The sequence below is a fragment of the Absicoccus porci genome (assembly GCF_003725415.1).
GTDB classification, from domain to species: Bacteria; Bacillota_I; Bacilli_A; order Erysipelotrichales; family Erysipelotrichaceae; genus Absicoccus; species Absicoccus porci.
In genome coordinates this window covers 170,502-228,172 of sequence record NZ_RJQC01000002.1, presented here as the reverse complement: position 1 = coordinate 228,172, position 57,671 = coordinate 170,502, and the positions used below count along the sequence as shown (strand labels likewise).

Genomic DNA, 57,671 nt, shown 5'->3' with positions numbered 1-57,671 from the left:
TGCAAACGTTGTCGTCCGGATTTGTTGCAGTATGATCCAGCTGCTGAACTATCCGAAAGAACCAAGGAATTACTTGACCATTATTTCAACGATCGAGTAAAACTGAGCAGTGATATGAAGAAAATGGGTGTAAGTAGAAAGCATCTAACCCAAGTCTTCAAACAGCAGTATCAAATCACACCATCGGAATATCTGATTCAAGTAAGAATTGATGCGGCCAAACAAATGTTACAAAATGGCATTTCTATTACCGATGCTGCGAGTATGGCTGGGTATGAAAATTTATCGGAATTTTATGATCACTTTCGCCGACAAACAGGAATGACGCCAGCAAGATATCGACAAATTTTTGCGGATAACATCAGTCGCCGTGTTATGGAAACACCAATTGGTCCATTGCGAATAATCGCCTCGCAAGAAGCCATCCTCTGTGTGGAACAGGCAGGTCGTATAAGTGCAGAAGTCGATAAAATGCCAACGGACCAGATTATTTCTGGCAATGCATCCGGTGAACTGGTAAAGGATTGCGAAGTCGAATTGAGAGAATATTTTGTGGGAAAGAGAAAAAGCTTTGATTTACCCGTAAAACCAGAAGGAACGGATTTCCAGAAAAACGTCTGGGAACATCTTCAACAAATTCCTTATGGACAGACACGTACCCATGGAGATTTAGCAACGATGATAGGAAACAAGAAAGCCTCAAGAGCCGTTGGTATGGCTAATCATTGTAATCCAATTCTAATCCTAATTCCTTGTCATCGAGTCATTGGAGCCAATGGTAGTCTTACCGGATATGCCGCTGGTATCGAAGCCAAAAAATATTTATTGCGGATAGAAAAAGAGTATGCCTAAGAAAGATTCATATTTTCCATTTGATGAGAAAGAAATATCATGGCTTTGTCATAGAGATTCGCAGTTGAAAGCTGTGATTTCTCATATGGAAAAACCAAAAAGAAAGCTATTGCCAGACCTTTTCTCTGGATTGATTTTCTATATTATTCACAACAGATTTCGGCAAAAGCTGCCGAAACAGAATGGACACGTTTCCAAGAATTATTTTCACCGATCGTACCAGAAAATATTTGCCGTTTTAGTCCGGAAGAAATACAGAAGACAGGTACAACACTTCGACGAGCCGGATATGTTCAACGCATTGCCCAACAATGGGAAACGATGGATGTGGAATCTCTAATCAAAGCGGATGATGCGACATTTATCAAAGAAATTTCAAAACTTCCGGGTGTGGGTGAATGGACAGTGCAAATGCTTTTGATTCATGTTTTGAAAAGACCAAAAGAGATTTTTTGATGGTTTCCATGGGAAAAGTGGGCGGATTGAAACTTTTAGAAAAAGCATTTGCCACGGAAGAATATAGTCGAGAAGATTTACAATATGTTGTTCTTCATTTTATGAGCAGAAAAACTATTTGGAGAACGTTTGTTTCCTGCAATAATTATAAGATGCCCAACAATATTCCTAAGAGTTGTGGTTGTCTGCAGTATTGGTATGGCAAAAAGGAAGAAAAGGATCGTAACTGGGATATACGGTATGTAAAAGAACATTTTCCTTATGCGAAATTTATTCGTTTTGAGGGAATGGGACATGCGGCAATGGCTTCTTCCTATCCGGAAAAGATGATCAATCAGTTGACACAGCTGATTGAAAGAAATGAGTGATTTAAAGGGAAAGTATGTATGAAATCGAATCGTTTAATAAGAGCAAAAGAACTTGGAATCGATCTTTCAAAACACGTGATGTATTCGGAAACAATAGAAAAAGTCGTAAAAACGTATCTAAAAGAAAAAGTGGGTCCAGAAAAGGTTGAAGATACTTTTAAAAGTATAGAATAACAGTATGCACAATATCTAAAAGAGTTGCCATACATTGGTGGTAAGAAAAGTATACATAATGGAGAAGGTGGAACCTACGATTGTATTTTCCTTTTTGCTTTGTATGAAGCACTCAATCATAAACCAACTATGCAGGATATTTATGATTTGAATTGTTCTGTGTTTCTACCATCATTTGAAAAACTAAAGAAATGGAAATTCATCGATGCGAATCATGCTTTGATTCTAAGAATCATCCATTTTGTTTTTAGAGTGGCAGCATGGATGGGTAGAAAGGATAGAAAAACCGAAACAGGATTCATTATGTGTGTGGAACCCTTTGTTAAAACGGAAGGCATCCATTATCGATTTGATCGTTGTCCGATTGCCGAATTTGCCAAAGCCCATCATCTTTTGCATTTGATGCCAGCACTTTGCAACGGTGATTATCCGGCGATGGAAGATTTGCATGCAACCCTGATTCGTAAAAATACATGTGCCAATGGGGATGTTTGTGATTATTGGATCGTAGGTGATAAAAGTGAGATTGCCAAAACGCATCCGCGCAAAACAGATGATGCTGGATATTGGTACAATAAAAATTTATAAGATTGATATTGATCTGTAATTAAAGAATGTCCAACTTTTAGGGAATACCTCAATGATTTGGGTGCATTCTTTTTTTTTTGATTTTTCAAAAGATCATAAATCCAAGAGGAGTTGTTAAATTATGATTTTTCATTTCAAATGCAAAAAGGTGTATTAATGAATTTCGGGATTCTGGAAAAGAGGTGGACTATTTTCTTTCTTTTGCCTTGAAAATGAACGCATTAAATGAAAGGGGTTTCTCGCCTATGATATGCGTGTAAACAGAACCTGAGGCGTTCAAAAAGGAGGAGAATATGTCAGAAAGTTGGTTAGGTTTAGAGGATAAAGTTATTATCGTAACTGGTGGTGCTTCCGGTATCGGAAACCATGTAGTCACTACATTGGTCAAGGCCGGTGCCAAAGCGGTTATCGTGGATCTAACGGTAGAAACCGGTGAAGAAAAAGATGGCGCTTACTGTGTACAATGCAATGTCACTGATCCAGACAGTGTCAATGCGATGACAAAAGCGGTATTGGATAAATATGGACACATTGATGGCTTGGTCAACAATGCCGGTATCAATAAACCAAGATTGCTGGTCGATGTCAAAGGTGAACATCCGGAATATGAACTGGATGTGAAAACATTCGATCAAATGTTTGCCGTCAATGTCAAAGGTTTGTTCTTGGTAGCACAAGCAGTTGCTCGTGAATTGATCAAACAGGGACATGGAGCCATCGTCAATATGTCAAGTGAATCCGGTAAAGAAGGAAGCCAGGGACAAAGTGCTTATTCCGCTACAAAGGGTGCTTGTGACAGCTTCACTCGTTCCTGGGCAAAAGAACTTGGTAAATATGGTGTTCGCGTCGTAGCCTGTGCACCTGGTATCATGGAAGCAACCGGACTTCGTACTCCAGCGTATAACGAAGCATTAGCGTATACACGCGGTGTGAAACCGGAAGATCTTTCAACCGATTACAGTAAACAGGTACCGCTTGGACGTGATGGAAAATTGGATGAAGTCGGCAACCTGGTTGCATTCTTAGTATCGGATCGTGCAAGTTATATCACAGGTACGACATACAATATTTCCGGCGGTAAATCACGCGGATAGAATTTAAAAAGGAGGAAACATGATGATCTGGTTATATGCATTGGTGATTGGCATCGCATTTGTCATTCAGTTTGTATTGAGCTCAAAACAAATGTCACAGTTCAATAAAGAGTTTGTAGCTCTGCGACGAAAAGGTAAGGTGGTTGTCGGTCGAAAATCGGGCGGATTCTTTGCAGGAGCCATCGTCATGTTCCAAATAGATGACAATGGTGTGATTCAGCAGAGCAAGAAGATCGAGGGAACAACGTTCCTGGCCAAAGTAAAAGATTTTCCTGGATTTGAAGGCATCTATGTGCGAGATCTAAGTCGCGAGATGGTCCCCAAGTCACATCGGAATTTGCGCAAAGCCGTGGAGGATGCCGCTTTGACGTATTCTAAATATGTAGCTGGTGAACCAATTCCGGATGCACCAAGTCCAGCACAGAAGCTGAAGCTCGCCTTTGCCAGAAACAAGTCAACAGATTGACGGAAAGGTAGAGAAATATGAACGCAATTGTTAGTTTCGCAAAAGGTTTTATGAATTTGTTCGCATTAGGTGGACAGCAATTTACATCGTGGGTTACAGGTATCATCCCGACAGTCGTAATGCTGTTGGTATTGATGAATGCCATCATCGCTTTAGCCGGTCAGGAATCGGTAGACAAGGTCGCTAAGGTTTGTGGAAAGAATCCGGTATTACGTTACTTTGTATTGCCATTTATTTCCGCATTTATGTTAGGTAACCCGGTTGCATTGTCAATTGGTAAATTCTTGCCAGAATTCTACAAGCCAGCTTATTATGCATCCGCAAGTTATCACTGCCATACCAACAGCGGTATCTTCCCTCACATCAACGCTTCCGAGTTGTTCATTTACTTGGGAATTGCGAATGGTGTCACTAAATTGGGATTGGATGCAACGCCATTGGCTGTTCGTTATCTATTAGTAGGATGGGTTGCCAACTTCATCTCTGGATGGGCAACAGAATTCACAACAAAATATGTTGAAAAACAACAAGGTATCAAGTTAAATCGTAGCTTTGACAAAATGGGTCAAGAATAATAGCAAGGGAGAAAGAGTATGTCAGAATTAAGAGCAATTCGTATTGAACGCGGGCCACAGGGATTTGGTGGACCATTGGTGATCAAACCAACAGAAAAGAAAAATAAAGTTATGTACATCACAGGCGGTGGAACTCCTCCTGAATGCTTGGATAAGATCGTTGAATTGAGCGGTATGGAACCTGTCGACGGTTTCCATGGATCGGCACCGGAAGATGAATTGGCGATGGTCATCATCGATTGTGGTGGAACCCTTCGCTGCGGTATCTATCCGCAAAAACGTATCCCAACTGTCAATGTCATGCCAGTAGGTAAATCCGGACCTTTAGCGCAATATATCACGGAAGATATCTATGTATCAGCTGTTACTTCTAAACAGATCTCTTTAGCTGATGAAAGCGAAGCCGCTGCTGTGGAAGCTGCTCCAGCCAAAGAAGAAAAACCAAAAGGCAATGGTTTCAATGCGGATCAAAAAGTATCTGAGACCTTGGCTGCCCAAAAGAATAAATCCATAATGACTCGTATTGGTTTGGGCATGGGAAAATTTGTCAACACATTCTATCAATCGGCACGTGATGCGATCCAGACATGTATCACAACATTGCTGCCATTCATGGCATTCGTCAGCTTGCTGATCGGTATCATCAATGGATCTGGATTTGGTAACTGGTTTGCGTCAATCTTGACACCATTAGCTGGTAACGTCTTTGGATTATTGATCCTAGGTATCATCTGTTCCATTCCAGGTTTGTCAGCTTTGTTAGGTCCAGGAGCCGTTATCGCACAGATCGTTGGTACTTTAATTGGTGCTGAAATCGGTAAAGGAAACATCGCCCCTCAAATGGCATTGCCTGCATTGTTCGCTTGTAATACCCAGGCAGCCTGCGACTTCATCCCTGTTGGTTTGGGATTGGCAGAAGCTGAGCCAGAAACCATTGAAGTTGGTGTTGTCAGTGTCATGTATTCAAGATTCTTGACTGGTTGGATCCGTGTATTGATCGCGTTTGCAGCTAGTGCAGGATTGTATGCTTAATGATATAATTAATTAAGAAAAATAAAATACTACAATATTGAAGAAAAGGAAGGAATTCGACATGGAAGAAATTTATAAGAATCAGGTAAAATCAATTGGAAAAGATGTAGGTGCATTTGCAGGAGCTGACTTTCTGATCATCTTTGGTGACAGTGCACCAGCCGAATTAAAAGACTACTGCTATGGCGTTGATGTCAATCCGATCAATGGGCAGATCAAAGCAGGGGATGTGCTCCGCTTTGATGATCAGGAATATACGATCACGAGCATTGGGGATGAAGCCCCCGTTACTTTGACAGGCTTAGGACACTGCACGATCCGTTTCAGCGGTGATACGACACCGGAAATGCCTGGCAGCATGTATGTTGAAAAAAAGCCATTGCCCNCCCCGTTACTTTGACAGGCTTAGGACACTGCACGATCCGTTTCAGCGGTGATACGACACCGGAAATGCCTGGCAGCATGTATGTTGAAAAAAAGCCATTGCCCGAGATCCATGTCGGTACCGTCATTCAAATTGTAAGAAAATAGGTGAAAGTGTATGGAAAAAGGTGGCAGATATTCTGGCGTTTGAAATAGAAGACACGCTAAAGAAGTCTATGCCTATACCGATATGAATCGTTTTGAACTATCGGATAAACAAATGTTTGCCAACTTTTCGACCTTTTTCTTTCGATACCAAAAGAAATCAATCGTAATTGCATATAATAAACTTTATACCAAGAAATTGGAACATGCCATCAATCAAATCAAAGAAAAACAAAGGAAACCTAAAAAACTCTTCTTCCTCCCTTGTTTTCGATGATTTGTTTATAGATTTCATTGAACTAAATGTTGAATCAAGGTATCATAACGCAAGTGGAATTTGATGAAACATGCTTTTCAATTAAAAAAGTAAATAGGAGCTATATCGCATAGTCGTTCATTCGCTTATTAAATTGGACCGATGATTTTGAACTGTTATTCATTTTCATCGGTCTTTTTGATATAAAGCAATACCTTTAACATTCTAATGCAATTTAACTATTCGTACATAGATAGCATTCTAGGATAGAATGAGATTATTTTTAACTCATCTTCATCGACAAGTGAGTGATGGGTGTAGTTCATGGGATTCTCATTGATAAGTGTTTGTTTTGTCACTGACATCTTATCATTTGAGCCTATGGACTTTTTTTATTCTTATTAGCTTTTGTTCTTATTATGATAATTCATAAAGTTATAAAAATGATCTAGTACGATTGTGGCATTATACAAATGGATTAAATCTTAAGATATGATACGAAATATCTGAAGATATATCGTGGTATCTAAAGAACGATACTCTTAAAATATCTATGTAAAGAAAATAAGAAAGGAGATAAAACGATGGTACGTGATGTAAAGATTACCGTTCTTGATACAACGGGGTGCGGACAAATTCTTGGACCTTGTTATTTCAAATTAGTCCCAGACTTTGCCTGTACTCCATAGGGCTCAAATAGCCCAACGATGCCTTTATTCTTTTGGTATTGTACCATATGATATAATCATTGCTAATCTCTACAAACGTTTAAATTGTTACACCAACAAAATTTCGGCCATAAAACATCTCATTCTTCATCCTGCCAAAGAATCCTTCACATGCCGAATTATCCGGTGAGCAACCTTTCTTAGACATGCTTCTGGTATATCCATACTTATTCATTCTATTAATCCATCCAGGCCATCGGTAATGACACCCCCGATCGCTATGAACTATTGGTTTCTCATCTTCTTTTAGCTTAGAATGATAATCATCCAACATGCTATTGACCAAATCTGCATTAGCTGCAGGTATTGAGAATTCTGTGATATCTGTCAGCACCTTTTCACTGGGCTTTTCTGAATGAAAATCTCTATTGATAATATTCTCTGCCGCTTCACTTATTTCTCCTTGATAGGAGCTATACTTCTTGTGTTTTCTGACTTTTACTACTAGATTATTATCTTTCATGATTTGTCTTACTATTTTTTCAGATACAATGATATTATCTTTTCTCAGTAGTGAATGGATCCTTCTATAACCGTATCTTTCCTTGTTTTCTTTGAATAATTTAATAATTTTTACCTTTATTGCCTCATATTTATAAGGCGATTGTTGTATCTTGTGCTGATAAAAGTAACTGCTCTTGGATATCTGAAGTTTTGCAAGAAGCAGGGACAATGCATATTTATTCCTTAGGGCATCGATTATCATTGTCTTCTCTGCGTTTTTCAGTCTTAACAGATCAATGCCCTGATCTTTTTTTAATATTTCTATTGTCTGTCTTAATATATCGTTTTCTAGCTCCAGATCTCTTATCTTAGCTGCCAGTTCAATATTATTATCGGAACCCTTATCAGCATCTTCATTAACGATCAAAGTTCCTCTTGGCAAATCTTTCTTTTTATTCATTATCGCCGCTGCACCTCCAGATAAATACAGCTTTCTCCAACTATAAATACTCGTCCTTGAATATCCGTATTCTTCTGATATTGATTTTATGTCTTCTCCTTCTTCAAAGCAACGGTGAAGTATTTCAAGTTTTATTTCTAATGATGGATGACGCCTGTGCCCTGGTGAATCTGTAGCATCATATTTCTTGCGTTTCTTTTCGATATCTCGATTCTTGATCCAAGTATACATATTTTGTCTGCTTGGATATCCGAGTTAATGAATTACCTTAGCTATCGATCCAGTTTCATCATACAATTGAAGTGCTTTCTTTTTCTCTTCCTCCGTAAACGACATTTTTCTTCCTCCCTGTCATCGTCGGTCCAAGAATTTGTCCGCACCCCCAACCCTTATAAAAAAATTTCACCATATTTGGTTACGCAAATATGGTGTTTTCTTTTCGACATATCAATTTATGACTGTTATTTTAACTCAACAAGTTTATCGATTATAGCTTGTTCTAATTGTTTTTGTTGTGATGCGGTGAGATTAGAAGATGTTCTAATGACCAGGGTTCCAACTACTTTGTGAGAACCAGAATTAAACATTCCAGCTGTATCAAATGCGGCTAGATATTCGTTTCTAGCTTTTGCTGCTTTTACTGTTTTAAATGCTTCGATGACAGCTCCACCATCCGTTCCTGCTTCTACAGGTGATTGATCCGCGTAATATGAATCGGTCACAAGAGAGGATTTCATGGCAATATAGGCGTAATATCCGCCAGCTTTATTCATCATGTTATTTATATCGGTTTCTTCCGTGGCTGCTTCGACATCCGTAATTGTATCCACTGTTTTTGCTCTTTCAAGAAGAAAATCTTGAGATGGCTTTGTGACCTGTTTGAGTTGCTTTATGCTGTTTTTATATGCTTTGATATCACTTTTGATCTTCTTGGTGGATTTTTTGTAATCTGCATCACTATTGGCTTTTTCACTATCTTTTACGTCTTTTTTTAAAGTGCTTTTCGTACTCATATCGTAAGCTTTTTGATTTTTATCTAAAAGTGCATTTGCCGATTGCACGCCTGTATCCATTGATTTCTTTGCTTCGGAACTACATCCAGTAAAACAGAAAACCATTAAGATACACAGTATGGAAACGAACAATTTTCGAAGTTTCATATGTAACACCCTTTCTCTCATTTTAATAGTAACCGCTTTCATTTTACATCAAACAACTTATATTTCCAATGGTAGATAGCTAAAGTATATGTTCTTTTACTTTTTAATGGGTAGTGTGTTATTTATTCCACCAAACAATTATAGAAAATCATGATTCATAGAGTTCTATAGTTAACAATAAGAGTCTCTAAGAAATTGAAAAAAGTGCTCAATGAGCACTCGTTTCCAATTTTCGTTTGCTTGCATTCATGATCGTACCATATAGATTCTTTGCCATAAACCCACCAAATGCAGTCATTGGCTTGGTCATGAAACTTGCAGGCACTTCTATATCAATGATCCATGTGACTTTTGTCTTGTTATCATGGATAGACTCAAAAAGAGTTTCGGTAAAATCTTGTTGGACGGGAGGAAAAGATTGATTGACCCGATAATCGATCTTTTTACCCGTCACAACTTTCGTAATTTCTTCGTTATACCATCCTGCAATCATCACAATATCTCGGATGGCACCCTTTTCCCAGTACTTCGGTTCTCGCCACTTTGATTTGAATACAATGGGTGAAGCTGTGAAATTTTCCGAGTGATAATACCAGTCAAATACAGTATCAATATCTCGATTCACAACTTTTGAAATCATGACTCTTTTTGCCGTTTACTTCTCCAAATAATATTTTGGCTTGCCAATGGTCTTCTTGCCATATTCAATGGCACCTACCGGACATCCACGATTTTCCAAGAGGTTCTTCAGGAATCTTTTCGCCTGCTTTGATTTGTGGAGCTAATTCATCAATCTTTGGTTCTGCAAACAAGAGAATCTTCTTATTTTCAGCATCTGGGGTTGATAAACTACCCGTTATATAACTTTGCGGCATAAGAATGGAACGAAAGCCAAGTACTTCAAAGTGCTTCTCATCGGCTAATTTTTTCGTATATTTTGCAGTGATCCAAGTGTTTCGGCACAAGTTGCGACAAAGTAAATTTGTTTGCTGCCTTTGAATTGTGCTTTCCGAATTTATTCTGTCATTACTTTTGGATAACGGCCAGCATATACTGGTCCGACAAAAACATAGGGTTTATTCGAATGATAGCTTCCAATATCATCTTTTCTTAGATGATCAGTGATATTTTCAACTGGATCTCCTGTTACTCTGGCAATTTTGTTTGCGACATGTCTACTGTTTCCTGTTCCTGTAAAATATAGAATCATGATGTACCTCACTTTCGTTTTATTTTTAATGTGTGATTCACTATACCATACAGAAATGAAAAAAGATGATTCGTAAAGAAAATCGAGTTGGATGTATGTATATCAATATCCTATACAAGACGTATCTATTTAATCTCAATGATTTGAGTTGAACCCATGTTTTGCGAAAGTCGATGAGAAATGGAAATCACCGTTCGACCTTGGCTGGATGCTTGAAGTGCCATAATGATGCGTTTTTCTGTTTTCGTATCCAAATTTGCTGAAATCTCATCCAATAAAAGAATGGAAGGATTGGAAACGACAGCTCTGGCAATCGCCAACAATTGGAGCTGACCTTTTGAAAAAAGGGTTTCATCCATGGGCGTATCCAACCCTTGCGGTAAATCCATGATGGTTTCTTTTAGGTTTGAAAGTGATAACGCTTTGTCAATTTCTTGATCGGTATACGTATCATACAAAGTGATTTGATCGCGTACGGTTCCGGGAACAGATGTGAATTCCTGTTCGACAAGACTAAATATCTTTCGTCTTTCTTCGGGTTTTAGTGCCACAGGACAATGACAAGCCAATGAAATCTTTCCTTGATTCGGTTCGTATAGACCAGTCAATAACCGAAAAATCGTGGACTTACCTGCTCCGGTTCGACCAACAAGAGTGACATTTTCTCCGGCATGAATCGTAAAAGATAAATCTTTAAGGATTGGTTTGTTTGGATCATAGCCAAAAGTAACATGATCAAAATAAATATCTCGATCATTGTTGGTTGGCTGTATTTTTGGAAGCCAATCAGGCTCATTCAAAAAAGTTTGAATATGCTGAATGGCAGCACTAGCTGCTTGAATATTTTGGATTTCCATACCAATATTTTCAAGAGGTGAAAAGATATTGGCTACATATGCAATCATGGCTACGGCAGATCCTATGGATAAACCAAAAAAGGAACGATAGGTAGTACCACTAGCTGCAAAGATCATCATGATAGCAACCACAATGGCTTGGGTAATCAAGATGATAGGAGAATAGATACTATCAATGATATTTCCCTGATCGATGGCACGATAACTTTCTTGAATATATTTGTCGTAGCTTTCTTCCATATATTTTTCGGCATGAAACGTATGAATCATACGCATACAACGAATCGTTTCCGGAACTTGGCTATTCACACGACCGATGGCTTTTCGATTGGTGAGTTGGGCTTGATTCATCCGCTTTTGGCACCAACGAGTAAAAAGATACAAAAATGGTGTCACAATCAATAGTAAAACGCCTAATCCGATGGATCGAGTAAAGATGACAATCAGAATGGCAATCAGTTTAAAACTATCGGCCATCATACTGACAATGCCATCACTGTACAGGACATCAATGGCATCGCCATCATTTGTGAAGATAGATTCAATCTCACCGGCTTTGTGGGTGTGAAAGTATTGTGGCGATAACTGCGACAATTTTTGACACAGGGCCGAACGAATCACATGTGTCATTTTCTGACCAAAAATAGTAATGCATGCATTTTGAAGGGATTCTAAAACATCGGCCACCACAATACATAAAAAATACGAAAGAGCCAATAAGAAGGAAATGGATTGTTTTGTACTTAAATGATTCACAATTTTTTCAAGTACCAAGGGTGGAATCAAAGCTGCTAGAATGGAGCCACTAATCACAATGATCAATAAAACAATCAATTTCTTATTTTGTTTCAACATGGTACGAATGAAACTTTTTAGAAGGTTATTTTTCGTCATGTCGATCACTTCCTTCAAATAATTTTTTATATCCAACTTCTTGTTTCAACATATCCGCATGCGTTAGAAAGGTACCGGTATGATCATGCAAGTACAGAACATGTGAAAAAGAAGGAAAATGATACAAACGATGGGAAATCAATAAAATGGTATGTTCTGGAAACGTCTTTCGAATATTTTTTAATACCTTGGTTTCCGTATTTTTATCAACGGCCGCAAAAGGATCATCCAATATAAGAATGGATCGTGCATGAGCCAATGTACGGGCTAAGGCAAGACGAGCTTGTTGGCCACCTGACAACATCGATCCAGCATCTCCTATACTTTCCGCAATGGAACGATTTTTTAAATCTGTATCTAGATCTGTCAATTCCAGATAGGGCTGCGCCGAAACGTTCGTACCCAATTGAATATTATCTGCGAAGGAAACCGAAAGCAGTTGTGGATCATGGCCCATATAGGAAATATACGAAATTTTTTCGTTTTCACTTAGATCACGAAATTCTTTTCCATTCAAGGTGATGGATCCTGCATAATCGACTTCACCAATCAATATTTTTCCCAGTACACTTTTGCCACTGGCCACTTCACCCGTGATTCCAATGATTTCTCCAGGCTTGGCCGTAAAAGTAATATCCTGCAACAATGAACCAATGGACACATGATCAAAAGATAAGGTAACAGGTGTAAAAGGAACTTCGTCGGCTTGAAAATCATCTTCGATCGGTTCTTCCATCAAGGGTTGGATTCTCTTCCAAGAGACTTCGGCTTTTTGGACGGCATTGAAAAGTTTAGCCGCATGACTGGTTTTGACAGCTAACTTTGTGAAGCAAGCAAGAAAAGTCGTAAAAGCAGCTAGATTCCAACGAATCCAACCGGTTCCCATGACATTTTTTCCACCAAAGTAAAGGATCATGACCGCACCCAACATCGCAATGGCATCATACAAAGGCGTCAAAGACCCTTCGAAAAGATTGGCTTTGGCACTTTTTCTTTCATAATCGCTTAAGGCCTTTTCATACGCTGCATCACGATTTTGTTCACGTCCATATACACGATACGTTAGGCTGTTTTCGATGCGATCCATGGTCATACGGCTTAAATCCGAAGCACTTTGTTTATAAGCAGCATTGGCCAAAGTGACCACATTTTTCATTTGATTGGCTACCAAATAAGCAATCGGTGTAAATAGACAACAAAGAATGGTTAGTTTCCAGTCATAGTGAAGCAACATACATACATAGGCAATCATGACAACGCCGGTATCAAAGAGTTCGGTCGTAAATTTACGAATGCCTTCGGCACACACATCGACATCCGCAATCGCATTGGTTAAAAGAGATCCTAAATCGGTTTCTTGAGGCCGATGAACCAGGGAATTGTAGAGATTTCTTCGCATCGAACGACTGATGTCATTCGCAAATCGCCGTACGCCAAAACGTTTGATGGCACGGGCAATCTGCACCAACGCAATCACGAAAACATACAACAGTGCCAATATCCACATATCGTGCCAAGTTGCTTTGTTTCTAGTGATGTCATAGAGACACTGAGCCAATTGACCCTCAAAATAAGGACCGGCCAACATGCCGATATTATAGATCAAACCGGATATCGTAACGATGATCAATAATGGAATCTCCGCCTTAAAATACGTACGAATCTGATTGGGATGTTTTAATAATTTATTGGTTTTCATGCTCTTTTACAGCTTTCTGCACATGAGGAAATCCTGCTTTGGATTCCGTTTTGTTTCGTAGATATAAGGTATGAAGAAGGAAATAAAACGTCTTCTTCTCTTCTTCATTAAAACCTTGAATTAACCAATCATAGTAGATATTTTCGATTTCAACTTTGGACAGTTTCAATCGTTCCACTTTATCCGATGCATAGAGTTTCCAGTTTCGCTTATCATTCTCATCTTGTTTCCGAATCAAATAGCCTTTTGCCTCTAAGGATGCTGTTCTTCGAGCACAAGCCCCTTTATCCAAACCAAGAATTTCACGAATGCCTTTTTGGGTAATCCCCGGATTATGACGAATCACATGGATGAAATCAAATTCGCCTGTCCCAATGCCTTCGGCTTTCATGGTTTTTACGGTAAATTTCGATACTTCTCGTGCAATTTTTGTGATTTCTCTCATTTCTTCACTCATAGACTTCTCCTAAATAGATGTAGTATCAACTAATTAGATGATACTACATCTATTAGTGAAATACAATGATATAGCCATCAAGTTTAGAAATTCGAAATAACTCTGGTTTGATTTGTCGTTGAAGTGGAATTTGTATAGAGGGTATTGATTTTTATATATCGTACTGCTATATATCGAGGTGATATATATGGATGAACATATCAAAAAAGTCTATGTGCCCATGAGTGAAACGGCCTTTTATATTCTCCTTTGTTTACGGAAAGAATCTCATGGCTACGGTATTGTTCAAAAGGTGGAAAAACTCACAAACGGTGAAATACGTATTGCACCAGGAACGATGTATGGCAGTCTTGCCAAAATGGAAAAAGATGGACTGATCCGGTTTGTACGTGAAGAAGAAAAACGAAAAATCTATGTGATTACAGAATTAGGAGAAACGGTCCTGCAAATGGAAATGAAGCGAATTGAACGATTATATCGGAATATGAAGGAGGTCCAACATGCTTACGCATCAACGAAAATACTTTGATATTAGCGATTGGAAAAAAGAACAAGACTATCTGCAAGATATGCATAAACATGGATGGAAGCTAAAAAATGTCAAAGGAATCACCTATACATTTACATCTTGCGAGCCAGAAGACGTTGTGTATCAGTTAGACTATCATGATCAGGCAAATACCGATGATTCTATTCAAATGTTCCAAGATTGTGGGTGGGAATATATTCAAGATCTAAATGGGTTTGCCTATTTTCGAAAACCAAAACGGGAAATGCATGGTCAAAACGAAGAAATCTTCTGTGATGAAGACTCTCGAAACGATATGATCAAACGGGTCTATCAGGGTAGAGTCATCCCATTGATTGTCATCTTCATCGCATTGTTCTTATGTTTTATGAATGCATTGGATCGACCATTCGCATTAGGCATCCTGGCGTTGTTCACTTTGATTTATATCTACATTATTTTCAAATTTATCATTCGGTATCGAAAAGTCTTGTGATCAATCTTTTCTTAAACCTTGCAGTTGAATCTTCACAATTTCATTATCGGTATGAATGCGCACCGGAATTTCAAAATATCCAGTGCCTGCCGAAACAATACTGCAAGTACCATTTTTGATATGTTTGCCATAATAGTAATCTTTTCCATACCAATACCGTGTAAAATAAGTGAATGGAAAAAATTGACCTTTGTGTGTATGGCCACATATAATCAAATCGGCATGTTGGGATTGAGCTTGGAGAATACCCGCCGGATCATGTTCAAGAATAACGATTGGTTTTTGGTAATCACACGAATGCATCAATCGTTTTAAATGTTTACGAGTGGGATAGGAAACCAAACCGGTACGACCAATCAAATTAATATCTTTACTGATATAGCTTCGATTATTTAAATCAACGATATTTGATTTTTCCAAAAAAGCTTGCCATAACGAACTATCCATGGCCGGATCATGATTGCCACAAATCGCAAACACACCATCCGGTGCTTGAAGTTGTCGAAGTTCGGAAAAAATTGGATAAAAGTGTTTTCGTTGGCGCATATTCGTTCGATTAAAGATATCTCCAGTAATCACGATCATATCCGGATGCAAGGCATTGACTTGACACACCACATGATGGATATAGTTTGTATCGATGATTTCACCTATATGCAGATCACTCAATTGAACAATATTGTATTGTTTACCAACTGGTAATTTATTGGTTTTATACGTGTATGATATCGTTTTGATCGTATGTGTATGGACTCTTCCATAGATGGTGATGGCGATACTGAAAATCAAAGCCAAGATGGATAAATCCTTATGAAGAAAGATATCCATAAAATCAATGACAATCAATGCGGAAATATGATAAGTCAAAAAAGCCAGATACAAACCAGACACTAAAGCAATGAGTCGATACCCCATAAAATAGTTGTCAATGTGTTCGGCATAGACTTGATAACCCAACGCAATAGTTGATAATAAAATCAACCAGACAAAAATAGGTGTATGAAACAGGCTGGCAATGCGCCAATCACTATAAAGACAAGCAAAGCCGATCAAAATTCTGGATATTTTAAAATACATGCGCTTATTTAAAAAATGCGTACTTTTCTTTGTCACCATAAAAAGAATTATAGTTGTTCCAAGGGTTGAAAGAAAGATATAAATTTATCAAAGTATCTAAAAAAGAACTGCAACGATATCGTTACAGTCCCTATACAGGATATGCTTTATTGGTCAAATCTGCCTTATTTAGATCTAGTTTTGTTTGTTGGGCCAATCGATATTTAAAGAATTCCATCGCCACATCGGGGAATAAGGCATAGGACAAGACATCTTCTGGTTGTTGCTTCCAGTCTTTGACTGCCTTTTCAAAACCAGGCATTTGTGGTGGAATCAAATCGGCTGGACGACAAGTAATCCGTTTTTCATTGCCAATGATCTTCTTTACTACTTCTGGATTCATTGGACGAATGGTCTTGCCATATTTACCACGAACAAGATCTTTTGTTTGTTCGGTGGAAACTTGGTATCGTTTACCAAACAAAACATTCATGACCGCTTGAGTACCAATGATTTGTGAACTTGGGGTAACTAATGGCGGTTCTCCCAAATCTTTTCTTACACGAGGTACTTCTTCTAATACTTCGGTTAATTGGTCTTCGGCATTTTGACTTTGTAGCTGACTGATCAAATTCGACAACATACCACCAGGAATCTGATACGTCAACGTACGAATATTGACATTGAGCACTTTTGGATTCAATAGACCATTTTGAATGCATTCTTCCCGATACGGCGCAAAGTAATCATTGATTTCTTTTAATTTAGCAAGATCTAGTCTTGTATCAGCCTTTGTTTTGGAAAGTGTTGCCACCATGACTTCTGTCGGTGGTTGAGAAGTTCCTAATGCGAAAGGAGATATGGCACAATCAATGATATCTACACCCGCTTCAATTGCTTTTAAGTAAGCCATCGGAGCAACACCGGAAGTACAATGCGAATGCAATTCAATCGGTAAATTAGTAGCTTTTTTTAAATTTTTGACCAATTCATACGCTTTATAAGGCAGCAACAAACCGGCCATATCCTTGATACAAATCGAATCGGCGCCCATACGTTCAATCTTTTTAGCAATATGCATCCAATATTCATCGGTATAGGCATCACCAATGGTATACACCAAAGCCACCTGTGCTTGGGCACCCGCTTTTTTCGTTGCCTGCAAAGCGGTTTTGATATTGCGCAGATCATTCAAACAATCAAAGATACGAATGATATCAATACCATTTTCTACGGACTTTTGAATGAAAGCCTCGACTGTATCATCGGCATAGTGATTATATCCCAAGAGATTTTGACCTCGTAACAACATCATCAATTTGGTGTGTTTAAAACCAGCTCGTAACTTACGAAGCCGTTCCCAAGGATCTTCTTTTAAGAAACGAAGACAAGCATCAAATGTAGCACCGCCCCAACATTCCACCGCATAGTAACCAACTTGATCCATGGTTTCAATGATAGGTAGCATTTCACTGGTCGGCATACGTGTCGCAATTAATGATTGTTGGGCATCCCGCAATATCGTTTCGGTAATTCTAACCGGTTTTTCTCGTTTTGACATATTCTCTGCTCCCTTCTATTAACTGATTCCAAAGACAGCCATGAAGACACCAGCCACAATAGCCGTACCAATGACACCGGCTACATTGGGTCCCATCGCATGCATCAATAAGAAATTGGTAGGATCGGCTTCTGAACCGACTTTTTGTGAAACACGAGCAGCCATAGGCACAGCCGATACACCCGCCGAACCAATCAATGGATTGATCTTACCATGACTCAAAACTTTCATGAGTTGACCAAATAAGACACCGGCTGCTGTACCAAAGGCAAAGGCAATCAAGCCTAAAGCGACGATTTTTAAGGTCGTCACGTTTAAGAAGGATTCTGCACTGGTCGTTGCACCAACGGAAGTACCTAATAAAATAACAACAATATACATCAACGCATTGGATGCGGTTTCGGTTAATTGCCGGACAACACCCGATTCTTTAAATAAATTACCAAGCATCAACATACCAATTAATGGAGCTGTTGAAGGAAGAATCAAACAAACAACGATCGTAACCACGATAGGGAATAAGATCTTTTCTCGTTTGGATACCGGACGTAATTGTTCCATCTTGATCTTACGATCTTCTTCACTAGTCAATAACTTCATGATGGGTGGTTGAATGATCGGAACCAAGGACATATAGGAATAAGCAGCTACCGCAATGGGACCCAATAAACTGGTTTGTCCCAATTTAGCAGCAAGGAACAAGGATGTTGGACCATCAGCACCACCAATAATGGAAATGGCAGCACCTTGTGCTCCATTAAAACCTAACGCAATGGCTCCAAAGTAGGCAGCAAAGATACCAAATTGAGCGGCTGCCCCCAACAAAAAGGTTTTCGGATTGGCAATCAAAGGTCCAAAATCTGTGGTGGCACCGACACCTAAGAAAATCAACGAAGGTAAAATGGACCAAGAATCCAATTGGAAAAAATACCACAATAGGCCACCAGCACTACCTTCAGTTGGTGCTTTGATGATGTCTGGATAAATATTGACCAACAACATGCCAAAACTGATGGGGACAAGTAATAAAGGTTCGAAACCTTTCACAATGGCAAGATACAAGAGAACAAGAGCCACAACGATCATTAAAATATTTCCCCAAGAAATATTGAATAAAGCAGTTTGCTGGATTAAATTACTTAATGTGTTTGTGATATAGCTCATAAAATGACCTCTATCCTATTTTAACGTGGCTAATAACGCACCAGATTCAATGTTATCGCCGGCTGCACAATCAATGGAAGCAACGACTCCATCTTGCGGAGCCACAACGGAAATTTCCATTTTCATGGCTTCAATAATGATAACGGCATCGCCTTTTTTTACTCCTTGTCCAACGGAAGCGACGATTTTGTATACTTTTCCGGCTGTACCTGATTTGATGGGAATCGAACCAGCGCCTGTACTTTTCTTTGGTGGAACAGCCATGACAGCGGTGGATGGAGCCGGCGTAGCCGATCCACTTTCTTTTTCTTCAACGGTTACATCGTAAGCGACACCGTTGACTGTGATCGTATATTCTTTCATTTCAATTCCTTCTTCCTATTGCTTTCTATGAATCGATCGAACAATAAAGCCATCGGTCGATGTTTCTTCCCGACTCGCAGCAATCGCTGCGGTAATCACAGCTACGAGTTGTAGATCATCCATTTCATTTTCATTGGTTTGTTCAGAAACAGTGGCAGGGACTTCTTGTTTCCCAATCATTTTTCCCATTAACCAAACGACAAACCATAAGAACAGTAAGATGGTAAAGGTCGTGCCCATGCCAATCACCATGTTCTTTGCAGCTTGTCCCATTAATTCACTACGACTATAATCAACCGTTGTACTTAAACCAAGGATGGCATTGTCATCGGGATTGATAGTCAACATCTCATCGGCATTATGTTTGCTTCCCTTCATCGTAATTGTGATAACATAGTCGTTATCTTTATTTTTGGTGATGGAAGTAAAATGAATCGCATCCGGAATCCCATTTTGATCTTTATCGGTTTTTAGATCCATTCGACCTATATCGCTTCGTGCATGATTGTAGCTTTCTATCGCGTTTTGGATGACCGAGCTATCATCCTTGATCGAAGTATTTGTTTGATAGTGGTTTTCTAGTTTTTCCACATATTGTACGGCCATTTGATAATAGGATGCTTTTTTGGTGCCATCTAGTTTGACTTCATCCGAAGTGGTTGAAGAACTGCATCCACTCAAGATAAAGGCAAATAGCAAGAAAATCGAAAATATTATTTTTCTCATGATCGATCCTCTCTTTTTACTAAATAGTTGGGTGTTTGCGTTGAAAATTCTTTCGTTTACTGTATAGAACTTCTAACGCACCAATTAAGTGACGTCGCAAATCGATAGGTTCGATGATTTGATCGATATAGCCTCTTTCACAAGCCATTTCAATACTATTCTGTAAAGAATCATAGGATTTTGTGACTTCCGAAAGATCGTCATCTTTGTCAGCAACGATCTTGGCTGCTAGATCCGCTGCCATCATACCAAGCTTGGCATCGGGAAAAGCCATCGTAAAATCAGCTTGGGGATTCATGACAGCATAGGCGGAACCCATGGCTTCTTGAATGATGACATTGATTTTTGGACAAGTGGCATCCGCAAAGGCTTCCGTTAATTCTGCAGCAGCTAGTGCAATCGTATCTTCTTCCGCAAGATTTGTTGCAAAACTATTCACATTTGTCAAAGTGATGATTGGTAAATCAAACGCATCCGCAAAGCGTACCAAACGCGTGGCTTTGCGACAACCATTGCTTGTTAAGGATGAATCATTATTCGCAATAATGGCTGTGGTATGACCGCCCAGTCGCAATAAACCTGTGATCATATCTTTGGCATAGGCTTGTTTGGTTTCTAAAAATACATGCGAATCGGCTAAATCTTGGCAAATCAATTTTGGATCAATATCGGTGTTTTCACTGGACCGATTCAAGTCATCCATATCGGCCAGAATGCGATGATCTTCATTATTGGCTGGTAATACAGCCATTAATTTATGAATTTCATCAATGATTTCTGTTTCATCACCGACAAAATCAACATTGCCAGAGGTGGCTTTGGCTTGAGCCAGTGAAGTATCATTGTTTGTTTCGACATTTCCCGTTAAGGCATTGGGCGAATTAACAAATAATTCCGCATCTTTGGCCATAAAAGTAAAGTCACTAAGACTAGGAATCAAAGCGAGGCCACCGCCGCATTTTCCATAGACAACGCTCATCTGGGGAATGAGCCCGGAAGCTTTTGACATGATTTGATAGATGCCAGCAAATGCATGCAAGGCATCGGTGCCTTCTTCTAAACGAAGGCCAATGGAATCTAAGAGTCCCAGGATGGGTGCACCGGTAGAAATCGCCAACTTATATAAAGCAATAATTTTTTTAGCGTGCATCTCACCAATGCTGCCACCTAAAACAGATGGATCTTGTGCATAAATATAGATGAGATGATTATCAATCAGACCGTATCCGGTAACGACACCATCGGAAGGAGCTTTTTTCGCACCGGGATTGAAATCCGTCGATCGGGCAGTTACCCTTGCCCCTAATTCAACAAAACTGTTTGGATCAAGGAGGGATGAGATTCTATCTTTTGCGTTTTTCATTTTTTCCTCCTATACATTTAAGCATATTTACGTACTCTATCAGTATAACACAAGCTCTGAAAGTGGTTGTTATGACTTTTGAAAGATGCGTTTAAAAAAAAGACGTTAAGAAACGAATTTCTTAACGCCTTTGTTTCTTCAATGATAAAACATTTATCAAAAGAAAGCAATTGATTCCATACCAACTATTTGATACCATGCAACATATGAAAAGGACAAAAAAGATCCTCGTAACAATAGAAATTATCTGCATTGTGTTGGCTGGTCTTTTTGTGTTGCATCTATTGCTGCAACATTCTCCCAAGATCGTACAATATATCGAAAAAAATGACATTGTCGGTTTAACAGCTTATATTCGTGGAAAAGGACGTATTGGCGAATATGTATTGATCATCCTCCAAGTCTTGGAAACAATATCGATCGTTCTTCCGGCATTACCGATTTATATAACCGCCGGTATCGTCTATGGAAGAATAAAAGGGATTTTGATTTGCTACATCACCAATATTATTATCAATGCTTGTATGTTTCTGTGGGCTCGAAAAAGAAATATGGATCTTTCTAAGAATATCAACTATGGACGCAATCCCAAAGTAGAAGAATTGATGAAACAAGTGAAAGATCCCAAACGAGTTGTTTTGTATATGTGTTTATTACCTGTGGTTCCCAATGGAACGATTCCATTTATTGCCGCTGGAACAACTGTGACTTTTGGCGGCTTTTTACGCTCTTTAGCGATGGGTTGTTTGCCATCGATTGCATTAGATGTGGTTTGTGGCGATGCCTTCTTAACGGTAAATTGGCATATCTTCTTGCCAATCATCATTGTTCTTGCTATCTTGGCAGCTTTGATTTTTAAATTCCGGAAACAGATCATGACCAAATTAGAACCACGTGTACGATCAAAAAAAGTTGACTTTTTTGAAAATAAAATGGTATAAAATACGCGTACCGAAAGTGGCGTAAGCGTAAATCTAGATACAAATATGTATCAGGTTACGTGAAGCGCCACTTTTTTTGTTTTTAGAAAGAAGGTAGATTTGATGAGTGAAACAAACACAATACAATCAGGAAACAAAATGGGGATACAACCCGTTCGAAAATTGATCCTGACCATGGGTATTCCGATGATTTGTTCCATGGTGGTACAAGCTTTATACAATATCATTGATAGTTATTTTGTATCGCAAATCCCTAAGATTGCCGATCAGGCCATGAATGCTTTGACTTTGGCTTTTCCCATTCAAATGTTGATGGTTGCCGTTGGTGTTGGTACTGGTGTCGGTGTCAATGCATTGATTAGTCGATTCTTAGGACAAAAAGAGTTTGAAACCGTGAATAAGACAACGGGCAATGCGATATTTTTAGGAATTTGTACCTATATTGTCTTTTTCTTGTTTGGTATTTTTGGATTGAATGCTTATTTACGATCCCAATCCTCCAATGCATTGGTCTTACATTTGGGTACGCAATATTTATCCATTTGTGTCTTCCTTTCATTTGGCGTGATCTTAAGTATGGTATATGAAAAGTTGCTTCAATCCACAGGCAAGACCTTACAAACCACAGTTGCTCAGTTGGCTGGAGCACTCACTAATATTTTCTTGGATCCCGTTTTGATTTTTGGTTGGTTTGGCCTTCCAGTCATGGGAATTAGTGGAGCGGCTTATGCAACGGTCATTGGTCAAATGGTCACCTTGGCATTGAATATGTTCTTCCATTATTTTTATAATCCAGAAATCAAAAATGGAGTTCGTTATTTAAAACCACAAAAAGATATTATTCTTCATATTTACCAAATTGGTATTCCAGCCATCATTCTCCAAGCGTTGATGTCCTTTATGACCTATGGTGTCAATATTATTTTAGCCGGTATTTCTGAAAATTATGTCACTGCGTATGGTGTGTATTATAAAATCCAACAATTTGCGTTCTTTGCGGGCTTTGGTTTAAATAACGCATTGATTCCATTGGTTGCCTATAACTATGGAAAAGGCGATAAACAACGGGTTAGAGATAGTATCAAATATGGTACGTTGGATACTGTGATTTTATTGGGTATCTGTATGATCGTTATGGAAATCTTTGCGAATCCATTGGCTAGTATTTTTGCACTATCACCCGAAATCATTGCGATTTGTGTGCAAGCCATGAAGATCATTGTGACAGGATTCTTATTTGCGGGTGTCAATATTGCCCTGCAAGGTATTTTCCAAGCATTAGGAAAAGGAATGTATTCTTTGATTGTTTCTTTGATTCGTATGGTGTTGGTTGATCTTCCTTTGGCTTGGTTATTTATTCGTTTTGCGAGTGATCCATCTTTGACCTTCTGGGCTTTCCCAATTGCGGAATTGTGTGGTGCCATCGTGGCATGGTTGATGTATCGCAGTGTGAAAAAAGAAATTGGATTGTAGGAGGATAGTATGAAACGTATAATCACAATTAGTCGTGAATTTGGCAGTGGTGGACGTACCATTGCGAAACAAGTCGCCGAAAACTTAGGCTATGCCTATTATGATAAAGAACTCATTGAAGAAATTGCCATGGAAACGGGCTTTTCGAAAGACTATATCGAAAAACGTGGGGAATATGCATCGGGAACGAATATTTTTAGTTATGCCTTTATTGGTCGATCACCCAATGGGTCTTCGATTGAAGATCAATTGTGGGCTAAGCAACAAGAAATTATTTTACATCTAGCCGAAAAGGGAAATTGTGTAATCGTTGGTCGTAGTGCAGATTATATTTTAAGAAATCATACAGATTGTTTAAATGTGTTTATTCATGCATCCACCGAGAAAAAAGTAAAACGCATTGTTGAGGTGTATGGAGAAACCGATGTAGCACCAGAAAAACGTTTGCGAGATAAAGATAAAAAACGCGCAGCGAATTATAGATACTATACCGATCGACATTGGGGCCAAGCCAAAAATTATCATTTGTGTTTAGACAGTGGTGAATTTGGTTTGGATGGATGCACCAAAATTATTTGTGAATTAGCAAAATAGGAAAGAGCCGGATCCAAAAGGATTGGGCTTTTTTTAGTCAATACACAAAAATTGTACGCTTGTGATTCAAAAATAAATGTGTTAATGTACCACAATATATAGAGGAAAATCAAATGGAAACATTTCAAATCAATGAAAGAAAAGTCAGCGTATATCCAGGTTTAGAAGGTAGTCCCATCGTTTACTTACATAGCTTTATGGATAATGGAAATGCATTCCATCATATTTTAAAAACAAGCTGTCCTGATCATACCTTAGTGGTAATCAGTCATCTGCATTGGGATGATGATATGACACCATGGTATTGTCCACCTTTGTCAAGTGAAGATACACCTTGTCATGGGAAAGCGGATGCATGGCTACAAACACTCACAGATGAAATTATGCCTAGAGTAGAAGGCCAACTTACCGAAAAGCCAGCCTATCGAGTCTTGACAGGATATTCGTTAGCTGGACTGTTTGCAATCTATGCTTTGTATCATACAGATTTATTTCAACGTGCAGGCAGTATGTCTGGTTCTTTATGGTTTCCGGATTTTGTAGAATATATTCAACACCACAACATGGTCAAACAACCAGATTGTCTGTATTTTTCATTGGGAGATAAAGAAGCGAAGACGCAACATCCGTTATTGAAAACCGTACAAGAAAACACAGAAACGATCGTCAGATACTATCAAGAAAAGGGAATCGAAACTCACTTTGAATTAAATCCAGGAAATCATTATCAAGAAGCTGCACAAAGAACGATCAAAGGCATACATTGGCTTCTTTCTTGGGAGGATAAAATGAATCAAACAATATATGATTTATTCACACAAGTTGTGAAAGAAAATAAGGATCGGATCGCCATCATCGAAGAACATCGACAATTGACATTTGAACAATTACTAGAATTAACAGATCAAATTGCGAATACCTTTCCTAAAGATGTCCAAACGGTTGGTATTGTGATGGATCATCGAGCTGAAATGATTGCCACCATGTTGGCAACCCTAAAATGTGGAGCTTGCTATGTACCAGCTGAACCTACGTTTCCAACTGGTCGCATTCAGTACATGATGGAAGAAGCGGATGTGGACTTTATCGTAACGGAAAAGGCATACACATCCAAGTTGGATGGTTTTCCAACTTGTTTCGTTGATGATCAATACAAACAATCACAGAATACACAGGCCCAACCCAGTTCACCTGCCTATGTTTTATATACATCGGGAACAACAGGAAAACCCAAAGGCGTATGTGTGACCAATCAAAATGTTTGTCACTATGTACAAGCTTTTGCGAATGAATTTCATCCTACCAACCAGGATATCATGTTGCAGTATTCGGTTTGTTCCTTTGATATTTTTGTGGAAGAAGTATTTGCGAGCTTATTAAATGGGGTAGCTATTGCGATTCCATCGCCAGAAGTTAAAACAAATATACAATCTTTGATGCAGTTTGTAGAAAAATATGACATTACGATGATCAGTGGTTTTCCATATTTGTTTGCGGATATGAATCGACTGGAAGAAATTCCGCATTCCTTACGTTTATTGATTAGTGGAGGCGATGTCCTTCGAGCTTCCTATGTGGATCATCTATTGGATCAAGCTGATGTTTATAATACCTATGGTCCATCGGAAACGACGGTTTGTGCTTCGTATTATCACTGCAACACCGGACACTCATTATCGGATGGTACCTATCCGGTTGGTCATGCAGTGAAAGGTGTAACTATTCGAATTTTGGATAAACAGGGCCAAGAAGTGAAACCAGGCGAAACCGGTGAAATTTGTATTTATGGAAATGGCGTTTCCAATGGTTATATTGGTAATCATGATGAAGAAAATCGAATGTTTGTTTCATTAGAAGATGGATCGAAAATGTATCATAGTGGGGATCTTGGGTATATTTTACCCGATGGTAACATTGCCTTTTTACATCGCAAAGATTCGCAAATCATGATTTATGGTAAACGCGTTGAAGTCAAAGAAGTGGAGTCTTGTTTGTATAAATGTGCACATATCCAACAAGCCGTAGTCCAAGCTAATACCGATGAGCATGGCCTTTCCTATATGACGGCTTATATCGTTGGTGAGCCCGAACTCAAAGTATCAGATCTGAAAAAGGAATTAGCTCAAAACCTAACTTCTTTTATGATTCCTGAATTCTTTGTCAAAATGAAGGAAATTCCTTTAAATGCCAATGGCAAACCAGATATCAATCAATTGCCGATCGTCATGAAAGAAGGAAGATTCTAATGGATATCCTCATTCAACCAGCCACCATCCAGGATCTCGATTTATTAATGGATTGGCGCATGGAAGTTCTTCATGAAGTGTTCCATCTACCAAAAGATGTCGATTTATCCGAATTAACAAGTGAAAACCGCAAGTATTATCAAGAAATGTTGCCCACTCATCAACACATCGCATGTTTTGCCAAGTGGCAGGATGATATCGTAGGATGTGGTGGTATCTGCATTCAAAAAGAAATGCCCTCTCCAGATAATCCCAATGGATTGTGTGGCTATATCATGAATATTTATACGCGGAAACCATATCGTCAACAGGGCATTGGTCAAAGAATCGTGGATTGGTTAATCAAACAAGCCAAAGAAATGCATGTTCAAAAAATCTATTTGGAAGCTTCCGTCGATGGCAAGCCTTTGTATCAAAAGATGGGCTTCCATGATATGGAAGATTATATGAAGCTATAAGAAAACGACTGGACATCCAGCCGTTTTTTTTACAGATACTTTCCTGTGATACTCTTTTTGGTGTTTTTGATATCATCTACCGTACCGGTTGCGATAATGGTACCACCATCGATACCACCACCAGGTCCCATATCCACAATATAATCCGCATTATGGATCACATCGAGATCATGTTCAATGACGATGACGGTGGCACCTTGTTCGATGAGGGTTTGAAAGACTTGAAGCAACGTTTGAACATCGAGTGGATGTAAACCAATGGTTGGTTCATCAAACACAAAGAGTGAATTGGTTTGTGGACGTCGCATTTCACTGGCTAGTTTTAAGCGTTGCGCTTCACCACCTGATAAGCCCGGCGTTTGTTCGGCCAAGGTCAGATAGCCAAGTCCAAGATCATGTAAAACTTGTAGGCGTTTTTCGACTATCTTTAATCCCGTACAAGCATCTAAGGCTTGATCGACACTCATGGCCATGATTTCGGGTAACGTATACGATTTCCCTTTTGTGTTGGTCCAATGAATATGATTGGCTTGTTCGTTATAGCGCGTACCATGACAATCCGGACAAGTGATTTCGACATCGGGTAAAAATTGAACATCTAAACTAATGGTTCCTGTGCCATCACAAGTAGGACACCGTAATTTACCCGTATTGTAGGAAAACGCACCTGGCTTTAATTGTTGATCTTTGGCTTCGTCTGTTTTCGAAAAGACTTTTCGAAGTTCATTGTGTACATTGGCATAGGTTGCCACCGTCGATCGGACATTGATGCCAATCGGAGTGGCATCAATCAGCTTCACTTGTTCGATGCCATCACACTCTAATGTAAGAACCGGATTGGGTAAGGGTTGATGATCTATCTGTGCTTGTAGAGCAGGAATCAGACTTTCTAGGATCATTGTGGTTTTTCCGGAACCAGAAACACCCGTAACCACGGATAAGCGACCTTTTGGGAATCGGACATCCAATGGTTTGACCGTATGAATAGGACCTGTTGTCATATGGATCGAACCCAAAGCAAATATATCGGAAATAACAGGACGTATGCGTTTGGCATCTTGCGCTAAGAAAGGACCTATGATCGAAGAAGGATTTTTTTCAATATCTGAAATGGTGCCTTGAGTCAAAAGAGTACCGCCATTGGCACCGGCTTGGAGACCTAATTCAATCATCCAATCGGCATGTTTTAAAATATGGGTATCATGATCGACCAAGATGACGGAATTGCCATCCGCAATCAAATCATCCATCACACCGGATAGCCCTTCGATATTGGCTGGATGTAGTCCAATGGATGGTTCATCCAAAACATATAAGACACCGGTCGTACGATTACGGACAGCCCGTGCCAATTGCATGCGTTGTCTTTCTCCAGTGGAAAGAGTCGAAGCTGCTCGGTCTAACGTAAGATAGCCCAATCCTAAATCCAACAATCGTTTGGCCACATGTAAAAACGAATCACAAATACTTTGGGCCATGGGTTTCATTTCTTCAGACAAAGAATCTGGCACAGTTTGTACCCATTGGACCAATTCATGGAGGGTCATTTCACAAGCTTGATCTAAGGAAATGCCACGTAAAAGAGAAGAACGTGCAGTTTTCGAAAGACGTGTACCATGACAATCGGGACAAATCTCGGTCTTCAAAAACTTTTCGACGCGTTTCATCCCTTTTTCGTCTTTTACTTTGGATAAGGCGTTTTCGACCGTGTAGGTGGCATTAAAATAGGTGAAGTCCATATCACCAGCGGCACCACTGGTTTTATTTTGATAAATGATATTTTTCTTTACGGCGGGTCCATGAAAAACAATATCTTTTTCTTTGGGCGTGAGATCTTTAAAAGGAACATCGGTTCGTACACCCATTTCGCGAGCAATGTCTTTCATCAAAGACCACATCAATGTTTGCCAAGGAAGGACAGCGCCTTCATCAATGGTTAGATCTTCATTGGGAACCAGAGTACTTTCATCAACAGTTTGTACCCATCCTGTACCTTGACAGGTAGGACAAGCACCATGACTATTAAAAGCTAAATCTTCCGCAGATGGACCACGAAAATGGGCACCACAAACAGGACAGACGATTTCTTTTTCGGCCGCTACAGATAATGTAGGCTTTACATAATGACCATTGGGACAACGATGTGAACCCAAACGAGAGAACATCAAACGTAAACTATTTAAGAGTTCAGTAGCTGTTCCAAACGTGCTTCGTACACCAGGTACACTGGGGCGTTGATGTAAGGCCAAAGCCGCAGGAATATAACGAATTTCATCCACTTCGGCTTTTTCGGCTTGCGTCAGGCGTCTTCGTGTATAGGTGGATAAAGCTTCTAAATAACGTCTGGATCCTTCGGCATAGAGAACGCCCAAGGCCAATGAAGATTTACCCGAACCAGATACTCCAGCAATAGCCGTGATTTGATGAAGGGGAATATCCACATCGATATTTTTTAAGTTATGGACGCGGGCACCACGTACTTGAATATGAGTTGGTTGTTTATGCATACCCAAAGAGTAGTGAAAAAGAAGGGTATCGTCAAGTACGGGATTCTTTTAACTTTGTTTGCATATGATGAAAGACAATCAAACAAAGAACGATTTGAATGATGGTCGAACAAGGGGTTGCCAAACCAATATGAAATAAGGAAACTGGTCTTTGATGACTCATAACATACGGAACGGGAATACGAACGCAGAAAGCACCAATAATTCCTTGCACCATAACGAATACGGTTTGGCCAACACCGTTATAGAAACCAACAAAACAGAACAAGAAGCAAGTAAGCAAACAATCAATGGCATAGGCTTCTAAGTAGTCGGCACCGGCTTTTATGACCATGGGATTGGTTGTAAAGATACCGGCCATATTGCTGCGAAAATGAAAGGTTAGAAAGCTCATCAATATACCAAATACAAGGGAAAGCACAATGCCGGAGTATAGCGTTTTATTGGCGCGATCGATTTTATGGGCACCTACATTTTGAGCAACAAAAGCCGACATGGATTGCATGAAGGCACTGGGAATCAACATAATAAAGGCACAAACTTTTTCAGCAATACCAACGCCTGCAGAAGCCGTTACGCCTAAAGCGTTCACGAACATTAAAATGGCAATGAAGCTAAGACTCACTAAGAAGTCTTGTCGGGCGATGGGAAAGCCTACTCGGATGATGCGGTGCAAAGATTCTTTATGAATTTGTAAGTGCATTTCAAAAGGAAGATTCATCTTACGAATAATTTGGATGGAAAGCAGGACACTGCTCAATTGAGAAATCACCGTAGCGATAGCAGCGCTTTGGACACCCAAATGTAAAAGGGCAACTAAAATCAAATCGCCAATGATGTTACAAACACAAGCAATCATTACGGTCCATAATGGGGTCTTGGAATCGCCTAGACCACGAAAGATACTACTGATAAGATTATAGGCAATGATGATCAAAGAGCCCAGACCACAAATGCGTAAATAGCCAACGGTTTGATGAAAGGCTGCTTTGGGCACATTCAATAAGGAAGCAATGGGAGATGCGAATACGAACATACAGATTGTTAAAATTACACCAAGAATGCCAAATAAAACGATACCGGTACCAATGGTTTGATTGACTTTTTCGGTTTGTTTCGCACCTAATTGTTGACCAATGGTGACAGTGATGCCCATGGCAAAACTGACAATGACATTGGTGATGGTTTGTAGAACTTGGGATCCAGTGGATACCCCAGAAATATCGGCAGCTGTGGCAAAGCGACCAACCACCAACAAATCGACCGCTCCATACATGGCTTGTAAGAATAGGTCAAGAATGACGGGTAACATAAATTTCAATAAGGGTTTCACGATTGGACCCGTCGTGAAAGAATTTTTTACAGTTGTATCCATGATGTCCTCCTTAAAATAAAAAAAGCTGAACAAGATACAGGTATTTCAACCTGTCATCTTGTCCAGCGATAAAGATGCACAATTGTGTCTTATAACGCCCTCCGATGAGCAACTAGATTCTAGCAACATTAAAAAAAAGATGTCAATATAGATGAGGATAACATATGGAACTAAAAAAAGACAGTGTTGAAAGAACCCTTTGTATTCCGCTTTGGTGCCGTGCTTTAGCGGTTAAAAAGCTTCCCCAAATTTTACCAGATCATGATGCCATCCGTATCTTACAAGAAATGGGAGAAACCAAACCACCTACTATTTTTTATCATATGGAATGTGCTTGCTTAGCCGGTGCCATGCGTCAATATGACTTTTCCAAAGAGATTGAATGGTATCTTCAAACCCATCCCAACGCAACTATTGTGGAAATGGGAGCAGGACTTTCTTGTTTACGCCGACAAATGAAAAATGAACAGAATCCATGGATTAATTTGGATCTACCCGATGTGATCGCATGTCGATATACCTACATTCCTTGTGGAAAGAAGGAACAAAATATAGCGTGTGATCTAACAAATCCTGCTTGGATGGATCAAATTCCATTTGATGCGCAAAAAGGAGCCATCTTTATCGCAGCCGGTGTGCTTCATTATTTTTCCAAGCAAGAAGTACAAACATTGATCAAAGAGATGGCCCATCAATTTCCAGGTGCAACTTTTGTGTTTGATACCATTAGTCATAAAGAAGTGAAAAATGGCAATGGTCAAGTCAATCAAACGAAGAATGATACTAAGATCACTTTTTATTTGAATGATGCTGAAAAAGAATTACCCACTTGGTCGAATCGTATCGTTCATGTATCGCAAAAGAGCTATTTAGAAGGCTATCCCATTTCTGATATTCATTATCATTGGTTTACCAAGCTTTATATTCGTTCCAAGCGTAAAAAGCTATTTATGGTCCATATTGAATTTGATGATGCGAATACTTTTAAGAAAATTATATAAAGTCCAAAAAATAGGACATGGTATTTGTTAGAGTGGTAGTAGAAAGAAAAGACCTAGAAATGGAGGCACATGCTATGAAAAAAACATTTTTTACTATCACGGGAACGAAATACTATTATGGAAGTAAATTTTTTGAACCAGGTATGCGCGTTCAATTGATCAAAGACAAAGAAAATCAATATGATCGTGAAGCCATCCAAGTCAATGTAAAAGGTCTTGGAAAAGTGGGTTATGTGGCTAATAGTCCATACACGGTCTTAGGAGAAAGCATGAGTGCAGGCCGTCTATATGACAAGATAGGAAACAAGGCGATTGGTACAGTCGTTTATGTATTGGACAATGGAATCTTGTGTTCAATCGATAATATTGCCAAAAAGAAATACAGATAATACAGGTATCCCATGGAGTCAAAGAAGCGGATGGACAAGTTTAGGAATTGGTTTGATCATACGTATGTCATGGAAAATCAATGAAACATGCAGATAGGGGGCAAAATGAATAATGAAATCATTCAATTCGTGAATGGGGATCTACAAATTGATGTGACAGTTTCTCCAAATAATGAAACTGTATGGTTGACGCAAAAACAAATGGCTGAGTTATTTGATGTTAAATCTCAAGCGATTACGAGACATTAAAAAAATATATACAATGAAGAAGAATTATTTAAGGAAGCAACTTGTTCCAAAATGGAATAAGTTCAAATAGAAGGTAATCGTAAAATAACACGTAAAGTAGACTTTTATAATTTAGATGCGATTATTGCAGTTGGTTATCGCGTGAATTCTAAAAAAAGCAACATTATTTAGACGTTGGACAACATCGGTCTTAAAAGACTATATGATCAAAGGGTATGCGTTAAATCAAAAGCGATTAGATGTCTTGAATAAAACCATTTTGATCCAATCAAGAATGTTAGCATCTACTTTGAATATAGAAGAAAAAGAAGTATTCAGTGTGATAGAAGCTTATTCTCATGCACTCACGTTATTAGATGATTATGATCATGGGACCATTCCTAAGCCAAAGGGGGCCACTACGATTTATCGTATAACATATGTAGAATGTCGTCATTTGATTGATTCCATGAAATATGGAGATTTCTCCGATATATTTGGAGTGGAAAAAGAAGTGGGTAAACTCAATGGTATCTTGGCAGCGGTTTATCAAAATGTATTTGGAACCGAATTGTATCCAAGTATAGAAGAAAAAGTGGCGAATTTACTGTATTTCTTGATTAAAGATCATCCATTTGTAGATGGTTGTAAACGAATTGGTGCATCGATTTTTTTAGAGTTTCTGAACAAAAACAAGCATCTGATTGTTGATGGTAAACAAATGATCTCGGATAGTGCATTGGTTGCAATCACATTGATGATTGTCCAATCGCGACCAGAAGAAAAAGAAACAATGGTCAAACTGGTGATGAATTTCCTAAATGAAGAGCAAATGCAGGTAGACATGTAAAAAACAGATGGTTGGAAAGATAAAATATCTAAGTAATCTTCAATAATTAAATATATAATGGAGGTATGCAAATAGATAGAAAACATGTGAATGAAACTTTTTTAAAAGATGTATCCATATTTGATGAAAATGACATCAAGATTAAATTGAAGATCGATCATACCTATCGTGTTGCTAGTTTGTGTGAACGAATTGCTCATAGCCTACACTTGAATCAAGAAGATATTGATCTTGCTTGGCTATTAGGAATCTTTCATGATCTTGGGCGATTTGTGCAAGTGCAACAATATGGTACTTTTTACGATTCTTTATCAGAAAACCATGCCTTATTAAGTTGTCGATACTTATTTTCACAAAATAAGATTCGTGAATACATATTGGATCCAAGCGAAGATCCATTGATTAAAAAAGCCGTCTTTTATCACAATGTGTATGCCTTACCAAAAGACTTAACAAACCGAGAATTATTGTTTGCCCAAATCTTAAGGGATGCCGATAAAATCGATATTTTGAAAGTGAACCTGGAAACCCCACTGGAAGATATTTATGATGTATCATTAGAAGAATTAAAACAAGAAGATATTTCTAATGCGATCATACAGGATGCATTGTCCCATCGATTGGTGGATCTTTCCCATGCACAAACACATATGGATCATTATGTAGCTCATATTTGTTTTGTGTATGGATTGGTTTATCCAGAAAGTATCCGTATCATGAAACAACAAGGATATTTAGAACAATTGTTGGATTTCCCAAGTGAAAATCCAGATACAAAGCAAGCTTTGAGCCAGGTTCAGGATCATGTTGCACAGTATATGAAAGATATAATAGATAATTAAATAGTAGATGTGACAGTTTTGTATATTCTTCCAGAAAAATAAGCATTTCAAAGAGTAAGTGAAATAGATTGAAAATAAATAAAAGGTGCAGATGTTCGTTCAAAATAGAATGCCTGCGCCTTTTGATTATATTTGTAATATGCGTGTTATACATATTAGACAATGGTGTCTAGTCATGATTCTTGTTTTCTGTCGTGTAAAAAGAGGGGAAGAGAAGGTATGATTAGGATGACATCAAGGAGAAACGAATATGGATCAAATAAAGATGGGGGCTTTTCTCAAAGCACTACGAAAAGAAAAACATCTGCCCCAGGAAGATTTGGCGGAAGAACTTCATGTTTCCAATCGAACCATATCTCGATGGGAAACCGGTACGAGCTTACCAGATATCAATATGCTTGTTATGCTTTCTGATTTTTATGCAATAAGTATACCAGAACTTATTTCGGGTGAAAGAAAGGAAAAAATGAGAAACCAAGAATCGAATGAAATGGCACATGTAATGGCGGCATATAGCCACAATGAGATAAAAGCAGAAAGACGAAAAATGGGTGGATTTCTTATTTTAATCTTTGGGATTTTCATTATTTTATCGGCATTGATCATTTTTCCAAGTGAAAGCAGTTGGAGCAGTATTTATGCAATCTTGGGCAGTTTCATTGTTTTGTTTGGCTTGTGTATTTTGGTGAACAAAAGATGGCGAGTACAAACAGTGGTAGGATGTATGTTTCTGTTATTTATTCTTTTTACGCTTTCGGATTATGTGGCTGTTACACAATTTAACCAAGTACCAAGATTTCGTTATGAAACCAGTTATGATTCACGAAAACCCAATCAATGGAAATATAAGACCTTATTTTTTTACAGCTATTCAAACCAATCCAGGAACCAGAAACGAAAAGATTGAAATACAAAAATGAATAAGAAATTTTAGATCTTGACCTGCCCATTGGGGACAATGCTATCTTTGCATTAGAGGAAGTGATTGATCATGTTTCGAAATGAAGTGCAAAAGAAAATCGGATTAACTCGCAAAGCTATCACATATTATGAAGAAAAAGGTTTGATTCATCCTACAAAATTAGAAAATGGCTATCGAGACTATAGTGAAAAGGATGTTGCCATTCTTAGCCAAATTTCAATCTTTCGAAAATTAGGCATATCCATATCCGATATGAAACAATATCTATCCAATAATGAATCGTTAACTTCTTTGCTTAGAGAAAAAGAGCATCAATTGGATAGGGAAGAAAAAAGAAAGGAGATCCTAGTATTGATGCTGCATGGTGAAAGCCAAAATAGGATCAATGAAAAAATAAATAGATTGGAAGCCGAAGAATCGATTTATGTCCGATTGAAAAGAGCTTTTCCTGGATATTTTGGCGATTTGTTGTTTGCATCCTACCAACCTTTTTTTGATGAGCCTTTAGATGAAGAGGGAAAAGAAGCCTTTCAACAATTTATCGAATATCTGGATAACCTCCCATCTTTTGTGTTAAGCCAAGAAGAAAAGGTTTATATTGAGCAGATCAGTTCCTGTTTTGATAGGAAGGCTTTGAAAGCCATCCATCAAACCAAACAGGAGGCCATTGAAAATGTGGAAACATGGCTCCAAGCAAATAAAGAATGTGTTTCACAATATGAATCCTATAAAAACAGTGAAGAGTATCAAAAGAGTCCAATGAAATCCATTCAAGATCAACTACAAGAATATATGGAACAAAATAAGTATTATGAAATCGCGATCCCGCTCATAAGAAAGTTCAGTAGGAGCTATGATTCCTATTACAAGAAATTGTTGAAAGCCAATGAACAATATATCCATTGTACACAAGACATCTACTTGAAAAAGTAGGTGTTTTTTCTAACATGGTTTCATGAAATATATGTCACAAAATATATCGATTATTGTTTATAATAGGCGTATAAGTGTATTTTTTTATAAGATATGAGGAGTTTGAGGAATGAATAAACAACAACTGGCATCAAAAATTTGGGAATCGGCCAATCGAATGCGTTCAAAAATAGAAGCCAATGAATACAAGGATTATATTTTGGGATTCATTTTTTATAAATATCTTTCAGATAAAGAAGTTAGATGGTTACATGCGAATGACTATACAGATGATGATATTAAAAATTATGTAAATGAGGAAGATGAGGAATCGGTTCAAAATATCCAACAGAGCTTGGGATATTTTATCGCTTATAAAGATCTATTTTCGACATGGATCAATATGAAATCTGATTTTAGTGTGGATAATGTTCGAACAGCATTATCTTCTTTCAACCGTTTGATTTCACCGTCTCATAAACGTGTATTTGAAAAGATTTTTAATACATTGGAAACAGGATTAAGTAAACTAGGAGAAAATGTTAAAACACAAACAAAAGCAGTCAGTGATTTAATTCAACTAATTGATGAAATACCGATGGATGGGAAACAAGACTATGATGTACTTGGCTATATCTATGAGTATTTGATTGACAAGTTTGCGACAAATGCGGGTAAAAAAGCAGGTGAGTTTTATACGCCACATGAAGTATCTGTCTTAATGTCTGAAATCATTGCAGAGCATTTAAAGGGACATTCAGAAATCAAGATTTATGATCCTACGTCCGGTTCAGGTAGTTTGTTGATCAATATTGGACATTCCATCGCAAAGTATATGGATGATCCAAACCGTATTCGTTATTATGCACAAGAGTTAAAATCCAACACATATAACTTGACACGAATGAATTTGGTCATGCGAGGAATTCTCCCAGATAATATTGTGACTCGAAATGGCGATACGCTAGCAGATGATTGGCCTTATTTTGATGAAAGTGATCCAATTGGAACGTACGATCCAATCTATGCAGATGCGGTTGTTAGTAATCCTCCTTATAGTCAAAGGTGGGATCCAGAAGGTAAAGAAAATGATCCACGATATTCTAATTATGGAGTTGCACCTAAATCGAAAGCAGATTATGCATTCCTTTTGCATGATCTTTATCACTTAAGGCCAGATGGTATCATGACCATTGTTTTACCTCATGGTGTATTGTTCCGTGGTGGTGAAGAAGAAAGAATTCGAAGAAATTTAATTGAAAAGAATCATATAGATGCCATCATTGGATTACCTGCTAATATTTTTTATGGCACAGGAATTCCTACAATTATTATGGTTCTGCGCCAAAAACGCGAAAATACAGATACTTTGATTATTGATGCATCCAAGGGATTTATCAAAGAAGGTAAAAACAATAAATTACGTGCTTGTGACATTCGTAAAATTGTTGATACAGTCATTAAACGTGTAGATGTACCAAAATATGCTAGAAGAGTTAGTAAAGAAGAGATTCGTAAAAATGAATATAACCTAAACATTCCACGATATGTGGACTCATCGGAGCCAACGGAAAGTTGGGATGTTTATGCATCAATGTTTGGCGGTATTCCTGAAGAAGAACTCAATGCATTGTCTTCTTATTGGAATGTATTTCCTAGTTTAAAGCAAGATCTTTTTACAACAGATGGTAAATGTTCTCATATAAAAGTAGACGATTTGAAATCAACTATCTTTTCAAATACAGATGTTCAAAAATATTTGAAAGAATACAACACTATTTTTAAAGACTTTCCCAAAGAATTATCTGAAAAACTGATTGATCAAGCACAAACATTGTCAATAGTAAAAACCGAAGATGAAATTACACAAAACCTATTTGAAAAACTAGATTCCGTTCCATTGATTGATAAATATGAAGCGTATGAAATTTTCTATACTACATTTACTTCGATATCTGGAGATTTGGAATCCATTCAGACTGAAGGGATCAAAGCCATTCGACAAGTGGATCCAAACATGGTCATTAAAAAGAAAAACAACAAAGATCATGAAGTACAAGAAGGATGGAAAGGCCATATATTACCATTTGCACTAGTCCAAGAAGAATTGTTAAAGGAAGATTTAAATCAAATACAACAGAAACAACAAGAATTAAATGAAATACCATCTGTATATGATGGAATTCTTGAAAGCTTTTCTGAAGATGATAAAGAAGTAATCTCTAATGCATTAACAGAAGAAAATGATGCCTTTGTTTTAAAGAATGTGCAATCCACTATAAAAATGCTTAAAAAAGAAGACGACAGTGAATACAATAACTTGATTCAACAACTTCAACAAGTTAATGCATTGAATATAAAAGAAAAACAATTAAAAAAAGAAATAAAAAATGATACAAATGCTTTACATTTAAAAACAAAAGAAACGATAGAAAATTTATCCGATGACCAATTAATATCACTTTTGCAAGCTAAGTGGATCCAACCAATTATTGAAGGAATTGAAGCATTACCAAATCGACAAATTGATACGTTACAAAAAGCAATTGAATCATTACAAAAAAAATACAATGATACATTTGAAGACATTGAAAAAGAAATACGTGAAACAGAAAAGCAGCTATCGCAAATGATGTCTGAACTACAAGGATCAGAAGAAGATATGGCAGGAATCAATGAATTTCGTAAGCTCTTAAGAGGTGATTTCTAATGAAAGATACCAAAAAACCAAGAATTCGCTTTAAAGGATTCAATGATTCCTGGGAACAGCGTAAGTTCTCTGATATCACATTTCCGTCAGGTGAAAAGAACCGTGATAACTTTCCTTATGAGAGTTTTTCAATTACAAATGAAAATGGATTTGTTCCTCAGAATGACAAATTTGAGAATGGTGGAACAATGCGTGATGCCGATAAACGAATGTATTACATCGTTTCTCCGCAGTCATTTGCTTATAATCCAGCAAGAATTAATGTTGGTTCCATTGGCTATCAGAATACTTCGAAAAACGTGATAGTAAGTTCACTTTACGAGGTTTTCAAAACTACAAAAGAGGTAGATGATCGTTTCCTTTGGCATTGGTTCAAATCTGCTAATTTTCAAAAATTGATTATTCAATTACAGGAGGGTGGTGTTCGCCTGTACTTCTATTACGATAAGCTTTGTATGGGAACTATTGCACTGCCAAATCTTACCGAACAACATAAAATTGGAGCTTACCTGGATAAATTGGATGACCTTATCACCCTTCATCAGCGTGAGTGTGAAAAGTTACTTTGCTTTAAAAAATCAATGCTAGAAAAAATGTTTCCAAAAAATGGAGAAAAATATCCAGAAATAAGATTTTCTTGTTTTACTGATTCCTGGGAACAGCGTAAGTTCTCTGAAACAGCGCAGAGAGAGTCCGCTGCTAGGAAATCATCGACAGATTTTCCGAGCGTAGAATATGAAGACGTTGTATCAGAGTTTGGCATTTTAAATAAGGATGTCAGGCTCAAAGAAACTCAAAAAACAGGTATCATTTTTGACGGAAGTCAAGTTCTATATGGAAAGCTCCGGCCCTATCTACACAACTGGTTAAGCCCCGATTTTAGGGGTGTTGCAGTAGGTGATTGGTGGGTTTTGAAGCCTGTTAATGTTGATAAGAGTTTCCTTTTTCGACTGATTCAAACAGAAAAATTTGACGACATTGCAAACCAGTCATCGGGGTCAAAAATGCCTCGTGCGGATTGGAATCTTTTATCAAATACTGAGTTTATGGTACCAGCAGAAATAGAGGAAGAGAGGAAAATTGGTCAGTATTTCTCTGAACTCGACCACCTTATCACCCTTCATCAGCGTGAAGTCGATAAATTAGCGAAATTAAAAAAATCTATGTTAGAAAAGATGTTTGTATAGATTATCCGGGTACATATTTAATTATTGGATGTCAATAATTTATAAAAAGGAGAAAAAACTACTACTTTACCCAAGTAGAAGTGATTTATTGATAAATTTAGAAAATATTTCTTGATTTGACTTAATCATTAGTTATTTTTCCTGGGAACAGCGTAAGGTTTCTGATATAGCGAATCGATATGATAATTTGCGAATACCTGTGGCTGCAAATCTTCGCATTCCGGGAGTGACACCATACTATGGAGCTAATGGTATTCAAGACTACGTTGATGGTTTTACGCATGAAGGGGAATTTGTTCTCGTCGCAGAGGACGGTGCAAATGATTTGAAAAACTATCCCGTAAAGTGTGTTAATGGTCGCATTTGGGTCAATAATCATGCCCATGTGCTGCAATCAAAGCCAGAAATGGCTGATAATAAGTTCCTTGCTTATTCAATCAGCCAGGCAGATATTGAAGCACTTCTTGTTGGCGGTGGCCGGTCAAAACTGAATGCGGAAGTTATGATGAGCATAGAACTTGTGATGCCGAGCTTGCCGGAACAAATTGCCATCGGACGATGCATGACACGCCTTGACTACCTTATCACCCTTCATCAGCGTGATTATAAACTGATATTAAAATGTTTAATTTATTACTTGGGAACAGCGTAAGTTCTCTGAGTTGGTAGTGACACGGCGCGGACTAACTTATTCACCAAATGATATTCGAGATAATGGAGTCCGTGTTTTGAGGTCATCGAATATTGATGAAGATCGGTTTTCTATTAATGATGACGATGTATTTGTTGGAGCAACCGCTGTCAATATTCCAACGGTTTGTAATGGGGATATCCTTATTACATCCGCTAACGGTTCTTCACGTTTAGTCGGTAAGCACGCAATTATCGATGGAATACCTGATAATACAGCAGTGCATGGAGGTTTTATGCTGGCAGGGTCTGCTCGAAATCCCTACTTTGCAAATGCGTTAATGAGCTCTTCATGGTATCAGAAATTTATCAATTTTTTTGTTGCTGGCGGAAATGGAGCAATTGGAAACCTTAATAAAAATGATTTAGATGAGCAATTAATAATGGTTCCATCTGAAGAAGAGGAACAAGATACGATTGGCTATTATTTCAGAACCCTAGACAGCCTTATCACCCTTCATCAGCGTGCGATAAAAGTACAAAAAAGAATAATATTATGGAGAATTATATGATTGGATTTGATAAAGAAGCAGATTTTGAGAAAGCGCTTATTACTGCGTTACAGCATAATGGATGGGAACAGAAAGTATTACATCATCCAACTGAGCAAGATTTAATTCAAAATTGGGCGAATATTTTATTTGAAAATAATCGAGATATTGATCGTCTGAATGAACAACCGCTTGTACAAGAAGAGATGGACCAATTATTGGAGCAGATTACTACACTTCGTACTCCACTAGAATTGAATGGTTTTATTAATGGAAAAACGGTTGCAATTACACGAAAAAATCCAAAAGATACCCTTCATTATGGAAAAGAAGTGAGTCTAAAAATATATGATCGGATGGAGATTGCGGCTGGACAAAGCCGTTATCAAATTGTAGAGCAGCCATTATTTCCACGGCATGATAAAGTACTACAAGATCGACGGGGTGATTTGATGTTACTGATCAATGGAATGCCGGTATTTCATATCGAATTGAAGAAATCAAATATTCCTGTTTCAGAAGCTTGTCATCAAATTGAAAAATATGCACATGAAGGCGTATTTACTGGACTGTTTTCATTAGTGCAGGTATTTATTGCTATGAATCCAGAAGAAACATTGTATTTCGCGAATCCAGGACCAGATGGAAAATTTAATTCCGATTTTTATTTTCATTGGGCTGATTTTAATAATGAACCAATCAATGATTGGAGACAGGTGGCTTCTACAATACTTTCAATTCCTATGGCGCACCAATTAATTGGGTTTTATACGGTTGCGGATGATTCGGATGGCATTTTAAAAGTGATGCGAAGTTATCAATATTACGCGGCGAATAAGATATCGGATCGTGTCGCAAAAAATGATTGGTCCGCAGGAAATCAGTTGGGAGGTTATGTATGGCATACGACTGGTTCTGGAAAAACGATGACGTCATTCAAATCAGCACAATTAATAGCTAATTCAAAAGATGCAGATAAAGTTGTTTTTTTAATGGATCGTATTGAATTGGGGACCCAATCTTTAAAAGAATATCGTGCTTTTGCCGATAATGTTGACGATGTACAAGCTACTGAAGATACAATCGCATTAATTGGAAAATTAAAGAGTAAGAATCCGAAAGACACATTAATTGTTTCTTCTATCCAAAAGATGAGCAATATCAAAGAAGATGCAGAGAGTAAGATGCGATCAAAAGATTTAGAAGATATGCAATCGAAGCGATTGGTCTTTATTATCGACGAGTGTCATCGATCCACGTTTGGAGAAATGCTAAGTAGCATTAAAAAGACATTTCCAAATGCCTTGTTTTTTGGATTTACAGGTACACCTGTTTTCCATGAGAATGAAAAAGCATTGAGTACAACAGCTGATGTATTTGGTGATGAGTTACATCGATATAGTATTGTTGATGGTATTCGTGATGGTAATGTTTTAGGGTTTGATCCAACCATGGTGATGGTATACAAAGATAAGGATATACGCCAAATGGTTGCTTTGCATGAAGCCAAAGCATCCTCTGTAGAAGAGGCATTAATTGATCCGACAAAGAGCAAGAAGTATTATCATTTTATGTCGGAGAAAGAAGTTCCTATGGTAGGACAATCCCTAGAGGATGGAACGTATCAAAAAGGAATTGAAGAGTATTGTTCGAAAGAGCAATATCAAACGGACGCATATCAACAGGCCATCGTAGATGATATATCCGAGAATTGGTTAACAAAAAGTCGAAATAATAAATTTCATGCGATATTCGCGACAAGTAGTATTCCGGAAGCTATACAGTATTATAAGAAGTTTCGACATACTATGCCCAAGTTGAAGGTCACAGGCTTATTTGATCCAAGCATTGATAATAAAGGTGGAAATAAGTCGTTGGAAAAAGAAGATGGCTTGAAAGAAATGTTGGAAGACTACAACAATTTATATGATCAAAATTTTGATATTGGCGGATATGCTAAATTTAAAAAGGACGTTTCCGCTCGATTAGCGCACAAAAAACCTTATGAGCGTTTGAAACCGGAACAACAATTGGATTTGTTGATCGTTGTCAATCAAATGCTTACAGGTTTTGATTCAAAGTGGATTAATACCCTGTACATGGATAAAGTACTTGTTTATCAAAATCTGATTCAAGCTTTTTCGAGAACAAATCGCTTATTTAATATCAATGAAAAGCCATTTGGATCCATACGTTATTATCGGATGCCCCACACAATGAAACAAAATATTGATAATGCAGTAAAACTATATTCTGGAGATCGACCTGTTTCTTTGTTTGCGGATCATTTACCAGAAAATATCGAACATATGAACGAAAGATTTAGAGATATGATTTCAATATTTCAGAATGCTGCTATTCCAAGTTTAGATCGTTTACCAGATCAAACCATTGAAAAAGCTAAATTTGCGAAATTATTTCGTGAATTTTCAACTTTCTACCAGGCTGCAGAAATTCAAGGATTTTGTTGGGATAAACGAGAATATATAGATGCGCAAGATGGCACAGAAACCATTGAGGTACTACCGACAAAAGATCAATATGAAATTCTTTTACAGCGATATAAAGAATTACGAAATAAACCAAATTCATCAAAAAATGAAGATGTTCCATTCACAATCGATCCGTATTTGACAGAGTTGAATACAGGCACTATTGATAATGAATATATGAACTCAAGATTTGAAAAATGGAAAAAACAATTAAATCAACCAGGTGTGACATCTGAACAATTAGAAGAAACACTTGAAGAGTTACATAAATCTTTTGCGTTTTTGTCTCAAGAGGATCAAAAATATGCCAACTTATTTTTACATGATGTGCAAACCGGAGATGTGATCTTACAAAACGGAGTTCCATTTCAAGAATACATTTTAATGTATAAGAGCAATGCAAAAAAAGAAGAAGTGCATCAACTGCATACGTATTTTGGAGTGTCTGAAAATCTTGTTTATAAATTATTGGATGCTAATGTTACAAAAGATACAATTAATGAATATGGACGTTTTGACGCCTTAAAAAATACCGTTATTAAAGAAAAGGCACAAGATTACTTTACAAAAATTGAAGGTAAAAAGTTGCCGATGTTTCGTGTAAATAATCGGGTCAATGAATTTTTGACTGATTTCATTTTATCAGGTGGAAAAGAAATACAGGATCCAGATGATAAATAACCGCTCTTCACCAGAAATAAGGAATGGAGGTTATTTATGTTGTACGAATTTAAAACGGAAGATCGATTCATAGATTATTATTCGCAATGGATTCGTATTTATAAAGAAGGAGCTGTAAGAGAAGTTACGTTAGCAAAGTATAAAATGGCACAGGCATGGGTAGAAAAACTGATTCCTGATGTTTCTTTACAAGAAATGACAAGGGTGGCCTATCAACAGCTAATCAATGACTATGCGAAAAATCACGAGAGACAAACAACAATGGATTTTCATCATCAGTTAAAAGGGGCTATTCTTGATGCTGTTGATGAGGGATTGATTCCACATGATCCAACTCGAAAAATTATTATAAAAGGGAAAACTCCCAAACATAAGAAAAAGAAGTATCTGAACCAGTTTGAATTACACAATCTTCTTTCCAATTTGCATCTCGGAAATGAAGTGAATTGGGATTATTTTATATTGCTCGTTGCAAAGACCGGTATGCGATTTTCAGAAGCATTGGCGCTAACGCCAAAAGATTTTGATTTTGCACATCAAACGCTTTCTATCAGTAAAACGTGGAATTATAAAGGAGAAGGAGGCTTTTTGCCTACTAAAAATAAATCTTCTGTACGAAAAATTCAAATTGATTGGCAAACGGTCATGCAATTTGCAGGATTGACAAAAAATCTACCATTAGAAGAACCAATCTTTGTTCATAGAAAAGATGATACTTATGAACCTATTTATAATTCTACTGTAAATGGTATTTTGGCACGATATTGTAAGCAATTAAAGATTCCAGTTATATCGATTCATGGTTTACGTCATACGCATGCATCCATTTTACTTTTTGCTGGTGTTTCTATTGGCAGTGTAGCAAGAAGATTAGGACATGCTAGTATGACAACAACCCAAAAAATCTATCTTCATGTAATTCAGGAATTGGAGAATCAAGATATCGACTTGGTCATGCGTTCATTAGCTAATTTGACATAATTATAAATCTGGTGAAGAGCTTAGGCGACGGAATAGTTATGATTCCGTCGTCTTAGTATTGATACTCCTCTCGATTGATGCTTAATGTCCAAATGGTCAAAAAGAAACAAATGGTGTTGGCCAGAGTAGTGACCAGCCAAAGACCATCGGCTCCTAGCAACAAGGGCAATGCATAAATCGCAATCAATTGGAGGATCAAGGTTCGCATGATCGATAAAAAAGCGGATATACGTCCATTGTTTAAAGCTGTGAAGAAACCGGATCCAAAAGTGTTGTAGCCCATGGTTAGATAAGATAGGGAATACAAATGAAAGCCATGAACGGTCAATGCCATAAGAGCAGCATCATAACCCACAAAGATTTGCACCAAAAAGGTGGCACCAACTTCTGAAAAAATCGTCAAGACCAACGATGTGATCAGGATCATGATCGTAGATTTACGTAATAAGCCTTTCAATTCATCGGTATGTTGGGCACCATAGTGATAGCCAACGATTGGCGATACACCCATGGTATAACCAAAGAAAATGCTCGCAAAGATAAAGTTGACATACATGATGACACCATAGGCAGCTACCCCATTGGTACCGGCATAGCGTAACAGTTGCAGATTATACAACATTCCCACCAAGGAAGTGGCAGCATTCGATAGAAATTCGGATGCTCCATTGGTACTGGCTTTAAGGATGGCCTGTGTATCCATATGGGTCTTGCCCAATCGTAACGTGGTGGAGTTGGGAAGAAAGAAAAAGCACAAGGGAATGGATCCACCAGTGATTTCACTAATAACTGTAGCTGAAGCGGCACCGGCCAATCCCCATCCCAAATGACCGACAAAGAGCCAATCTAAGAACATATTGGTACAACCCGCTAAAATCGTGATCTTTAATCCCAGTTTTGGACGTTCGGCCGTGACTAAAAAACTTTGAAACAGATTTTGAAGCATAAAAAAAGGTAAACTAATCATCGATATACGTATATAAAGAATAGCATAGGGCATCATTTGTTTCGTTGCGCCTAACAAGGTGGAAACTTGGGGTGCAGCTAAGGCGCCAAACAACGCCAAACAAACGCCACATCCAAACAACACATAGACCAATAGAGAAAAGATCTCATTGGCCTTTTTTTTATTTTCCATCCCTAAGGTCATCGATACTAAGGCAGTACCACCTGTTCCGAACATGAAGCCAACAGCGGATAAGATCATGATAAAAGGCATGACAAGGTTCAAAGAAGCAAAAGGAATCGAACCCACATAGTTGGAAACAAAAAAACCATCTACCATTCCATAGATGGAAGTAAAGATCATCATTGTAATGGAGGGCAAAGTAAAACGAATGAGTTTACGATAGGTGAAATGATCCGATAATTGAATGGTCATGATTTTATCTCCTTTCTGATGATAGATGATCGACAATATGACGTAATTGATCACGATATCGACAATTAAGCTTTAAAAAAAGATTGATTTCTTCTTGAGACCAATCATCAAATATTTTTTCTTCCGCTTGGATGAAAGGACCAAGTACTTGTTGCAAGACTTGTTTGCCTAGCAAGGTGAGGGAAATGATTCGTCGATGTTGGGTACGCTTGCCTAAATGGATCCAACCGCCTTTTTCCATCCGCCGAATGGCTGAGTTGACCGTTTGTTTGGTCATGCCTGTACGCTGAATGATATCACTTTGACTGAGCTTTTCATGATCATGAAGAAGATATAGAATCATCATTTCACTATCCGCCAAGCCCATCTTGGTACTTGCTGCATGATATAAACAATTGATTTCATCATTGATTTGATTAATACGTTGAATCGTTCGCATATGTACTACCATAGTCCGATATCGGACTTATGTCAATTTGAATCCAATAAATATATCGATCTTTTCTATGCTACAATAAGAATATGAAAAAATTTCCATATGATGTAGACATGGGTGCCATCATGGATTTTGTCGAAGACCACTTTATGTTGGTAATCAAAGATGAATCCTGGGCAGAAGAAGAATTAGCCATGTTAAAGAAACCACTAGATTTACATTTCTGTTATACCCAAGATATTGCCATCTTTGTCTTAGAAGGTGGCGATATCGATTCCAGTGATTTTTATTTCAACATTCAAGAATGCGATTGGAAAGAGGAACTATTAAAACAAGAAACATTGGATATTGAATTATTCTTACTGGATAAAAAGAATTATATTTGTTGGTCCAAACGAAAAACATTGAGTCCGGAACAAAGTGAAAAAATTCTTGCTTGTTTACGCAAACAAGAACAAGTACAATTTATGCCAGATGAATATGACATCAACGTGATAGGCATTCAAAGTGCCTATCAACCGTATGAATTAAATAAATTTGCGGTGGAATCAATCAAATTTTAGGAGGGAACTATGAACGCAATTATTAGTGTTATTGGCAAAGATAAAGTTGGTATCTTAGCGATGGTCGCTACCGAATGTGCTGCCTACAATGTGAATATTGAAGATGTTTCACAAACCATTGTCAATGGTATGTTTACGATGACCATGGGTATTTCGATTGATGATATGAAAGGTGAATTTACCGATTTTGTCGATCACATGGCAGCAAAAGGAAAAGCAAACAATTTAGTGATTCGTGTCATGCATCAAGATATTTTTAATTCGATGCATCGAATTTAGGGGGCGTTGTATGCATAATAATGAAATTCTACAAACGATCAAGATGATCGATGAAGAAACATTAGATATTCGAACAATCACGATGGGTATTTCATTGATTGACTGCATGGATCCAGATATTCATGTATCTTGTCAAAAAGTGGAAGAAAAAATCTGCCGTTTGGCTAAAGATCTGGTTTCTACAGCCAATAAAATTGAAAAGACCTATGGTATTCCAATCGTGAATAAACGAATCAGTGTCACACCGATTTCGATGTTGGTTGGTGTATCTGGTGGAAATCCCGTCGAATATGCACTGACTCTGGAAAAATGTGCACAAAAACTTGATGTTGATTTTATTGGTGGCTATTCAGCCTTGGTTCAAAAAGGCTATGCTGCCGGTGATGAAGCCTTGATCAATTCCATTCCAGAAGCCTTGGCGAAAACCGAACATGTGTGTTCCAGTGTCAATATTGGATCGACCAAAGCCGGTATCAATATGGATGCCGTCAAAAAAATGGGTGAAATCGTTAAACAATGTTCCGAATGGACCAAAGATGACAATTGTTTAGGCGCTGCCAAACTGGTTGTTTTCTGTAATGCGGTCGAAGATAATCCATTTATGGCAGGGGCTTTCCATGGCGTTGGTGAACCCGATTGTGAGATTCATGTCGGCGTATCCGGTCCAGGTGTCGTGCGAGCCGCTTTAGCCAAAGCTGATAAGAACTTGCCAATGGATGAAATTGCGAATTTGATTAAACGAACCGCCTTTAAGATTACCCGTATGGGACAATTGGTCGGTACAGTAGCCTCCAAAGCTTTAGGTGTGCCATTCGGCATTGTGGATTTGTCCTTAGCACCAACACCTGCCGTTGGTGATAGTGTAGCGCATATTTTGGAAGAAATTGGTGTTTCCACTTGTGGTGGATATGGAACCACAGCAGCATTAGCCATGTTGAATGATGCCGTGAAAAAAGGTGGTGTCATGGCAACAGGTCATGTTGGTGGTTTATCTGGTGCCTTTATTCCTGTCAGTGAAGATGCGGGTATGATCGATGCTGCACGTGCCGGTGTATTGAAATTGGAAAAATTAGAAGCTATGACAGCGGTATGTAGTGTTGGCTTGGATATGATCATCATTCCAGGGGATACCTCGGCTTCCGTTATTTCCGGTATTATTGCCGATGAAGCAGCCATTGGTATGGTCAACACCAAAACCACGGCCGTTCGTGTCATTCCAGCGATTGGTAAAGATGTAGGGGATGAATTGAACTTTGGCGGCTTGTTAGGAGCTGGACCTGTCATGCCTGTCAATCAGACTGAAAATGACGTGATGATCGATCGTGGTGGACGTATCCCTGCACCTTTGCAAGCATTGAAAAACTAATGAAAATTTCTTGCAAATTGTTTGAGCATGTGTATAATAATTTTATAAACAAAGAAGAGAAGTAGTACAAATCAAACACTTCATAGAGAAATGGCGGTTGGTGCAAGCCAGGAAGGATAGATTTGGAACGTGTCTTGGAGTTACGTTGTCGAAAATGGAGGCAACGTCGTGAATTCGCGTTAAGAATGAGGTGTCATCCATACAGAATGGATGGAACTAAGGTGGTACCGCGATGAAGTAGTAGTCGTCCTTTATGAGAAGGACGGCTTTTTTTGTAGAGAAAGGGAGAAGAAGCAATATGAAGAAAAAAATTGTAAAAGTAGCGTTAGCATTTGCGATGACATTATCGTTGGTTGGTTTGGGAAGCCAACAAGTTTCTGCAAAAGATGAAACAGAAACAATCACAGTTGGTATTTCACCCGACTACAAACCATATGAATCATTAACAAAGAAAAACAAAATGGTTGGTTTTGATATCGATATGGTTAGTCATTTCCAAAAATATTTGAGTGAAGAAGAAGGTCATACCGTAAAATTCAAATACAAGAAGATGGATTTTGACAACATCATCACACAAATCAATGGTGGCCAAGTCGATGTAGGTATTTCTGGATTTACATATAGTAAAAAACGTAAAGTAGAATGGTCCGATCCATATACAAAGACAGGTCAGGTAGCTGTTGTTGCTGCTGATTCAGATATGAGTTCTGTCGATGATCTAAAAGATAAGAAATTGGTTGCTCAAACTGGTTCTACAGGTGAAGAGGCTGCCAAGGAACAAAGTTCCGATACAACAGGTTTAAAAGATGTACAGGATATCATGAATGCCATCAAAGCCAATCAATATGATGCAGCCGTTGTCGATAGTGCTGTTGCGAAAGAATATGCGTCGAGTGGTGAATACAAAGTATTGGATGGATCTTTAAAAGATGAAAAGAACTACATTGTTGCCAAAAAAGGAAACAAGAAGATGATCAAGAAGATCAACAAAGCCATCAAGGAATTCAAATCCAGTGACGATTATCAAAAGTTATGTGATAAATACGGTGTATTGCCATTAGATGATTAATTAAACAAAGAAAAGAGAGTGATAGAATGTTTCCAGCATTTAGTCAAGTATTTACTGCCGAAAACATGCTCTATCTATTTAGAGGTGCGCTGCTGTCATTATTGATAGCGGCGATTTCCTTATTGATAGGGTTGCTTTTGGGTATATTGGGAGCGAGTGGTAAGCGGTCCAAACATGCCGTACCAAAAGCGATTGCGAATTTTTATGTAGAAGTCATTCGTGGTACGCCACTGTTGTTGCAGATTCTGATCATTTTCTCGGTCATCCCATCAATTTATACCGCTTTTACAGGAAAGGTTTTGCGAATCAATGTGTATATGATTGGTATCATTGCGATGTCTATCAATAGTGGTGCCTACCAAACTGAATTGATTCGTAGCGGTATCAATGGCGTCGATCGTGGACAATGGGAAGCCTGTGAAACACTGGGTTTGACCAATAAACAAATGATGCGATTTGTGATTTTGCCACAAGCCTTTAAACGAATCGTACCACCCGTCATCAGTGAATTTATTACTTTGATCAAAGACTCCTCTTTGATTTCAACCATTGGTGCTGTTGAATTATTGAAAGGTGCCCAAGTCATTGGTACCGAATATTATGATGTTATGTCGCCCTATGTATTAGCTGCCTGCTTCTATTTGATCATGACAATCAGTATTTCTTTCTTAGGACGCTATGTAGAAAAGAGGTTATCAGCCAGTGATTAAAGTCGACCATATTAGTAAACATTTTGAACATACCCAAGCGCTGTCTGATGTTAGCTTGGAAATTGATAAAGGCGAAATTGTCAGTTTGATTGGTCCTTCTGGATCGGGAAAAAGTACATTGCTTCGTTGCATTCATGGTTTGGAACATCCAGAAAGTGGCAAGATTTATTTGGAAGACGAATGGATGGATCCTTCCGATGAAGAAAAATTCCGTGCGCAACGATCAAAGATGGGATTTGTATTCCAGCATTTTAATCTATTTCCAAATATGACCGTGATTGAAAACTGCACTTTAGCGCAAATCAATGTCTTGCAACGTTCACAAGAAGAATCCGAAAAAATTGCGATGCAATATTTGACACGCGTTGGCTTAGCAGAAAAACGCGATGAATATCCTAATAAATTATCGGGTGGACAAAAACAACGTGTTGCGATTGCACGTGCTTTGTGTTTACATCCCGAAATTATGTTGTTTGATGAACCGACTTCTGCTTTAGATCCGGAAATGATCAAAGAAGTATTGGAAGTTATGACCAATCTTGCTGAAGAAGGCATGACCATGATCGTGGTTACGCACGAAATGGGATTTGCTCGAAAAGTGGGTAGTCGGGTTGTCTTTTTGGATAGTGGCAAGATTGTTGAAGATGCACCAAGTGATCAATTCTTTGAGCATCCACAATCGGATCGTGCGAAAGATTTCTTAAGTAAGGTATTCTATCAATGAAAATCAACGACTTCAAAGTGGAACAATGGATGAATGATCATGAAAAGAAAGCCATTTATAATTTGACCGATACGTGTGTAAAAGCACTGACTTGGCAAGAATTAATGGAAATGGTGGAAATGAATCCAGACCTAGCATTGGATTATGGTGATATTACTGGATCTGATGCCGTAAAAAAAGCGGTATTGAAACTATATACATCTCATGATCTGCAATCATTAACGATGTTTCATGGATGTTTAGAAGCCAATCAACATGTGATGGATACGCTTTTGGAACCACGTGATCATATCATTACCTATGCACCAGGTTATCAACAATTTTGGGATTATCCACATTCATTGGGTGTAGAAACGACCATATTACCCTTAAGGGAAGCTGATGGTTGGATGCCAAACATAGAAGTGCTCAAAGCAAGCATCCGTTCCAATACGAAAATGGTCATTTTAAATAATCCGAATAATCCAACGGGAACGGTGTTTCCTCAAGCATATATGGAACAATTGATTCAAGTATGTAAAGAAAAAGATATTTGGATCTTATGCGATGAAGTCTATCGTGGTTTTAATGATCAACCAAGTATTAGTGATCAATATGAAAAAGGCATTGCGACCAGTTCATTAAGTAAGGTATTTGCGTTGCCAGGATTACGTTATGGATGGGTCAAAGCTTGTCCTTCTTTGATTCAAAAGATCAATGTACGAAGAGACTATACCATGATTTCTACGGGTCCATTGATGGACACGATAGCTGCTCAAGTGCTTGCGCATAAAGATGAAATCATTCAGAAAAATAAAGCTTACATTGAACAAAACAAACAGATATTTACAGCGTGGGAACAAGCGCAAACGCATTATCATTTGATCATGCCAAAAGCAGGTACGGTTGGCTTTTTATCTTATGATATGGATATTTCCAGTACCGAATTAGCCACAAAATTATTGGATCAAGAAGGTATCTTCTTTGTTCCTGGTTCTTGTTTTGGATTTGATCACCATGTTCGCTTTGGTTTGGGACAAGATTCTCAGATGTTAGAAAAAGGATTACAAAAGTTATCCGTATGGACGAATCGCCAATTTGGTTGATTCGTCTTTTTATGTTAGAATTGAGTTACATTTAGAGGAAACGAATATGAAAAAATATTTATTTTTATGTCTGTTGGTTCTATTGAGTGGTTGTGCACGAATCAGCGATATCATCCATAATGATACGAGCAAGGCACCGGTTTCAAAGACCGAAGAAGAAACGACGAAAAAAACAGTCGTATGTACAGGAGATAATGAAGAAAATATCACATTAGAAGTAAAGGGGGATGCGATTCAAAGTATGAAACAAGTCTCTTTTTTGACGTTCGATGAGATGGGTATTTCCATCAGTGATGATATGGATAAAAATAAAATTCAAGATTCGATCAATCAATCTTTACAAGATAAATATAAAGATTTGAAGGGTGTATCTGTCACAGGTACTTTGATGGATTCGAAAGTTGAAATTACGACAACGATCAATTTTAAAGAAGCGAATTTCGATGAGTTAGTCGATGCCGGACTTTTAAGTAAGGGAACAAAAGGAAATCAAGTTGTTTCTTTAAAGAAGACCATGAAAGCGTATAAGGCTGATGGATATGCATGTAAGGTGAGTAGTTAAGCGGCCAAGCCGCTTTTTTCGTGGAGGGCGTATGCGTTATTATATAGCAGATTGTCATTTTTATCATAAAGCACTATTGGATCATATGGATTGTCGTGGCTTTGATAGCGTGGAATCAATGAATGAGTATATGATCGAACAATGGAATAAAAAAGTAAGAAAAAATGACGAAGTCGTGATCTTAGGTGATTTATCTTGGGGAAATTTGGCCCAGACCCAGCAGATCCTCGATCAGCTCCAAGGACACTTATTTATGATTCGGGGAAATCATGACTATTTTTTAGATGACAAACAATTTGATCGAAGTCAATTTGACTGGATTGAAACCTATAAAGAGTTGAATGATAATAAACGCAAGGTGATTTTGTGTCATTATCCGATTGCTTGTTACAATGGGCAATATCGAAAAAGTGAAGATGGCCAAGCCAAGACATATATGTTGCATGGGCATATTCATAATACCCAGGATCAACCAATTTTAGACGCGTATCAAGATTATGTCCATCGCCAATGGCATGATGCGATTGGTGGCGGTAAAGAACATATTCCATGTCAGATCATTAATTGTTTTTGTATGTATTCGGATTATCAACCAATGACTTTGGATGAATGGATCGAAATTGATAAAAAGAGAAGACAAAGTACTAAAATAAATGATACAATATGACAAAGGTGAGTCATATGGAACATTTAAATACGGAAAAAGGAGCCAAAGCGCTATATATTCAAATTAAAGATATTTATCGGCATAAAATATTGAATGGCGATCTAAAATTAGGCGATCGCATTGAAAGTGAATTAGAGATCCAACAAAAATATAATGTCTCAAGAATCACGGCTCGACAAGCCATTCTGGATCTAGAAAAAGAAGGAATGGTCAAACGAGGACGTGGTAAGGGAACGTTTGTGATTTGGCGGCCAGGCATTGAAGAAGATTTGATGCATGTATCCAGTTTTACACAAGAAATGGAAGCAGCAGGACGGGTGCCAGGTACCAGTTCTGTCAGTATCACAAAAGAATATTTGGATAAGGATACGGCACAGGAATTTAATGCTTCCACGGATGAATTGATGTATTGTGTACGACGTGTACGTACGGCCGATGATATCAAGATCGTCTATATGGTGAGCTATTATCCATTAGAAACACATTTACCAATGGATCCCGAACGTATTCGCAACTCCATTTATGAGATCCTCGATTATACTGGTTCTGGAGTACCAACCCATATCGTGGAGAAGATCCGTGCGGAATTACCCAATGAAGAAACGGTAGAAGCTTTGAATATCTCTAAAACACAGCCAATCTTATATCGTTCGCGAATTGGATATAGTGAAGATCATAAACTGGTTGAATTATCGAAGTGCTATTTTCGTGGTGATTTATATTCCTACTGCATCACTACTTCAAATGAAGAATAGGCATCCATGAAGATGCCTTTTTAACATAAAAAAAACGCACCGAAGTGCGTATCTTTTCAATGGTGACACGTACGGGATTCGAACCCGTGAATGCATGCGTGAAAGGCATGTGAGTTAACCGTTTCTCCAACGTGCCGTGCTCAAGCATAATACCACGGTTCGAATCGAGATGCAACCACAATCTAAAAAAATGATAGAAATAAGCCAACAAGTAAAACGATTAGCCAAATATAGAGACAGAATTTAAAAATCTTCCAACCAATCTTGATCAAGCCAATGAGAATAAATAGTAAGAGGATCGCAAATATATATGTAAACATGAACATATTCTAACATAGAATGGGAATGATATCTTGATATAAGAAATGGAAAGAAGGAGAATCATCTTCATCGATATGATAATGACCGCAATACCATTGCTTATAGGTAACTCTTCCATATATTTGTTCAAGATACGTTAAAATATTCACTCGATTGGATGCATAGCCATTATCCATGGCTTCACGATTAAAACCATGTCGTAAGGCAATGCTTTTTGGAGCATCATGCGTAATGATGATATCGACTGTATTATTATACTTTTCTAACATATCCAGTCCGTGTTGACATTCGGCTTGGGTAGGAAGTTCTTGTTGCCACCAGCTTCTTCCTTCGATGCGATAGTCTCGATCATGACTAAAAGCATCACCAAACGTAAAGATGGTTTTATCTTCAATGGTATAAATCTCACCACGTAATAAATGATAGATGTCCGGATAAATGGTTTGAACTATTCCATGATACTTTTCTTCTTTGGGATAGGTTTCCAAACGATTAAAGTTTTCATGATTGCCATCGACAAATAATGTGGTCCAAGGCTTTTTATGCAACCATTCCAACCAGTATTTTTCTTCTCTGCTTGGTAAGGCATCCCAAATCAAGCCAAAATCACCACAAATAATTAGTGTATCATTGGATTTAGCTGGACATCTTTTCAATTTTCGAATATCGATCCATGCATGGATATCACCGGTTACATAAATCATAAGGATCACCACCTATATATATTATATATTGGATAATAAAAAAACGCACCGAAGTGCGTTATGTATAAATGGTGACACGTACGGGATTCGAACCCGTGAATGCATGCGTGAAAGGCATGTGAGTTAACCGTTTCTCCAACGTGCCATGTTTAAGTGCTAATACACTATAGCATGACTTTTTAGGGTGTGCAAGTAAAAAATCAAAAAAAGAGTTGCGTTTTTTGGATGATTCACCTATTATTAGTGAGTATGCGTGGCAGAGTGATGCCAACACTCATTATGACCACTGCATAAGACATAAATATAGGAGGAAGTCTTATGGCAAAAAAGAAAGCAAAAGTAGTAAAAATCTGCAAATTGCAATTCATGGCCGGACAAGCAAAACCAGGACCTGCATTGGCAAGTGCTGGAATCAACATGCCTCAGTTCTGTACTGCATTCAATGATGCAACAAAAGATCGTCGTGGCGAAATTGTCCCTGTAGTAATTACAGCATATGAAGACAAGAGTTTTGATTTTGTTACAAAAACAACACCTGCAGCTCAAATGTTAAAGAAAGCTGCTAACATTCAAAAAGCATCTGGAGATCAGAAACAAGTAGCTGGTACAATTTCTGTTGATCAATTAAAAGAAATTGCCGAATACAAGATGCCAGATTTGAATGCCAACGATGTAGAAGCTGCAATGCGTATCGTTGCTGGAACTGCACGTAATATGGGAATCAAAATTGAAGGATTTGAATAGGAGGATAAATCAATATGGCAAAGAGAAGTAAACGTTATCAAGAAGCTGCTAAATTGGTTGATTCTTCGAAAAAATATACAATCGACGAAGCAGTGGCTTTATTAAAGAAAACAGCTTCATCTAAAATGGATGAATCTGTGGAAGTATGTTTCAATTTAAATGTAGACCCTCGTCATGCGGATCAATTGATTCGTGGTGCCTTGGTTTTACCAAATGGAACTGGAAAAACACAAAAAGTTGCCGTTGTTGCGGAAGGCGACAAAGCCAAAGAAGCCCAAGATGCTGGTGCTGACTTTGTAGGTGGACAAGAATTGATCGACCAGATTTCTGGTGGATGGTTTGATTTTGACGTATTGGTTGCAACACCAAACTTGATGGGTAAATTAGGTCGTTTGGGACGTGTATTGGGTCCTAAAGGATTAATGCCAAACCCTAAGAGTGGTACAGTAACAATGGATGTTGCGAATGCTGTTGATGAAATCAAAAAAGGTAAAGTAACATACCGTGTCGATCGTGATGGAAACTTGAACATCATGATTGGTAAAGTAAGCTTTGAAGAAGCTCAAATCGTTGAAAACTTCAATGCTATCTATACACGTATCGTAAAAGCGCGTCCTTCGACTGTAAAGGGTACGTATATGCGTAACTGTGTATTAACTTCTACAATGGGTCCAGCTATCCATATTACTATGGAATAATAGTTGACAAATTGTAAAGAACGATTTAAAATTCGCTTGTTATCAATATTCCAAAGACAGTAACGGTCAAAAGACTTAATTATGTTACCTAGGGTTGATGCA

The 57,671-nt window shown here is 38.0% G+C and carries 62 protein-coding genes, 2 tRNA genes, 1 pseudogene and 2 other annotated features (2 of these 67 cut by a window edge); of the genes and pseudogenes, 43 read left to right on the top strand and 22 right to left on the bottom strand.

All coding sequences use genetic code 11. The features are described 5' to 3' along the window. The 10 genes and pseudogenes from EDX97_RS05880 to EDX97_RS12230 all read left to right on the top strand — a co-directional run. Positions 1 to 852, top strand: partial view of a bifunctional transcriptional activator/DNA repair enzyme AdaA gene (locus EDX97_RS05880; RefSeq protein WP_128520244.1) — the 3' portion only. The gene continues 186 nt to the left of window position 1, outside the view; only the last 852 of its 1,038 coding nucleotides appear in the window; its start codon lies beyond the left edge, outside the window; it ends in the stop codon at positions 850 to 852. A 398-nt stretch (positions 853 to 1,250) separates the two neighbouring features. Next, positions 1,251 to 1,676 carry a hypothetical protein gene (locus EDX97_RS05870; protein WP_128520243.1) on the top strand — a complete coding sequence of 142 codons (426 nt, stop codon included), beginning with the start codon at positions 1,251 to 1,253 and terminating at the stop codon, positions 1,674 to 1,676. 18 nt (positions 1,677 to 1,694) lie between these two features. Then, a complete protein-coding gene (locus EDX97_RS11715; RefSeq protein ID WP_183164284.1) occupies positions 1,695 to 1,850 on the top strand; it encodes a hypothetical protein in 156 nt (51 codons plus the stop codon). Between the two features lie 24 nt (positions 1,851 to 1,874). After that, positions 1,875 to 2,438, top strand: a complete 564-nt coding sequence (locus EDX97_RS05865; protein WP_148039805.1) for an L-2-amino-thiazoline-4-carboxylic acid hydrolase — start codon at positions 1,875 to 1,877, stop codon at positions 2,436 to 2,438. Positions 2,439 to 2,731: 293 nt separating this feature from the next. Beyond that, entirely contained in the window at positions 2,732 to 3,532 is an 801-nt protein-coding gene (locus EDX97_RS05860) for an SDR family oxidoreductase (protein ID WP_128519332.1), read from the top strand. Positions 3,533 to 3,551: 19 nt separating this feature from the next. Continuing rightward, complete coding sequence (locus EDX97_RS05855; protein WP_128519333.1) at positions 3,552 to 3,998, top strand: transcriptional regulator GutM; 447 nt, start codon at positions 3,552 to 3,554, stop codon at positions 3,996 to 3,998. Between the two features lie 17 nt (positions 3,999 to 4,015). Continuing rightward, positions 4,016 to 4,573, top strand: a complete 558-nt coding sequence (gene srlA, locus EDX97_RS05850; RefSeq protein WP_128519334.1) for a PTS glucitol/sorbitol transporter subunit IIC — start codon at positions 4,016 to 4,018, stop codon at positions 4,571 to 4,573. Positions 4,574 to 4,591: 18 nt separating this feature from the next. Further along, on the top strand, positions 4,592 to 5,605 hold the full coding sequence (gene srlE, locus EDX97_RS05845) for a PTS glucitol/sorbitol transporter subunit IIB (RefSeq protein ID WP_128519335.1): 1,014 nt from the start codon (positions 4,592 to 4,594) through the stop codon (positions 5,603 to 5,605). A gap of 61 nt (positions 5,606 to 5,666) precedes the next feature. After that, positions 5,667 to 5,990: pseudogene (locus tag EDX97_RS12235) on the top strand (PTS glucitol/sorbitol transporter subunit IIA); the annotation flags it as partial. 11 nt (positions 5,991 to 6,001) lie between these two features. Beyond that, the gene (locus EDX97_RS12230; protein ID WP_420884695.1) at positions 6,002 to 6,136 is read left to right on the top strand and encodes a PTS glucitol/sorbitol transporter subunit IIA; all 135 of its coding nucleotides are present in this window, start codon (positions 6,002 to 6,004) and stop codon (positions 6,134 to 6,136) included. 907 nt (positions 6,137 to 7,043) lie between these two features. Here EDX97_RS12230 and EDX97_RS12225 read toward each other — a convergent pair. The 9 genes from EDX97_RS12225 to EDX97_RS05795 all read right to left on the bottom strand — a co-directional run bounded on the left by EDX97_RS12225 (position 7,044) and on the right by EDX97_RS05795 (position 14,298). Next, entirely contained in the window at positions 7,044 to 7,145 is a 102-nt protein-coding gene (locus tag EDX97_RS12225; RefSeq protein WP_221175910.1) for an IS3 family transposase, read from the bottom strand. A 12-nt stretch (positions 7,146 to 7,157) separates the two neighbouring features. Beyond that, positions 7,158 to 8,252 (bottom strand): IS3 family transposase, encoded by a 1,095-nt coding sequence (locus EDX97_RS05830; protein ID WP_221175896.1) that lies wholly within the window; start codon positions 8,250 to 8,252, stop codon positions 7,158 to 7,160. Between the two features lie 230 nt (positions 8,253 to 8,482). Continuing rightward, positions 8,483 to 9,223 (bottom strand): EbhA, encoded by a 741-nt coding sequence (locus EDX97_RS05825; RefSeq protein WP_183164283.1) that lies wholly within the window; start codon positions 9,221 to 9,223, stop codon positions 8,483 to 8,485. Between the two features lie 166 nt (positions 9,224 to 9,389). Next, positions 9,390 to 9,821 (bottom strand): SRPBCC family protein, encoded by a 432-nt coding sequence (locus EDX97_RS05820; RefSeq protein WP_128520240.1) that lies wholly within the window; start codon positions 9,819 to 9,821, stop codon positions 9,390 to 9,392. Between the two features lie 64 nt (positions 9,822 to 9,885). Then, positions 9,886 to 10,146: a hypothetical protein gene (locus EDX97_RS05815; RefSeq protein WP_128520239.1), complete on the bottom strand. Its 261-nt coding sequence runs from the start codon at positions 10,144 to 10,146 to the stop codon at positions 9,886 to 9,888. A 50-nt stretch (positions 10,147 to 10,196) separates the two neighbouring features. After that, positions 10,197 to 10,391, bottom strand: coding sequence for a hypothetical protein (locus EDX97_RS05810; RefSeq protein ID WP_128520238.1), 195 nt, complete (start codon positions 10,389 to 10,391; stop codon positions 10,197 to 10,199). A gap of 125 nt (positions 10,392 to 10,516) precedes the next feature. Continuing rightward, on the bottom strand, positions 10,517 to 12,142 hold the full coding sequence (locus EDX97_RS05805) for an ABC transporter ATP-binding protein (RefSeq protein ID WP_128520237.1): 1,626 nt from the start codon (positions 12,140 to 12,142) through the stop codon (positions 10,517 to 10,519). Next, on the bottom strand, positions 12,129 to 13,841 hold the full coding sequence (locus EDX97_RS05800; protein WP_128520236.1) for an ABC transporter transmembrane domain-containing protein: 1,713 nt from the start codon (positions 13,839 to 13,841) through the stop codon (positions 12,129 to 12,131). Before EDX97_RS05800 ends, EDX97_RS05805 begins: the two co-directional genes overlap by 14 nt. Then, positions 13,828 to 14,298 (bottom strand): MarR family winged helix-turn-helix transcriptional regulator, encoded by a 471-nt coding sequence (locus EDX97_RS05795; protein WP_128520235.1) that lies wholly within the window; start codon positions 14,296 to 14,298, stop codon positions 13,828 to 13,830. Before EDX97_RS05795 ends, EDX97_RS05800 begins: the two co-directional genes overlap by 14 nt. 187 nt (positions 14,299 to 14,485) lie before the next feature. Between EDX97_RS05795 and EDX97_RS05790 the strand changes: the two genes are divergently transcribed. Both EDX97_RS05790 and EDX97_RS05785 read left to right on the top strand, forming a co-directional pair. Continuing rightward, on the top strand, positions 14,486 to 14,827 hold the full coding sequence (locus tag EDX97_RS05790; protein WP_128520234.1) for a PadR family transcriptional regulator: 342 nt from the start codon (positions 14,486 to 14,488) through the stop codon (positions 14,825 to 14,827). Beyond that, positions 14,799 to 15,302, top strand: a complete 504-nt coding sequence (locus tag EDX97_RS05785) for a DUF2812 domain-containing protein (protein WP_128520233.1) — start codon at positions 14,799 to 14,801, stop codon at positions 15,300 to 15,302. Before EDX97_RS05790 ends, EDX97_RS05785 begins: the two co-directional genes overlap by 29 nt. Here the strand turns inward: EDX97_RS05785 and EDX97_RS05780 are convergent, their stop codons facing one another. The 6 genes from EDX97_RS05780 to EDX97_RS05755 form a co-directional block, all read right to left on the bottom strand. Then, the gene (locus EDX97_RS05780) at positions 15,303 to 16,418 is read right to left on the bottom strand and encodes a metallophosphoesterase (protein WP_128520232.1); all 1,116 of its coding nucleotides are present in this window, start codon (positions 16,416 to 16,418) and stop codon (positions 15,303 to 15,305) included. It abuts the gene before it with no gap. A 91-nt stretch (positions 16,419 to 16,509) separates the two neighbouring features. Beyond that, the gene (locus EDX97_RS05775; protein WP_128520231.1) at positions 16,510 to 17,919 is read right to left on the bottom strand and encodes an oxaloacetate decarboxylase subunit alpha; all 1,410 of its coding nucleotides are present in this window, start codon (positions 17,917 to 17,919) and stop codon (positions 16,510 to 16,512) included. A gap of 18 nt (positions 17,920 to 17,937) precedes the next feature. After that, entirely contained in the window at positions 17,938 to 19,083 is a 1,146-nt protein-coding gene (locus EDX97_RS05770) for a sodium ion-translocating decarboxylase subunit beta (RefSeq protein WP_128520230.1), read from the bottom strand. 15 nt (positions 19,084 to 19,098) lie between these two features. Then, positions 19,099 to 19,446, bottom strand: coding sequence for a biotin/lipoyl-containing protein (locus EDX97_RS05765; RefSeq protein ID WP_128520229.1), 348 nt, complete (start codon positions 19,444 to 19,446; stop codon positions 19,099 to 19,101). Positions 19,447 to 19,461: 15 nt separating this feature from the next. Next, positions 19,462 to 20,172, bottom strand: coding sequence for an OadG family protein (locus EDX97_RS05760; RefSeq protein WP_128520228.1), 711 nt, complete (start codon positions 20,170 to 20,172; stop codon positions 19,462 to 19,464). 19 nt (positions 20,173 to 20,191) lie between these two features. Next, entirely contained in the window at positions 20,192 to 21,535 is a 1,344-nt protein-coding gene (locus EDX97_RS05755; protein WP_128520227.1) for a carboxyl transferase domain-containing protein, read from the bottom strand. Positions 21,536 to 21,741: 206 nt separating this feature from the next. Here EDX97_RS05755 and EDX97_RS05750 point away from each other — a divergent pair, with 206 nt between their 5' ends. The 5 genes from EDX97_RS05750 (at position 21,742) to EDX97_RS05725 (ending at position 27,247) form a co-directional block, all read left to right on the top strand. After that, complete coding sequence (locus EDX97_RS05750) at positions 21,742 to 22,476, top strand: TVP38/TMEM64 family protein (protein WP_183164282.1); 735 nt, start codon at positions 21,742 to 21,744, stop codon at positions 22,474 to 22,476. A 102-nt stretch (positions 22,477 to 22,578) separates the two neighbouring features. Beyond that, complete coding sequence (locus EDX97_RS05745; protein ID WP_128520225.1) at positions 22,579 to 23,949, top strand: MATE family efflux transporter; 1,371 nt, start codon at positions 22,579 to 22,581, stop codon at positions 23,947 to 23,949. A 9-nt stretch (positions 23,950 to 23,958) separates the two neighbouring features. Then, complete coding sequence (locus EDX97_RS05740) at positions 23,959 to 24,543, top strand: cytidylate kinase-like family protein (RefSeq protein WP_128520224.1); 585 nt, start codon at positions 23,959 to 23,961, stop codon at positions 24,541 to 24,543. A 113-nt stretch (positions 24,544 to 24,656) separates the two neighbouring features. Next, entirely contained in the window at positions 24,657 to 26,789 is a 2,133-nt protein-coding gene (locus tag EDX97_RS05730) for an amino acid adenylation domain-containing protein (protein ID WP_221175895.1), read from the top strand. Beyond that, positions 26,789 to 27,247, top strand: a complete 459-nt coding sequence (locus tag EDX97_RS05725) for a GNAT family N-acetyltransferase (RefSeq protein WP_128520223.1) — start codon at positions 26,789 to 26,791, stop codon at positions 27,245 to 27,247. The genes EDX97_RS05730 and EDX97_RS05725 overlap by 1 nt, the downstream gene beginning before the upstream one ends. Positions 27,248 to 27,276: 29 nt before the next feature. On the opposite strand, the gene EDX97_RS05720 is transcribed toward EDX97_RS05725, so the two are convergent. Further along, complete coding sequence (locus EDX97_RS05720) at positions 27,277 to 29,754, bottom strand: excinuclease ABC subunit UvrA (RefSeq protein WP_128520222.1); 2,478 nt, start codon at positions 29,752 to 29,754, stop codon at positions 27,277 to 27,279. A gap of 31 nt (positions 29,755 to 29,785) precedes the next feature. Beyond that, complete coding sequence (locus EDX97_RS05715) at positions 29,786 to 31,129, bottom strand: MATE family efflux transporter (protein WP_128520221.1); 1,344 nt, start codon at positions 31,127 to 31,129, stop codon at positions 29,786 to 29,788. A 164-nt stretch (positions 31,130 to 31,293) separates the two neighbouring features. On the opposite strand from EDX97_RS05715, the gene EDX97_RS05710 reads away from it, so the two are divergent. The 14 genes from EDX97_RS05710 to EDX97_RS05655 all read left to right on the top strand — a co-directional run bounded on the left by EDX97_RS05710 (position 31,294) and on the right by EDX97_RS05655 (position 45,505). Continuing rightward, positions 31,294 to 32,130 carry a class I SAM-dependent methyltransferase gene (locus EDX97_RS05710; RefSeq protein ID WP_128520220.1) on the top strand — a complete coding sequence of 279 codons (837 nt, stop codon included), beginning with the start codon at positions 31,294 to 31,296 and terminating at the stop codon, positions 32,128 to 32,130. 74 nt (positions 32,131 to 32,204) lie between these two features. Continuing rightward, positions 32,205 to 32,519: an HIRAN domain-containing protein gene (locus tag EDX97_RS05705; protein ID WP_128520219.1), complete on the top strand. Its 315-nt coding sequence runs from the start codon at positions 32,205 to 32,207 to the stop codon at positions 32,517 to 32,519. A gap of 105 nt (positions 32,520 to 32,624) precedes the next feature. After that, the gene (locus EDX97_RS12045; protein WP_245978009.1) at positions 32,625 to 32,768 is read left to right on the top strand and encodes a virulence RhuM family protein; all 144 of its coding nucleotides are present in this window, start codon (positions 32,625 to 32,627) and stop codon (positions 32,766 to 32,768) included. Between the two features lie 66 nt (positions 32,769 to 32,834). Further along, positions 32,835 to 32,939 carry a RhuM family protein gene (gene rhuM / locus EDX97_RS12220; RefSeq protein WP_330025129.1) on the top strand — a complete coding sequence of 35 codons (105 nt, stop codon included), beginning with the start codon at positions 32,835 to 32,837 and terminating at the stop codon, positions 32,937 to 32,939. A 31-nt stretch (positions 32,940 to 32,970) separates the two neighbouring features. Further along, entirely contained in the window at positions 32,971 to 33,597 is a 627-nt protein-coding gene (locus tag EDX97_RS12040; protein ID WP_245978008.1) for a type II toxin-antitoxin system death-on-curing family toxin, read from the top strand. Positions 33,598 to 33,662: 65 nt separating this feature from the next. Further along, positions 33,663 to 34,439 (top strand): HD domain-containing protein, encoded by a 777-nt coding sequence (locus EDX97_RS05695; protein ID WP_128520218.1) that lies wholly within the window; start codon positions 33,663 to 33,665, stop codon positions 34,437 to 34,439. 250 nt (positions 34,440 to 34,689) lie between these two features. Continuing rightward, positions 34,690 to 35,346: a helix-turn-helix domain-containing protein gene (locus EDX97_RS05690; protein WP_221175894.1), complete on the top strand. Its 657-nt coding sequence runs from the start codon at positions 34,690 to 34,692 to the stop codon at positions 35,344 to 35,346. Between the two features lie 84 nt (positions 35,347 to 35,430). Continuing rightward, a complete protein-coding gene (locus EDX97_RS05685) occupies positions 35,431 to 36,294 on the top strand; it encodes a MerR family transcriptional regulator (RefSeq protein WP_128520217.1) in 864 nt (287 codons plus the stop codon). 109 nt (positions 36,295 to 36,403) lie between these two features. Further along, the gene (locus EDX97_RS05680) at positions 36,404 to 38,983 is read left to right on the top strand and encodes a type I restriction-modification system subunit M (RefSeq protein ID WP_128520216.1); all 2,580 of its coding nucleotides are present in this window, start codon (positions 36,404 to 36,406) and stop codon (positions 38,981 to 38,983) included. Then, entirely contained in the window at positions 38,983 to 40,170 is a 1,188-nt protein-coding gene (locus EDX97_RS05675; RefSeq protein WP_128520215.1) for a restriction endonuclease subunit S, read from the top strand. Before EDX97_RS05680 ends, EDX97_RS05675 begins: the two co-directional genes overlap by 1 nt. 124 nt (positions 40,171 to 40,294) lie before the next feature. Then, entirely contained in the window at positions 40,295 to 40,822 is a 528-nt protein-coding gene (locus tag EDX97_RS05670; protein WP_128520214.1) for a restriction endonuclease subunit S, read from the top strand. Between the two features lie 16 nt (positions 40,823 to 40,838). Beyond that, positions 40,839 to 41,372, top strand: a complete 534-nt coding sequence (locus EDX97_RS05665) for a restriction endonuclease subunit S (protein ID WP_221175893.1) — start codon at positions 40,839 to 40,841, stop codon at positions 41,370 to 41,372. Continuing rightward, complete coding sequence (locus EDX97_RS05660; protein WP_128520630.1) at positions 41,369 to 44,524, top strand: type I restriction endonuclease subunit R, EcoR124 family; 3,156 nt, start codon at positions 41,369 to 41,371, stop codon at positions 44,522 to 44,524. The genes EDX97_RS05665 and EDX97_RS05660 overlap by 4 nt, the downstream gene beginning before the upstream one ends. Positions 44,525 to 44,560: 36 nt before the next feature. Then, the gene (locus tag EDX97_RS05655) at positions 44,561 to 45,505 is read left to right on the top strand and encodes a site-specific integrase (protein WP_128520212.1); all 945 of its coding nucleotides are present in this window, start codon (positions 44,561 to 44,563) and stop codon (positions 45,503 to 45,505) included. A gap of 52 nt (positions 45,506 to 45,557) precedes the next feature. Here the strand turns inward: EDX97_RS05655 and EDX97_RS05650 are convergent, their stop codons facing one another. Both EDX97_RS05650 and EDX97_RS05645 read right to left on the bottom strand, forming a co-directional pair. Further along, on the bottom strand, positions 45,558 to 46,886 hold the full coding sequence (locus EDX97_RS05650; protein WP_128520211.1) for an MATE family efflux transporter: 1,329 nt from the start codon (positions 46,884 to 46,886) through the stop codon (positions 45,558 to 45,560). A 4-nt stretch (positions 46,887 to 46,890) separates the two neighbouring features. Further along, positions 46,891 to 47,325 (bottom strand): MarR family winged helix-turn-helix transcriptional regulator, encoded by a 435-nt coding sequence (locus EDX97_RS05645; RefSeq protein WP_183164281.1) that lies wholly within the window; start codon positions 47,323 to 47,325, stop codon positions 46,891 to 46,893. A gap of 83 nt (positions 47,326 to 47,408) precedes the next feature. On the opposite strand from EDX97_RS05645, the gene EDX97_RS05640 reads away from it, so the two are divergent. The 10 genes from EDX97_RS05640 to EDX97_RS05595 all read left to right on the top strand — a co-directional run bounded on the left by EDX97_RS05640 (position 47,409) and on the right by EDX97_RS05595 (position 55,102). After that, positions 47,409 to 47,885 (top strand): hypothetical protein, encoded by a 477-nt coding sequence (locus EDX97_RS05640; protein WP_128520209.1) that lies wholly within the window; start codon positions 47,409 to 47,411, stop codon positions 47,883 to 47,885. Between the two features lie 9 nt (positions 47,886 to 47,894). Further along, positions 47,895 to 48,164: an ACT domain-containing protein gene (locus EDX97_RS05635; protein WP_128520208.1), complete on the top strand. Its 270-nt coding sequence runs from the start codon at positions 47,895 to 47,897 to the stop codon at positions 48,162 to 48,164. Between the two features lie 10 nt (positions 48,165 to 48,174). Further along, complete coding sequence (locus EDX97_RS05630) at positions 48,175 to 49,530, top strand: PFL family protein (protein WP_128520207.1); 1,356 nt, start codon at positions 48,175 to 48,177, stop codon at positions 49,528 to 49,530. 42 nt (positions 49,531 to 49,572) lie between these two features. Next, positions 49,573 to 49,785, top strand: a binding site (T-box leader). A 43-nt stretch (positions 49,786 to 49,828) separates the two neighbouring features. Continuing rightward, positions 49,829 to 50,599, top strand: a complete 771-nt coding sequence (locus EDX97_RS05625) for an ABC transporter substrate-binding protein (RefSeq protein WP_128520206.1) — start codon at positions 49,829 to 49,831, stop codon at positions 50,597 to 50,599. A 26-nt stretch (positions 50,600 to 50,625) separates the two neighbouring features. Then, complete coding sequence (locus EDX97_RS05620; protein WP_128520205.1) at positions 50,626 to 51,309, top strand: amino acid ABC transporter permease; 684 nt, start codon at positions 50,626 to 50,628, stop codon at positions 51,307 to 51,309. Next, entirely contained in the window at positions 51,302 to 52,033 is a 732-nt protein-coding gene (locus tag EDX97_RS05615; protein ID WP_128520204.1) for an amino acid ABC transporter ATP-binding protein, read from the top strand. Before EDX97_RS05620 ends, EDX97_RS05615 begins: the two co-directional genes overlap by 8 nt. Next, positions 52,030 to 53,118 carry an aminotransferase class I/II-fold pyridoxal phosphate-dependent enzyme gene (locus EDX97_RS05610; RefSeq protein WP_128520203.1) on the top strand — a complete coding sequence of 363 codons (1,089 nt, stop codon included), beginning with the start codon at positions 52,030 to 52,032 and terminating at the stop codon, positions 53,116 to 53,118. The genes EDX97_RS05615 and EDX97_RS05610 overlap by 4 nt, the downstream gene beginning before the upstream one ends. 46 nt (positions 53,119 to 53,164) lie before the next feature. Then, complete coding sequence (locus EDX97_RS05605) at positions 53,165 to 53,680, top strand: DUF1307 domain-containing protein (RefSeq protein WP_128520202.1); 516 nt, start codon at positions 53,165 to 53,167, stop codon at positions 53,678 to 53,680. Between the two features lie 31 nt (positions 53,681 to 53,711). After that, positions 53,712 to 54,347, top strand: a complete 636-nt coding sequence (locus EDX97_RS05600) for a metallophosphoesterase (protein ID WP_128520201.1) — start codon at positions 53,712 to 53,714, stop codon at positions 54,345 to 54,347. Between the two features lie 14 nt (positions 54,348 to 54,361). Then, positions 54,362 to 55,102, top strand: coding sequence for a GntR family transcriptional regulator (locus EDX97_RS05595; RefSeq protein WP_183164280.1), 741 nt, complete (start codon positions 54,362 to 54,364; stop codon positions 55,100 to 55,102). Positions 55,103 to 55,162: 60 nt separating this feature from the next. Here the strand turns inward: EDX97_RS05595 and EDX97_RS05590 are convergent. The 3 genes from EDX97_RS05590 to EDX97_RS05580 form a co-directional block, all read right to left on the bottom strand. Further along, positions 55,163 to 55,238: transfer RNA gene (locus EDX97_RS05590), tRNA-Glu, on the bottom strand. Positions 55,239 to 55,431: 193 nt separating this feature from the next. Continuing rightward, the gene (locus EDX97_RS05585) at positions 55,432 to 56,127 is read right to left on the bottom strand and encodes a metallophosphoesterase (RefSeq protein ID WP_128520199.1); all 696 of its coding nucleotides are present in this window, start codon (positions 56,125 to 56,127) and stop codon (positions 55,432 to 55,434) included. A 69-nt stretch (positions 56,128 to 56,196) separates the two neighbouring features. After that, positions 56,197 to 56,272, bottom strand: a tRNA-Glu gene (locus EDX97_RS05580). Positions 56,273 to 56,445: 173 nt separating this feature from the next. On the opposite strand from EDX97_RS05580, the gene rplK reads away from it, so the two are divergent. After that, positions 56,446 to 56,871, top strand: a complete 426-nt coding sequence (rplK, locus tag EDX97_RS05575; RefSeq protein ID WP_128520198.1) for a 50S ribosomal protein L11 — start codon at positions 56,446 to 56,448, stop codon at positions 56,869 to 56,871. A gap of 14 nt (positions 56,872 to 56,885) precedes the next feature. Next, entirely contained in the window at positions 56,886 to 57,569 is a 684-nt protein-coding gene (rplA, locus tag EDX97_RS05570; RefSeq protein ID WP_128520197.1) for a 50S ribosomal protein L1, read from the top strand. Positions 57,570 to 57,601: 32 nt separating this feature from the next. Then, positions 57,602 to 57,671 (top strand) — a sequence feature (ribosomal protein L10 leader region) (it continues 59 nt past the right edge of the window).

Excerpts from the sequence above, each read along its gene's own strand:
- EDX97_RS05730 (WP_221175895.1), top strand. The coding sequence starts at position 24,657 with ATGGAAACATTTCAAATCAATGAAAGAAAAGTCAGCGTATATCCAGGT.
- EDX97_RS05675 (WP_128520215.1), top strand. The coding sequence starts at position 38,983 with ATGAAAGATACCAAAAAACCAAGAATTCGCTTTAAAGGATTCAATGAT.
- EDX97_RS05785 (WP_128520233.1), top strand. The coding sequence starts at position 14,799 with ATGCTTACGCATCAACGAAAATACTTTGATATTAGCGATTGGAAAAAA.
- rplA (WP_128520197.1), top strand. The coding sequence starts at position 56,886 with ATGGCAAAGAGAAGTAAACGTTATCAAGAAGCTGCTAAATTGGTTGAT.
- EDX97_RS05860 (WP_128519332.1), top strand. The coding sequence starts at position 2,732 with ATGTCAGAAAGTTGGTTAGGTTTAGAGGATAAAGTTATTATCGTAACT.
- EDX97_RS05790 (WP_128520234.1), top strand. The coding sequence starts at position 14,486 with ATGGATGAACATATCAAAAAAGTCTATGTGCCCATGAGTGAAACGGCC.
- EDX97_RS05825 (WP_183164283.1), bottom strand. The coding sequence starts at position 9,223 with ATGAAAGCGGTTACTATTAAAATGAGAGAAAGGGTGTTACATATGAAA.
- EDX97_RS05600 (WP_128520201.1), top strand. The coding sequence starts at position 53,712 with ATGCGTTATTATATAGCAGATTGTCATTTTTATCATAAAGCACTATTG.
- EDX97_RS05585 (WP_128520199.1), bottom strand. The coding sequence starts at position 56,127 with ATGATTTATGTAACCGGTGATATCCATGCATGGATCGATATTCGAAAA.
- EDX97_RS05645 (WP_183164281.1), bottom strand. The coding sequence starts at position 47,325 with ATGCGAACGATTCAACGTATTAATCAAATCAATGATGAAATCAATTGT.
- EDX97_RS05755 (WP_128520227.1), bottom strand. The coding sequence starts at position 21,535 with ATGAAAAACGCAAAAGATAGAATCTCATCCCTCCTTGATCCAAACAGT.
- EDX97_RS05760 (WP_128520228.1), bottom strand. The coding sequence starts at position 20,172 with ATGAGAAAAATAATATTTTCGATTTTCTTGCTATTTGCCTTTATCTTG.
- EDX97_RS05630 (WP_128520207.1), top strand. The coding sequence starts at position 48,175 with ATGCATAATAATGAAATTCTACAAACGATCAAGATGATCGATGAAGAA.
- EDX97_RS11715 (WP_183164284.1), top strand. The coding sequence starts at position 1,695 with ATGAAATCGAATCGTTTAATAAGAGCAAAAGAACTTGGAATCGATCTT.
- EDX97_RS12040 (WP_245978008.1), top strand. The coding sequence starts at position 32,971 with ATGATCAAAGGGTATGCGTTAAATCAAAAGCGATTAGATGTCTTGAAT.
- EDX97_RS05635 (WP_128520208.1), top strand. The coding sequence starts at position 47,895 with ATGAACGCAATTATTAGTGTTATTGGCAAAGATAAAGTTGGTATCTTA.
- EDX97_RS05680 (WP_128520216.1), top strand. The coding sequence starts at position 36,404 with ATGAATAAACAACAACTGGCATCAAAAATTTGGGAATCGGCCAATCGA.
- EDX97_RS05870 (WP_128520243.1), top strand. The coding sequence starts at position 1,251 with ATGGACAGTGCAAATGCTTTTGATTCATGTTTTGAAAAGACCAAAAGA.
- EDX97_RS05765 (WP_128520229.1), bottom strand. The coding sequence starts at position 19,446 with ATGAAAGAATATACGATCACAGTCAACGGTGTCGCTTACGATGTAACC.
- EDX97_RS05720 (WP_128520222.1), bottom strand. The coding sequence starts at position 29,754 with ATGCATAAACAACCAACTCATATTCAAGTACGTGGTGCCCGCGTCCAT.
- EDX97_RS05660 (WP_128520630.1), top strand. The coding sequence starts at position 41,369 with ATGATTGGATTTGATAAAGAAGCAGATTTTGAGAAAGCGCTTATTACT.
- EDX97_RS05855 (WP_128519333.1), top strand. The coding sequence starts at position 3,552 with ATGATGATCTGGTTATATGCATTGGTGATTGGCATCGCATTTGTCATT.
- EDX97_RS05780 (WP_128520232.1), bottom strand. The coding sequence starts at position 16,418 with ATGGTGACAAAGAAAAGTACGCATTTTTTAAATAAGCGCATGTATTTT.
- EDX97_RS05770 (WP_128520230.1), bottom strand. The coding sequence starts at position 19,083 with ATGAGCTATATCACAAACACATTAAGTAATTTAATCCAGCAAACTGCT.
- EDX97_RS05705 (WP_128520219.1), top strand. The coding sequence starts at position 32,205 with ATGAAAAAAACATTTTTTACTATCACGGGAACGAAATACTATTATGGA.
- EDX97_RS05640 (WP_128520209.1), top strand. The coding sequence starts at position 47,409 with ATGAAAAAATTTCCATATGATGTAGACATGGGTGCCATCATGGATTTT.
- EDX97_RS05625 (WP_128520206.1), top strand. The coding sequence starts at position 49,829 with ATGAAGAAAAAAATTGTAAAAGTAGCGTTAGCATTTGCGATGACATTA.
- EDX97_RS05830 (WP_221175896.1), bottom strand. The coding sequence starts at position 8,252 with ATGTATACTTGGATCAAGAATCGAGATATCGAAAAGAAACGCAAGAAA.
- EDX97_RS05620 (WP_128520205.1), top strand. The coding sequence starts at position 50,626 with ATGTTTCCAGCATTTAGTCAAGTATTTACTGCCGAAAACATGCTCTAT.
- srlA (WP_128519334.1), top strand. The coding sequence starts at position 4,016 with ATGAACGCAATTGTTAGTTTCGCAAAAGGTTTTATGAATTTGTTCGCA.
- EDX97_RS05715 (WP_128520221.1), bottom strand. The coding sequence starts at position 31,129 with ATGGATACAACTGTAAAAAATTCTTTCACGACGGGTCCAATCGTGAAA.
- EDX97_RS05810 (WP_128520238.1), bottom strand. The coding sequence starts at position 10,391 with ATGATTCTATATTTTACAGGAACAGGAAACAGTAGACATGTCGCAAAC.
- EDX97_RS05605 (WP_128520202.1), top strand. The coding sequence starts at position 53,165 with ATGAAAAAATATTTATTTTTATGTCTGTTGGTTCTATTGAGTGGTTGT.
- EDX97_RS05725 (WP_128520223.1), top strand. The coding sequence starts at position 26,789 with ATGGATATCCTCATTCAACCAGCCACCATCCAGGATCTCGATTTATTA.
- EDX97_RS05750 (WP_183164282.1), top strand. The coding sequence starts at position 21,742 with ATGAAAAGGACAAAAAAGATCCTCGTAACAATAGAAATTATCTGCATT.
- EDX97_RS05820 (WP_128520240.1), bottom strand. The coding sequence starts at position 9,821 with ATGATTTCAAAAGTTGTGAATCGAGATATTGATACTGTATTTGACTGG.
- EDX97_RS05610 (WP_128520203.1), top strand. The coding sequence starts at position 52,030 with ATGAAAATCAACGACTTCAAAGTGGAACAATGGATGAATGATCATGAA.
- EDX97_RS05655 (WP_128520212.1), top strand. The coding sequence starts at position 44,561 with ATGTTGTACGAATTTAAAACGGAAGATCGATTCATAGATTATTATTCG.
- EDX97_RS05595 (WP_183164280.1), top strand. The coding sequence starts at position 54,362 with ATGGAACATTTAAATACGGAAAAAGGAGCCAAAGCGCTATATATTCAA.
- EDX97_RS05695 (WP_128520218.1), top strand. The coding sequence starts at position 33,663 with ATGCAAATAGATAGAAAACATGTGAATGAAACTTTTTTAAAAGATGTA.
- EDX97_RS05805 (WP_128520237.1), bottom strand. The coding sequence starts at position 12,142 with ATGACGAAAAATAACCTTCTAAAAAGTTTCATTCGTACCATGTTGAAA.
- EDX97_RS05710 (WP_128520220.1), top strand. The coding sequence starts at position 31,294 with ATGGAACTAAAAAAAGACAGTGTTGAAAGAACCCTTTGTATTCCGCTT.
- EDX97_RS05740 (WP_128520224.1), top strand. The coding sequence starts at position 23,959 with ATGAAACGTATAATCACAATTAGTCGTGAATTTGGCAGTGGTGGACGT.
- EDX97_RS12045 (WP_245978009.1), top strand. The coding sequence starts at position 32,625 with ATGAATAATGAAATCATTCAATTCGTGAATGGGGATCTACAAATTGAT.
- EDX97_RS05775 (WP_128520231.1), bottom strand. The coding sequence starts at position 17,919 with ATGTCAAAACGAGAAAAACCGGTTAGAATTACCGAAACGATATTGCGG.
- EDX97_RS05795 (WP_128520235.1), bottom strand. The coding sequence starts at position 14,298 with ATGAGTGAAGAAATGAGAGAAATCACAAAAATTGCACGAGAAGTATCG.
- EDX97_RS05745 (WP_128520225.1), top strand. The coding sequence starts at position 22,579 with ATGAGTGAAACAAACACAATACAATCAGGAAACAAAATGGGGATACAA.
- EDX97_RS05800 (WP_128520236.1), bottom strand. The coding sequence starts at position 13,841 with ATGAAAACCAATAAATTATTAAAACATCCCAATCAGATTCGTACGTAT.
- EDX97_RS05650 (WP_128520211.1), bottom strand. The coding sequence starts at position 46,886 with ATGACCATTCAATTATCGGATCATTTCACCTATCGTAAACTCATTCGT.
- EDX97_RS05685 (WP_128520217.1), top strand. The coding sequence starts at position 35,431 with ATGTTTCGAAATGAAGTGCAAAAGAAAATCGGATTAACTCGCAAAGCT.
- srlE (WP_128519335.1), top strand. The coding sequence starts at position 4,592 with ATGTCAGAATTAAGAGCAATTCGTATTGAACGCGGGCCACAGGGATTT.
- EDX97_RS05690 (WP_221175894.1), top strand. The coding sequence starts at position 34,690 with ATGGATCAAATAAAGATGGGGGCTTTTCTCAAAGCACTACGAAAAGAA.
- rplK (WP_128520198.1), top strand. The coding sequence starts at position 56,446 with ATGGCAAAAAAGAAAGCAAAAGTAGTAAAAATCTGCAAATTGCAATTC.